The 57,671-nt window shown below is 65.5% G+C and carries 50 protein-coding genes and 1 pseudogene (1 of these 51 running past the window's edge); 23 read left to right on the forward strand and 28 right to left on the reverse strand.

What is annotated here, in order from left to right:
* The first annotated feature begins 14 nt into the window (after positions 1 to 14).
* The 10 genes from JQ507_24375 to JQ507_24420 all read left to right on the forward strand — a co-directional run bounded on the left by JQ507_24375 (position 15) and on the right by JQ507_24420 (position 9,597).
* Positions 15 to 746 carry a cytochrome C biogenesis protein CcdA gene (locus JQ507_24375; protein QRI68061.1) on the forward strand — a complete coding sequence of 244 codons (732 nt, stop codon included), beginning with the start codon at positions 15 to 17 and terminating at the stop codon, positions 744 to 746.
* Between the two features lie 135 nt (positions 747 to 881).
* Complete coding sequence (locus JQ507_24380; protein ID QRI68062.1) at positions 882 to 1,346, forward strand: DoxX family protein; 465 nt, start codon at positions 882 to 884, stop codon at positions 1,344 to 1,346.
* A gap of 89 nt (positions 1,347 to 1,435) precedes the next feature.
* A complete protein-coding gene (locus JQ507_24385; protein ID QRI68063.1) occupies positions 1,436 to 3,226 on the forward strand; it encodes a thioredoxin domain-containing protein in 1,791 nt (596 codons plus the stop codon).
* Between the two features lie 321 nt (positions 3,227 to 3,547).
* Positions 3,548 to 3,811, forward strand: coding sequence for a hypothetical protein (locus JQ507_24390; protein ID QRI68064.1), 264 nt, complete (start codon positions 3,548 to 3,550; stop codon positions 3,809 to 3,811).
* Between the two features lie 184 nt (positions 3,812 to 3,995).
* Complete coding sequence (locus JQ507_24395) at positions 3,996 to 4,253, forward strand: hypothetical protein (protein QRI68065.1); 258 nt, start codon at positions 3,996 to 3,998, stop codon at positions 4,251 to 4,253.
* Between the two features lie 104 nt (positions 4,254 to 4,357).
* Positions 4,358 to 5,257 carry a DUF692 domain-containing protein gene (locus JQ507_24400; GenBank protein QRI68066.1) on the forward strand — a complete coding sequence of 300 codons (900 nt, stop codon included), beginning with the start codon at positions 4,358 to 4,360 and terminating at the stop codon, positions 5,255 to 5,257.
* Positions 5,254 to 6,039 carry a putative DNA-binding domain-containing protein gene (locus tag JQ507_24405; protein ID QRI68067.1) on the forward strand — a complete coding sequence of 262 codons (786 nt, stop codon included), beginning with the start codon at positions 5,254 to 5,256 and terminating at the stop codon, positions 6,037 to 6,039. Before JQ507_24400 ends, JQ507_24405 begins: the two co-directional genes overlap by 4 nt.
* Positions 6,040 to 6,048: 9 nt before the next feature.
* On the forward strand, positions 6,049 to 6,825 hold the full coding sequence (locus tag JQ507_24410; GenBank protein ID QRI68068.1) for a creatininase family protein: 777 nt from the start codon (positions 6,049 to 6,051) through the stop codon (positions 6,823 to 6,825).
* Positions 6,826 to 6,860: 35 nt separating this feature from the next.
* Positions 6,861 to 7,811 (forward strand): hypothetical protein, encoded by a 951-nt coding sequence (locus JQ507_24415; GenBank protein QRI73493.1) that lies wholly within the window; start codon positions 6,861 to 6,863, stop codon positions 7,809 to 7,811.
* A 97-nt stretch (positions 7,812 to 7,908) separates the two neighbouring features.
* Positions 7,909 to 9,597 (forward strand): SulP family inorganic anion transporter, encoded by a 1,689-nt coding sequence (locus JQ507_24420; GenBank protein QRI68069.1) that lies wholly within the window; start codon positions 7,909 to 7,911, stop codon positions 9,595 to 9,597.
* Positions 9,598 to 9,853: 256 nt separating this feature from the next.
* On the opposite strand, the pseudogene JQ507_24425 reads toward JQ507_24420, so the two are convergent.
* Both JQ507_24425 and JQ507_24430 read right to left on the reverse strand, forming a co-directional pair.
* Positions 9,854 to 10,245, reverse strand: a pseudogene (locus tag JQ507_24425) (hypothetical protein).
* A 230-nt stretch (positions 10,246 to 10,475) separates the two neighbouring features.
* Complete coding sequence (locus JQ507_24430; protein ID QRI68070.1) at positions 10,476 to 11,900, reverse strand: FAD-binding protein; 1,425 nt, start codon at positions 11,898 to 11,900, stop codon at positions 10,476 to 10,478.
* A 160-nt stretch (positions 11,901 to 12,060) separates the two neighbouring features.
* Here JQ507_24430 and JQ507_24435 point away from each other — a divergent pair, with 160 nt between their 5' ends.
* Positions 12,061 to 12,549, forward strand: a complete 489-nt coding sequence (locus JQ507_24435; protein QRI73494.1) for a thioesterase family protein — start codon at positions 12,061 to 12,063, stop codon at positions 12,547 to 12,549.
* Between the two features lie 10 nt (positions 12,550 to 12,559).
* Here the strand turns inward: JQ507_24435 and JQ507_24440 are convergent, their stop codons facing one another.
* Positions 12,560 to 12,733 (reverse strand): DUF1328 domain-containing protein, encoded by a 174-nt coding sequence (locus tag JQ507_24440; protein QRI68071.1) that lies wholly within the window; start codon positions 12,731 to 12,733, stop codon positions 12,560 to 12,562.
* Positions 12,734 to 13,014: 281 nt separating this feature from the next.
* Here JQ507_24440 and JQ507_24445 point away from each other — a divergent pair, with 281 nt between their 5' ends.
* From JQ507_24445 to JQ507_24465, 5 genes are all read left to right on the forward strand, one after another.
* Entirely contained in the window at positions 13,015 to 15,528 is a 2,514-nt protein-coding gene (locus JQ507_24445) for a UvrD-helicase domain-containing protein (protein ID QRI68072.1), read from the forward strand.
* A 63-nt stretch (positions 15,529 to 15,591) separates the two neighbouring features.
* Positions 15,592 to 16,005: a hypothetical protein gene (locus tag JQ507_24450; protein ID QRI68073.1), complete on the forward strand. Its 414-nt coding sequence runs from the start codon at positions 15,592 to 15,594 to the stop codon at positions 16,003 to 16,005.
* Positions 16,005 to 16,667 carry an OmpA family protein gene (locus JQ507_24455; GenBank protein QRI68074.1) on the forward strand — a complete coding sequence of 221 codons (663 nt, stop codon included), beginning with the start codon at positions 16,005 to 16,007 and terminating at the stop codon, positions 16,665 to 16,667. The genes JQ507_24450 and JQ507_24455 overlap by 1 nt, the downstream gene beginning before the upstream one ends.
* A gap of 152 nt (positions 16,668 to 16,819) precedes the next feature.
* On the forward strand, positions 16,820 to 17,743 hold the full coding sequence (locus JQ507_24460; protein ID QRI68075.1) for an ABC transporter ATP-binding protein: 924 nt from the start codon (positions 16,820 to 16,822) through the stop codon (positions 17,741 to 17,743).
* Positions 17,740 to 18,501: an ABC transporter permease gene (locus tag JQ507_24465; protein ID QRI68076.1), complete on the forward strand. Its 762-nt coding sequence runs from the start codon at positions 17,740 to 17,742 to the stop codon at positions 18,499 to 18,501. The genes JQ507_24460 and JQ507_24465 overlap by 4 nt, the downstream gene beginning before the upstream one ends.
* A 103-nt stretch (positions 18,502 to 18,604) precedes the next feature.
* On the opposite strand, the gene JQ507_24470 is transcribed toward JQ507_24465, so the two are convergent.
* On the reverse strand, positions 18,605 to 18,934 hold the full coding sequence (locus JQ507_24470; protein QRI68077.1) for a hypothetical protein: 330 nt from the start codon (positions 18,932 to 18,934) through the stop codon (positions 18,605 to 18,607).
* Positions 18,935 to 19,221: 287 nt separating this feature from the next.
* Between JQ507_24470 and JQ507_24475 the strand changes: the two genes are divergently transcribed.
* Together JQ507_24475 and JQ507_24480 are read left to right on the forward strand one after the other, a co-directional pair.
* Positions 19,222 to 20,013: a L,D-transpeptidase gene (locus JQ507_24475; GenBank protein QRI68078.1), complete on the forward strand. Its 792-nt coding sequence runs from the start codon at positions 19,222 to 19,224 to the stop codon at positions 20,011 to 20,013.
* Positions 20,014 to 20,315: 302 nt separating this feature from the next.
* A complete protein-coding gene (locus JQ507_24480) occupies positions 20,316 to 21,119 on the forward strand; it encodes an alpha/beta hydrolase (GenBank protein QRI73495.1) in 804 nt (267 codons plus the stop codon).
* A 48-nt stretch (positions 21,120 to 21,167) separates the two neighbouring features.
* On the opposite strand, the gene JQ507_24485 is transcribed toward JQ507_24480, so the two are convergent.
* Both JQ507_24485 and JQ507_24490 read right to left on the reverse strand, forming a co-directional pair.
* Positions 21,168 to 21,665: a DUF308 domain-containing protein gene (locus JQ507_24485; GenBank protein ID QRI73496.1), complete on the reverse strand. Its 498-nt coding sequence runs from the start codon at positions 21,663 to 21,665 to the stop codon at positions 21,168 to 21,170.
* 53 nt (positions 21,666 to 21,718) lie between these two features.
* Positions 21,719 to 23,983: a fused MFS/spermidine synthase gene (locus tag JQ507_24490; protein QRI68079.1), complete on the reverse strand. Its 2,265-nt coding sequence runs from the start codon at positions 23,981 to 23,983 to the stop codon at positions 21,719 to 21,721.
* A 241-nt stretch (positions 23,984 to 24,224) separates the two neighbouring features.
* Here JQ507_24490 and JQ507_24495 point away from each other — a divergent pair, with 241 nt between their 5' ends.
* On the forward strand, positions 24,225 to 25,826 hold the full coding sequence (locus tag JQ507_24495; protein ID QRI68080.1) for an NAD(P)/FAD-dependent oxidoreductase: 1,602 nt from the start codon (positions 24,225 to 24,227) through the stop codon (positions 25,824 to 25,826).
* Positions 25,827 to 26,077: 251 nt separating this feature from the next.
* Here the strand turns inward: JQ507_24495 and JQ507_24500 are convergent, their stop codons facing one another.
* Positions 26,078 to 26,242: a Flp family type IVb pilin gene (locus tag JQ507_24500; GenBank protein QRI68081.1), complete on the reverse strand. Its 165-nt coding sequence runs from the start codon at positions 26,240 to 26,242 to the stop codon at positions 26,078 to 26,080.
* Positions 26,243 to 26,386: 144 nt separating this feature from the next.
* Here JQ507_24500 and JQ507_24505 point away from each other — a divergent pair, with 144 nt between their 5' ends.
* A complete protein-coding gene (locus JQ507_24505) occupies positions 26,387 to 27,271 on the forward strand; it encodes a 50S ribosomal protein L11 methyltransferase (protein QRI68082.1) in 885 nt (294 codons plus the stop codon).
* Complete coding sequence (locus JQ507_24510; GenBank protein QRI68083.1) at positions 27,268 to 27,774, forward strand: hypothetical protein; 507 nt, start codon at positions 27,268 to 27,270, stop codon at positions 27,772 to 27,774. The genes JQ507_24505 and JQ507_24510 overlap by 4 nt, the downstream gene beginning before the upstream one ends.
* Positions 27,775 to 27,792: 18 nt before the next feature.
* Here the strand turns inward: JQ507_24510 and JQ507_24515 are convergent, their stop codons facing one another.
* Positions 27,793 to 27,978: a hypothetical protein gene (locus JQ507_24515; GenBank protein QRI68084.1), complete on the reverse strand. Its 186-nt coding sequence runs from the start codon at positions 27,976 to 27,978 to the stop codon at positions 27,793 to 27,795.
* Between the two features lie 187 nt (positions 27,979 to 28,165).
* Here JQ507_24515 and JQ507_24520 point away from each other — a divergent pair, with 187 nt between their 5' ends.
* Together JQ507_24520 and JQ507_24525 are read left to right on the forward strand one after the other, a co-directional pair.
* Complete coding sequence (locus tag JQ507_24520; protein QRI68085.1) at positions 28,166 to 29,995, forward strand: aminopeptidase P family protein; 1,830 nt, start codon at positions 28,166 to 28,168, stop codon at positions 29,993 to 29,995.
* Positions 29,996 to 30,274: 279 nt separating this feature from the next.
* A complete protein-coding gene (locus JQ507_24525; GenBank protein QRI68086.1) occupies positions 30,275 to 31,567 on the forward strand; it encodes a multidrug effflux MFS transporter in 1,293 nt (430 codons plus the stop codon).
* 70 nt (positions 31,568 to 31,637) lie between these two features.
* On the opposite strand, the gene ligA is transcribed toward JQ507_24525, so the two are convergent.
* From ligA to rsmH, 20 genes are all read right to left on the reverse strand, one after another.
* Complete coding sequence (gene ligA, locus JQ507_24530; protein QRI68087.1) at positions 31,638 to 33,791, reverse strand: NAD-dependent DNA ligase LigA; 2,154 nt, start codon at positions 33,789 to 33,791, stop codon at positions 31,638 to 31,640.
* Positions 33,792 to 33,798: 7 nt separating this feature from the next.
* Positions 33,799 to 35,469: a DNA repair protein RecN gene (recN, locus tag JQ507_24535; protein ID QRI68088.1), complete on the reverse strand. Its 1,671-nt coding sequence runs from the start codon at positions 35,467 to 35,469 to the stop codon at positions 33,799 to 33,801.
* 13 nt (positions 35,470 to 35,482) lie between these two features.
* On the reverse strand, positions 35,483 to 36,376 hold the full coding sequence (locus JQ507_24540) for an outer membrane protein assembly factor BamD (GenBank protein QRI73497.1): 894 nt from the start codon (positions 36,374 to 36,376) through the stop codon (positions 35,483 to 35,485).
* A gap of 333 nt (positions 36,377 to 36,709) precedes the next feature.
* Positions 36,710 to 37,672, reverse strand: coding sequence for a UDP-3-O-acyl-N-acetylglucosamine deacetylase (locus JQ507_24545; GenBank protein QRI68089.1), 963 nt, complete (start codon positions 37,670 to 37,672; stop codon positions 36,710 to 36,712).
* A gap of 349 nt (positions 37,673 to 38,021) precedes the next feature.
* Positions 38,022 to 39,803, reverse strand: a complete 1,782-nt coding sequence (gene ftsZ, locus JQ507_24550; GenBank protein ID QRI68090.1) for a cell division protein FtsZ — start codon at positions 39,801 to 39,803, stop codon at positions 38,022 to 38,024.
* Between the two features lie 89 nt (positions 39,804 to 39,892).
* Entirely contained in the window at positions 39,893 to 41,209 is a 1,317-nt protein-coding gene (gene ftsA / locus JQ507_24555) for a cell division protein FtsA (GenBank protein QRI68091.1), read from the reverse strand.
* Positions 41,206 to 42,213, reverse strand: coding sequence for an FtsQ-type POTRA domain-containing protein (locus tag JQ507_24560; protein QRI68092.1), 1,008 nt, complete (start codon positions 42,211 to 42,213; stop codon positions 41,206 to 41,208). The genes ftsA and JQ507_24560 overlap by 4 nt, the downstream gene beginning before the upstream one ends.
* 332 nt (positions 42,214 to 42,545) lie before the next feature.
* A complete protein-coding gene (locus JQ507_24565) occupies positions 42,546 to 43,532 on the reverse strand; it encodes a D-alanine--D-alanine ligase (GenBank protein ID QRI68093.1) in 987 nt (328 codons plus the stop codon).
* A complete protein-coding gene (murB, locus tag JQ507_24570) occupies positions 43,532 to 44,449 on the reverse strand; it encodes a UDP-N-acetylmuramate dehydrogenase (protein QRI68094.1) in 918 nt (305 codons plus the stop codon). The genes JQ507_24565 and murB overlap by 1 nt, the downstream gene beginning before the upstream one ends.
* A gap of 271 nt (positions 44,450 to 44,720) precedes the next feature.
* Entirely contained in the window at positions 44,721 to 46,124 is a 1,404-nt protein-coding gene (locus tag JQ507_24575) for a UDP-N-acetylmuramate--L-alanine ligase (protein QRI68095.1), read from the reverse strand.
* Between the two features lie 24 nt (positions 46,125 to 46,148).
* A complete protein-coding gene (locus JQ507_24580; protein ID QRI68096.1) occupies positions 46,149 to 46,838 on the reverse strand; it encodes a hypothetical protein in 690 nt (229 codons plus the stop codon).
* A gap of 9 nt (positions 46,839 to 46,847) precedes the next feature.
* On the reverse strand, positions 46,848 to 47,948 hold the full coding sequence (gene murG / locus JQ507_24585) for an undecaprenyldiphospho-muramoylpentapeptide beta-N-acetylglucosaminyltransferase (protein QRI68097.1): 1,101 nt from the start codon (positions 47,946 to 47,948) through the stop codon (positions 46,848 to 46,850).
* 35 nt (positions 47,949 to 47,983) lie between these two features.
* Complete coding sequence (gene ftsW / locus JQ507_24590) at positions 47,984 to 49,135, reverse strand: putative lipid II flippase FtsW (GenBank protein ID QRI68098.1); 1,152 nt, start codon at positions 49,133 to 49,135, stop codon at positions 47,984 to 47,986.
* A gap of 390 nt (positions 49,136 to 49,525) precedes the next feature.
* Positions 49,526 to 50,926, reverse strand: coding sequence for a UDP-N-acetylmuramoyl-L-alanine--D-glutamate ligase (locus tag JQ507_24595; GenBank protein ID QRI68099.1), 1,401 nt, complete (start codon positions 50,924 to 50,926; stop codon positions 49,526 to 49,528).
* 8 nt (positions 50,927 to 50,934) lie between these two features.
* Entirely contained in the window at positions 50,935 to 52,041 is a 1,107-nt protein-coding gene (locus JQ507_24600) for a phospho-N-acetylmuramoyl-pentapeptide-transferase (protein QRI68100.1), read from the reverse strand.
* A 10-nt stretch (positions 52,042 to 52,051) separates the two neighbouring features.
* On the reverse strand, positions 52,052 to 53,485 hold the full coding sequence (locus JQ507_24605; protein QRI68101.1) for a UDP-N-acetylmuramoylalanyl-D-glutamyl-2,6-diaminopimelate--D-alanyl-D-alanine ligase: 1,434 nt from the start codon (positions 53,483 to 53,485) through the stop codon (positions 52,052 to 52,054).
* Complete coding sequence (locus JQ507_24610) at positions 53,482 to 54,951, reverse strand: UDP-N-acetylmuramoyl-L-alanyl-D-glutamate--2,6-diaminopimelate ligase (GenBank protein QRI68102.1); 1,470 nt, start codon at positions 54,949 to 54,951, stop codon at positions 53,482 to 53,484. The genes JQ507_24605 and JQ507_24610 overlap by 4 nt, the downstream gene beginning before the upstream one ends.
* Before the next feature lie 49 nt (positions 54,952 to 55,000).
* Positions 55,001 to 56,758, reverse strand: coding sequence for a penicillin-binding protein 2 (locus tag JQ507_24615; GenBank protein ID QRI73498.1), 1,758 nt, complete (start codon positions 56,756 to 56,758; stop codon positions 55,001 to 55,003).
* A gap of 11 nt (positions 56,759 to 56,769) precedes the next feature.
* On the reverse strand, positions 56,770 to 57,219 hold the full coding sequence (locus JQ507_24620) for a hypothetical protein (protein QRI68103.1): 450 nt from the start codon (positions 57,217 to 57,219) through the stop codon (positions 56,770 to 56,772).
* Positions 57,220 to 57,221: 2 nt separating this feature from the next.
* Positions 57,222 to 57,671, reverse strand: partial view of a 16S rRNA (cytosine(1402)-N(4))-methyltransferase RsmH gene (gene rsmH / locus JQ507_24625; GenBank protein ID QRI68104.1) — the 3' end only. 546 nt of this gene lie beyond the right edge of the window; the window shows 450 of its 996 coding nt (coding positions 547–996); its start codon lies off the right edge, out of view; its stop codon occupies positions 57,222 to 57,224.

A 57,671-nucleotide genomic window follows, 5' to 3' on the forward strand; every position in this document is an offset into this window, starting at 1 on the left:
TCGAAGGTTCCTTGATGCACGACATCACGATTCCGGCCGCCTTGATCGCCGGCCTGGTCAGCTTCCTGTCGCCCTGCGTGCTGCCGCTGGTGCCGCCCTACCTGATCTATCTGACCGGCGCGACCATCGAGCAGGTCAACCAGGACGGCGCCACCGCGGCTTCCAAGCGCGCGGTGATGACCGCGGCGCTGATGTTCGTGCTCGGCTTCTCCACCGTGTTCGTCGCACTCGGCGCCAGCGCCTCCATCGTCGGCGGGCTGGTGCGTGCTTGGTCGGCCGAGCTCTCGATCCTGGCCGGCATCGTCATCATCATCATGGGCCTGCACTTCCTCGGCATCACCCGGATCGGCCTGTTGATGCGCGAGGGGCGGCTGACCGCGCCCAAGCCGGTCGGGTTGTGGGGCGCCTATGTGATGGGCCTGGCATTCGCTTTCGGCTGGACGCCGTGCATCGGGCCGATCCTCGCCGCGATCCTCTCGATCGCCGCCTCCCAGGCCACGGTGACCAAGGGTGCCGGCCTGCTCGCAGTCTATTCCGCCGGGCTCGGCATCCCCTTCCTGCTCGCAGCCTTCCTGGTCGAGCAGTTCTCCTCGCTGTTCGCGCGCATGAAGCGCCATCTCGACACCGTCGAGCGCGTGATGGGGGTGCTGATGGTGGTCACCGGCATCGGCTTCCTGACCGGCGCGGTGTCGGGCGTCAGCGTCTGGCTGCTGGAAACCTTCCCGGCGCTGCAAAATATCGGCTAGCGGCGTAACAACCTGGCCTCTCCCCGCGAAACTCCTGCCAAGACGCGGCCGTAACTTTTGGTTCGTGCCATTTGACGCCGTTCGTCCTGACCGCCTGCGCAGACGGCACAGCGAGATATTCGGGAGGGGTTTCGCATGAATTTCATCGTCAACCTGCTGATCCTGCTGCCGGCGCGGATCGCCTCGCACTTTGCCTGGGCCGGTCCACTGCTCATGCGGATCATCGTCGGCTACACCTTCATGCTGGCCGGCTGGGGCAAGTTCACCAACCTCGCCCAGGTCACCGAGAACTTCGCGGGCTGGGGCATTCCCTTCCCGACCATCCTCACCCCCTTCGTATCCGGCGTCGAATGCTTCGGCGGCGTGATGCTGATCCTGGGCCTGTTCACCCGCATCCCGGCGGCGATGCTCGCGGTTGTCATGATCGTCGCGATCAAGTCCGCGAAATGGGGTGACGTCGACTCGCTGGAGACGCTGCTCGGGTTCGAGGAAGCGACCTATTTCGCCGCCTTCATGTGGCTCGCGATTGCCGGTCCCGGCGCCGCCTCGCTCGACCGCCTGCTGGTCAACCTGACGGCGGGCCGGAAGGAGCCGACCTGAGAGGCGTCCCTCACAATCCCGTGACGTGGCGAGCCCCGGTCTCAATCGACGCGTAGCTGGCACAACCAAGCGCTCACCGAGGGCCCGCCATGTCATTCGTCCGCCTCGCCGCCGTTCTCGCCGTATTGGCCGCATCGCCTGCATGGGCGGCCGACAGTCCGGCATGGAGCGGCTGGAGCCACGATCTGTTCGCACGCGCCACGACCGAGAAGCGCTTCGTCATCCTCGATCTCGAAGCGGTGTGGTGCCACTGGTGCCACGTGATGGAGAAAACGACCTACGCCGACCCCAAGGTGCAGGAGCTGCTGGCGGCGAAATATCTCCCGGTCCGCGTCGACCAGGACGCCAATCCGGACCTCTCCAGCCGCTACGGCGATTGGGGCTGGCCTGCGACCATCGTGTTCGCGCCTGACGGCAGCGAGATCGCCAAGATCAGGGGCTATATCGAGCCGGAGCGGATGCAGTCGCTGCTCAAGGCGATCATCGACGATCCCTCGCCGGGCCCGTCGGTCGGCGAGGCCTTCGCGATCAAGCCCGCCGCGTCGGCCTTTCTCGGCAAGGCGCAACGCGCCGAACTGACCAAGACCTTCGACGAATCCTACGACGAGACGCTCGGCGGCTGGGGCGAGAACCAGAAATATATCGACGCCGACAGCCTCGACCTTGCGATCAGCCGGGCCGAAGCCGGCGATGCCGCCGCGACGACGCGCGCCAGACGGACGCTGGATGCCGCGATCGCGCTGATCGATCCGGTGTGGGGCGGCGTGTTCCAGTATTCCGAGGCCGGCTCGTGGAGCCATCCGCATTTCGAGAAGATCATCTCGTTCCAGGCGCAATATCTCCGGCAATACAGCCAGGCCTATGCGCAATGGAAGGACCCGAAATATCTCGCGGCGGCGCGCGATGTCGAGCGTTACCTCACGGAAGTGCTGCTCAGCCCCGACGGCGCTTTCTATGTCAGCCAGGACGCCGATCTCAATCACGACGTCGACGGCCATACCTATTATGCGCTGCCGGATGCCGCGCGCCGCAAGCTCGGCCTGCCCCGCATCGACACGAACCTCTATGCACGCGAGAACGGCTGGGCGATCTCGGGCCTCGTCGCCTATTACGACGCGAGCGCCGATCCCAAGGCGCTGGCGATCGCCGAGCGCGCCGCGAAATGGGTGCTCGCCAATCGGGCGCTGCCGGACCGCGGCTTCCGCCATGGCGACAAGGATCGCGGCGGCCCGTTCCTCGGCGACACCGTGGCGATGGGACAGGCGCTGCTCGATCTCTACGCCGCGACCGGCGATCGCGACTGGCTGGCGTCCGCGGCAAAGGCCGGCGACTTTGTCGCGACCTTCCGCGACGAAACCGGCGGCTTCTTCACCTCGAAAACGTCGGAGGGAACGGCCGGTGTGTTCGCAAAACCTGCAAAACTGATCGACGACCAGATCCAGGTCGCGCGCTTCATGAACATGCTCAATCGCTACACGGGCAACGAAGGCACGCGCGAACAGGCGGCGCATGCGATGCGCTATCTCGGTGCCGCATCGGCAGAGATGCCGCGGCCGATGCCTGGCGTGCTGCTCGCCGATGAAGAGCTGGCCACCGAGCCGACGCACATTACAATCGTCGGACACAAGGACGACGCCCGCGCCCAACGTCTGCATGCGATCGCCCGCGCCCTGCCCGCCCGCTACAAAAGGCTCGAATGGCTCGATCCGCGCGAAGGCAGGCTGCCCAATCCCGACGTCGACTATCCCGACCTCGGCGAGCCCGCGGCCTTTGCCTGCGGCAACCGCATCTGCTCGTTCCCGGCGTTCAGCGCCGAGGAATTACAGGCGAACGTGGCACAGATGGCGAAGCTGAAGCCGGCGCGCGCCGCGCAAAACTGATTAAAATACCGACTGTGCAGTGCAGCAGGCCGATCGGCTCGGCGCAACGAAATACTCTTTGGCCGATGGTGTTTGATATGGACCGGGCGTCCAACCAGGACCAAACAAAATTTTCTTTTGAAACGCTGTAACCAAATCGCCTGATACCCCGTAGCTGATCCTGGACGAGCACTCAAATCGCGGGAAGCACCGCGCCGCGGACGCCCCTGCGATCTGATTGTTCTCCGAATGTCCATCCGTTGTGCGGTCCGGGATCGAACGATCGTCGGATGCTCACGGCGCCACGTTCATTGTTTTCAAACAATCATCGAGGAGATCGTCATGAAGTTGAGTTCGAAGTCCGGCGCAACGCTTGCCGTCGCCGCGGCCACCCTGTTCCTCGCCGGCTCCGTGGTTTCGACCACCTCGACGGCCGCAAATGCCGCCACGGGCAAGTGCATGGCCGGCAATGCCTGCAAGGGCCAGAGCGCCTGCAAGGGCGGCGCCAACTCCTGCAAGGGCCTGAACGCCTGCAAGGGCACCGGCTTCTCGCTGAGCTCCGAAAAGCAGTGCAACGCGATGGGCGGCAAGTTCGTCAAGGGCTGATCGCATCGTCCCAAGAGGGCCCGGCGACTGCGCCGGGCCTTTCCACCGCACGACGCGGATTAATGATTCCAGCATGGGTAACCAAAGCGGACCATATCCGTAGCTATCTTTGGGTGCAGCCTTCGGCCAACTCACACGGTCCGCAGGCGGCGCACCTTCAACCATCTTGCACAAGGAGACGCACATGAAGCTTACAACCAAGTCGGGTGCCACGCTTGCCGCCGCCGCTGCGACGCTTTTCCTGGCCGGAGCCGTGGTGTCGACGCAGTCCTACGCTGCCAGCGAAGGCAAATGCGTTGGCGCCAATGCATGCAAGGGCCAGAGTGCCTGCAAGGGCGGCAATCACGCTTGCAAGGGTCAGAACGCCTGCAAGGGTCAGGGCTTTGCGGAGATGACGAAGGCCGACTGCACCGCGGCGAAGGGCAAGTTCAAGGCCGGGTGAACGGATCAGACCACGCGGGGGCCCGGTGTAGGCCGGGCCTCGTTTCCATGATAGTTTTCTGAAGTTGGGCGCCACGATCCCGGCGCCGGAAGCGCGGAGCGGCCATGAACGTTGCGAGCCGATCACCGGACAAGTCGGTGCTCGCAGAGCGCCCGCTGCAATCGGCCAAGCCGCCCTTCCTCGGCTTCGGCCTCGGCCTGCGCGCGCAGCATTATGACGAGATCCTCAACGGCGATCCGCCGATCGACTGGTTCGAGGTGATCAGCGAAAACTACATGTTGCCGGGCGGCCAGCCGCTGCGCATCCTCGACCGGATCTGCGAGCGCTATCCCGTGGTGATGCACGGGGTTTCATTGTCGATCGCCTCGACCGCGCCACCCAACTTCGACTATCTGCAGGGCCTGAAGGACCTCGCACGGCGCGTCCAGCCGAAATGGCTGTCGGACCATCTGTGCTGGACCGGTGTGCACGGCAAGAACCTGCACGATCTGCTGCCGATCCCCTACACGCGGGAAGCGCTCGATCATGTCGTGAGCCGCGTGCAGCTGGTGCAGGATTTCCTCGGCCGCGCCATCGTGCTCGAGAATGTCTCGACCTATGTGCAGTTCAACAATTCCGAGATGACGGAGTGGGAATTCCTCTCCGAGCTGTCGCGCCGCTCCGGCTGCTGGCTGCTGTTCGACATCAACAATGTCTATGTCAGCGCCTTCAACCATGGCTACGACCCGATGGCCTTCCTCAACGGCATTCCACCCGATCGCGTAGTGCAATTCCACATGGCCGGCCACAGCCATATGGGGACGCACATCATCGATACGCACGACCATCCGGTGTGCGAGGATGTCTGGGACCTCTATGTTGCAGCCTTGAAGCGGTTCGGGCACGTCTCGACCATGATCGAACGCGACGACAACATCCCGCCGCTCGACGAATTGCTGCTCGAGGTCAAGCGGACCCGCGAGATCGCGGAGCAAATCCTGCCCGCGAGAGCGCCGGCGCAATGAGCGAATTCGCGCGCCAGCAGAGCGACTTTCAGCGCGCCATCCTGACCGATGACGGGAGCGTCTTGTCCGAAATCCTCGACAGCCCGCGGGAGAATCGCGAGACGCTGCTCGGTGTTTACCGCTACGCCTATGGCTCGCGGCTGGTGGAGGCGATGCGCAATGATCACGAGCTGCTGCATCGCTTTCTCGGCGACGAGATGTTCGACGACATGGGCCATGCCTACGTCAAGGCAAGGCCGTCCGAGCATCCGAACCTCCGTTGGTTCTCGCAAGGGCTGCCGGGCTTCCTGAAGTCCACGGAGCCGTACAGCAACCATCCCGTGCTCGCCGACCTTGCCGCGCTGGAGAAGGCTTTGAACGACGCGTTCGACGCCGCCGAGGGCGCCGTGCTTGCTCTGGAGGCCATGGCCGGCTTCGCGCCCGAGACGTGGAACGACCTGGTGTTCCAACCGCATCCGAGCGCTGCCCGGATCGACCTGTCGACCAATGCCGTCGCGCTCTGGATGGCATTGAAGAACGATGAGGCGCCGCCCGAAGTGGAGACGCTAGCCGGGCCTGCGCGCGTCCTGATCTGGCGGCAGGACGCCACGCCGATGTTCCGCGAGCTGCCGACCGAGGAAGCGATGATGTGGGACGAAGCCTCCGCCGGCATTCCGTTCGGCGTGCTCTGCGAGATGCTCGCGACCTATGACGATCCCGATAACGCCGCGGCGCGCGGCGCCGGCTATCTGCACGGCTGGATCACGGCGGGACTGCTGACGGCGGCATCCATTCGCGAATAGGGGCGCGGCATGAGCGCCGACATCGTCAGCCAATTCATCGAACGCCTCAGCTGGGACAAGGTCGCGCGGCACATTGCGGCTGGTCGACCGGCGATCCTGCCGATCGGTGCCGCCGCCAAGCAGCACGGTTTTCATCTGCCGCTCAACACCGATCGGGTGCAGGCCGAGTGGTTCGCGGCGCAACTGGCCGAACGCATCGATGCGCTGATCTGGCCTACCGTCACCTACGGCTACTACCCCGCTTTCGTCGAATATGCCGGCAGCGCCAGCCTGTCGGCCTCGACATTCGAAGCCGTGGTGCACGAGATCGCTGCAGGCATCCTCGACGGCGGTATCGGCACATTGTTCGTGCTCGACACCGGAATCAGCACACTGGCTCCGGTCGAACGCGCGCTGGCGCGCTTCGACCCGGCCAGGGTGACGCATCTGCGGCTCTACCAGGGCCCGCGCTTCAGCCGCGTCGCCGGGCAGATCGCCGAGCAACGCCATGGCAGCCATGCCGACGAATTGGAGACGTCCCTGATGCTCGCGCTGGCGCCGGACCTGGTCGAGCCGGAACGCGCCGAAGCCAGCCCGGTGCTGCGGCAGGAGGTGCCCGGCCGCCTGACGCCATCGGACGGCAATTCGCCGAATTACAGCCGGTCCGGCAGCTACGGCGATCCGACGCTCGCGACACCAGCCAAGGGCGCGGCGCTGCTCGCGGCCATTCTCGACGATCTCGACGAGCAGGTGTCCGTGGCGCTTGGCAAGAACGCCATGCGACCGCAGCCCGGCACGTCGCGATGAACGGCATCTCGACATATCGCGTGATCGCCGGGGCGATGCTTATCGCTGCGATCCTCATCGGCATCGCGTCCTGTCATATCAAGGCACAGTCCGAGTTCATGCGCGGCGAGGGCATGCCTTACGACGCCTTCGACCGGCTGCCGAAGACCGATCTCGATGTGCCCGGCGGCACCATCCACGTCGCCTTTGCGCCCGGCGATATGGCGCTGCCGAAGGACAGGATATTCGACTGGGTCAGGGCGTCCGCCCGCGCGGTCTCGATCTATTACGGCCGGTTTCCCGTCAGCTCGTTGCGACTGCTGATCGTGCCGGTCGACGGTTCGCGGGTTCGCGGCGGCACCACGTGGGGCTATCGCGGCGCCGCGATCCGCTTGCCGATCGGCCGCGACGCCGGCGCCGACGACCTCAAGCGCGACTGGGTGATCGTGCACGAGATGGTGCACACCGCGCTGCCCGACCTCGACGACCGCTATGCCTGGCTCTCGGAGGGGCTCGCGGTCTATGTCGAACCGGTCGCCCGCGTGCAGGCCGGCGACCTCACCGCGCAGGAGATCTGGCAGGCAATGATGCGCGACATGCCCAAGGGCCTGCCGCAGGCCGGTGACCAGGGCCTCGACAATACCGACACCTGGGGCCGCAAATACTGGGGCGGCGCGATGTTCTGCCTGTTCGCCGACGTCGAGATCCGCAAACGCACCGGCAACAAATTCGGGCTGCAGGATGCCATGCGCGGCGTGCTCGCCGCCGGCGGCAATCACGAAAAGGACTGGCCGATCGGGCGGGTGCTCGCGACCGCCGACAAGGCCGTCGGCGTCGACGTGCTGGAACGGCTGCACAGCGCATGGGGATCAAAGCCGGTGACACCCGACCTCGCCGCCCTGTGGCGCGATCTCGGCGTCACGCTGCAGGGCAACGGCGTCACATTCGACGACGGCGCGCCGCTGGCGGCGATCCGAAAGGCAATTACAGAAGCGCGTCCGCACTAGCCGCTGTTCGTCGCGGCAGCACACGGCCCAACTCCGCTGGCTTTTGGCAGCGCGATGGCGGACTATCGCGAATCGCCGCAGCCCGCGTGGGAGACCGATGCCCGAAGCTGATCCGACATCCGCCCATTGGCCGATCTTCCGTTCGCTCAGGGCGTTCAAACCGAGCGACCTGCCCGGCGACCTGATCGCCGGGCTGACGCTGGCCGCGATCGCGATCCCGGAACAGATGGCGACTGCGCGGCTCGGCGGGTTCTCGCCGCAGATCGGCTTCTTCGCCTTCATGGCGGGCTCGCTCGGCTTTGCGATGTTCGGCGCCAACCGCTTCCTGTCCTGCGGCGCAGACTCCACGATCACGCCGATCTTCGCCGGCGGACTGGCGCTGATGGCGACAGCAGGTTCGCCCGACTATCAGGCGTTCGCGACGGCGCTGGCGCTGCTGGTCGGCGTGATCATGATCGCCGGCAGCCTGTTCAAGCTCGGCTGGATTGCCAATCTGCTCTCGACGCCGGTGATGGTCGGCTTCCTCGCCGGCATATCCGTCCACATCCTGGTCTCGCAACTGCCCGGCGTGCTCGGCCTGACCACGCCGGACGGGCCGACGCTCTACAAGCTCGGAGTGCTCGCCGGGAAGATCGACCAGACCAATGTCTACACGCTGGCGATCGGGCTCGGCGTGCTAGCGCTGGTCGCCGGATCGGAGAAGATCAGCGCGCGGATTCCGGGTGCGCTGATCGGGCTTGTCGTCGCCACCATCGCTGTCGTCGCCGGCCATCTCGAAAGCAAGGGCGTCAAGGTGGTCGGCACCGTGCCGGGCACGCTGCCCAAGCCGTCATTTCCGGACATCGCACCGGAGCGATGGATCAAGCTGCTGTCGCTCGCGATCCTGATCGCCGTCGTCGTGATGGTGCAGACTGCGGCGACGACGCGCTCGTTTCTATCCGATCCGGACAAGCCGGCCGACGTCGATCGCGACTTCCTCGGCGCCGGTGCCGGCAGTGTTCTGGCTGGACTGTTCGGCGCGTTTCCGGTCAATGCCAGTCCGCCGCGGACCGGCATCGTGTCCGAAACCGGCGGTCGCACGCAGCTGTCAGGGCTGTTTGCCGCGGCCATCGTGCTCGCACTGCTCGCCTTCGGGGCAACGCTGCTGCAGCACGTGCCGGACGCCGCGCTCGGCGGCGTGCTGCTGTTCGTGGCGCTGCGCATCATCCGCGTGGCGCAGATCGTCTTGATCTTCAGCCAGTCGTTCTACGAATTCCTGCTGGTGGTGGCGACGGCCGCCGCGATCATCGTGCTGCCGATCGAGCAAGGCGTCGCAGTCGGCATCGCGCTATCGCTGTTGCACGGCATCTGGACCACGACGCAGGGCCGGCTGGTGGAATTCGTCCACGTCCCCGGCACCACGATCTGGTGGCCGACGGGCCCGCACACGTCAGGCGAGCGCAAGGCAGGCATCGCGGTCGTCGGCCTGCAGGCACCGCTGTCGTTCCTCAACGCTGAAGGCTTCTACAGCGGCGTGCTCAAGACCATCGGCGCGGCGGCACAAAAGCCGCGGCTGCTGGTGATCGAGGCCAGCGGCATGGTCGAGATCGACTTCACCGCGGCGCAGGCGCTGCGCGATCTGTTTCGCGAATGCCGTGATGACGGTGTGACGGTGGCCGTGGCACGGCTGGAATCCACCCGGGCGCAGGACGCGTTCGAGCGCTTCGATCTCTATGAGGTGCTGCAACGGGACCACGTCTTCCACAGCGTCGACGAGGCGGTGCGTGCGCTGGGCGGGCAGACGTAGATTTGATGACGTCGTAGCCCGAATTGAGCTCCGCACCGTCCGGGCTTCAGGCCGCTGATTTCGGAATATTGGAAAAGTATCCGTGAGTTGCCCGACGTGTCAAGTGGCTTGATCGAACGTCGTTTGGTCGAACGCCGGCCGCCGCCGACTGCTTTGCATGGGGTTGTTTTCGATATTTCGACAAGGCCCCCCGGGAGAGGCGCGCCGGACGTGCTGCAAGACCGATCGAGCCCGATTTCCGCTCGGGTCGAGCGACTCAAGCCTGCTCACTCTGCAGCGTCGGATGCTCCTTCAGCAGCTCCGCCTTGATCGAGCCCGCGTGGATGGCACGGAACAGCGCTCGTCCCGTCTTGATGTTGTTGGCCTTCATGCACAGACCAACGATCTCGCGCACCGCGGAGTCCCGCACCAGTTCGTCGGAGATCTTCATCGCGGTCTCCATCGCGACCTTGGCGGCGCGCTCATAGCGATCGCGCTCGATCTGCCGCTGCTTTGGTGAACGCTTGCCGGGCGAGCCGATCGCCTCGGCGCAGCCGGCCGCATGTGGCAGATCGCACGGATCCGCTGCGCAGCCTCAATGTCGCCGAGCGGCTGGGCGACGGGATCGTCCCAGATATCCGTGCGCTTGACCTTGTTGAACAACCACATTGCCGTGCCTCGAAAGCGCGGCAAGCATAACTGGCCCTGGTGCAACCTGTGAATGGCGGAGTCTGCGCGATGCCGAGCAAGCGGCGAGCTATGGCGCTAGAGCCACACCGCGCCGCCCGCTCCGCGAAATAGACGTGCGAAGCAAGAAGCCAAGTTTACACTGCGTCACACGCGGGGCAAAAAAGTTCCGCACACGGACGCTGACGAATCCTCTGCGGCGTGACGACGCCTCACGCCGCAGGAACGATCTTTCCGGGATTGAAAATGTTTTGCGGATCGAGCGCGAGCTTCAGCGCCCGCATCGCATCGAGCGCCTCGGGACCGAGCTCGGCCTTCAGATATTTCTGCTTGCCCTGCCCGATGCCGTGCTCGCCGGTGCAGGTGCCGCCCATCGCCTGCGCACGTTCGACCAGCCGATGCATGAACTCCTCACCGCGCGCCATCTCGCCCGTGTCGTTGACGTCGCAGAGCATCGAGCAGTGGAAATTGCCGTCGCCGACATGGCCGACGATCGGCGACAGCAGATTGAGCCGCTTCAAATCCTCTTCGGTCTCGGTGACGCAATCGGCCAGCCGCGAGATCGGCACGCAGACGTCGGTGGCGACGACGCCGATGCTGTCGCCGGGGCGCAGCGCCTTGACGGACCAGTAGGCGTCATGCCGGGCCTGCCACAGTCTGGTGCGGTCCTCCGGCTTGGTGGTCCAGGTGAAGTCGCCACCACCGCATTCCGCGGCGATGTCGCGGAAATTCTTCGACTGCTCGGCAACCTCGACCTCGCTGCCGTGGAATTCGAGCAGCAGCAGCGGCGTCTCGGGCAGCGACAGCTTCGAGTAGCTGTTGCAGGCCTTCACCTGCGCGGCGTTGAGCAACTCGATCCGGGCGACCGGGATGCCGGTCTGGATCGCGAGGATCGTGGCCTGGCAGGCGCCGCGTACGGTCTCGAACGAACACGCGGCGGCCGCGATCGTGTCGGGAATGCCGCGCAGGCGGATGGTCAGTTCCGAGATGATGCCGAGCGTGCCCTCGGCGCCGACGAACAGATGCGTGAGATCATAGCCGGCCGACGACTTCTTGGCGCGGGTGCCGGTCGTGATGATCTCGCCGTCGCCGCGCACCACCTTCAGCGCCAGCACGTTCTCGCGCATGGTGCCGTAGCGCACCGCGTTGGTGCCGGAGGCACGGGTCGAGGTCATGCCGCCGAGCGAGGCATCGGCGCCGGGATCGATCGGGAAGAACAGGCCCTGGTCGCGCAGATGCTCGTTCAGCGCCTTCCGCGTCACGCCGGGCTGGATCACGCAGTCGAGGTCCTCGGCATGCACCTCGAGCACCTTGTTCATGTCGCGCAGATCGATGCAGACGCCGCCCGCCGGCGCGTTGACCTGGCCTTCGAGCGAGGTTCCGGTGCCGAACGCGATCACCGGCACGCGATTGGCGGCGCAGATCCGCACCACGTCCTGGATGTCGGCGGTTTCCTGCGCCATCACGACCGCGTCCGGCGGCTGGTTCGGCAGCCACGTGGTGGTATGGGCGTGCTGCTCGCGCACCGCCTGCGACGTGACGAGCCGGTTGCCGAACCGCGCCGCCAGCGCATCGATCGCGCGCTTCAGGGCCTCAGGTTCAGGTCGCGTCACATTGCTCGAAATCGTTGTCGCCACGTCAAATTTCCTCCCGGCTTTAGCCGACCGTGGCAAAGCTTGTATAAGGGGTCAAGAGAGCCTGACTTGAAAAAGTGGCCGCCGGAGTCACAGAAAAGCTCATGCTCGCAAGGCAACGAACCGGGGATGGAAGATGACGTCAGAGACTGCCACGAGCGAGATGCCGCTTCCACCAGCCCCGTTCAGATCGTCCGTGATGCAGATCGAGCCGCAATGGATCGACTATAACGGCCATCTCAACATGGCCTATTACAATGTGATGTTCGACCGCGCCATCGACGAGATGTGGCTGCAACTCGGCATCGGGCCGGTCTACATGAAGGCACGGCACTGCTCGACCTTCACCGCCGAATGCCACGTGCGCTACTTGCGGGAAATCCATCTCGGCGATCCCGTGCAGGTTTCGGTCTTCCTGCTCGGCGCCGACGAAAAACGGCTGCACACATTCGAGGAGCTGCGCCATGCCACCGAGGGCTGGCTGTCGGCGACCTCGGAAAACCTCACGCTGCACATCGACATGGAGGCGCGCAAGGTAGCGGCATTTCCGCCTGACATCCGCGCCCGCGTCAAGGCGATCGTGGACAGCTATGCCGGCGTGCCGCACCCCGAGGGCATCGGCCGCAACGTGGCGATGCCCTCGAGAAAATAGCCAGCCTTGGCTACACTCGCGTGCGGCCGCGCGCCAATCCGACCACCGCCGACACCAGGAAAAGGATGATGGCGATGAAGAAGATCGCCTTGGCGATTTCGATCGAGGCGCCGGCGATGCCGCCGAAGCCCAAGATGCCCGCGATCAGGGCGATGACCAGGAATGTGACGACCCAGCTCAGCATGATCAAACCTCTGCTTGGTTTCCTCGCGCCGCCTTTCGCCCGGCGCCATAGCTTGAGGAAACAAATCGGCAGCGGAACGCTGGTTCCTGAGGGTGAAACCGCGAAATTTTCGCCGATTTCAGGAACCAAGCTCACACTGGACTGCTGCCAAAACCGTGACTGCCGTCGGGGATAAAACCTGTCAAAACGGCCGATCAGGCCCTATATGGCCTTCAATCCCTGCTAAGAAAGCTCCCCTTCACCGTCCCACGGTGCCATCGTGGGGCCGAGACGATTCGCCAATGACCGAGCCGAGCAAATTGCCCCATCACGGCGTTCCCGAGCACCAGCCTGCGGCTGGCGGCATCGCCGCGCGTGCGCGGGCGGCCGCCGGTCCGCAATATCTCAACGGCCTCAACCCCGAGCAGCGCGAGGCGGTCGAGACGCTCGACGGTCCCGTATTGGTGCTCGCCGGCGCCGGCACCGGCAAGACGCGCGTGTTGACCACGCGCATCGCGCATATCCTGAGCCAGGGCCGCGCGCGCCCGCAGGAAATCCTGTCGGTCACCTTCACCAACAAGGCGGCGCGCGAGATGAAGCTGCGGCTCGGCCAGATGCTCGGCCAGGCGGTCGAGGGCATGCCGTGGCTCGGCACCTTCCACTCGATCGGCGGCCGCATCCTGCGCATCCATGCCGAGCTGGTGCAGCTCAAATCCAATTTCACCGTGCTCGACGTCGACGACCAGGTGCGGCTCTTGAAGCAATTGCTGCAGGCCGAGAACATCGACGACAAGCGCTGGCCGGCGCGGATGCTGGCCGGGCTGATCGACAGCTGGAAGAATCGCGGGTTGTCGCCGTCGCAGGTGCCGGCGGGCGAGGCCGCCTCGTTCGGCAACGGCAAGGGCGGCAAGATCTACGCGACCTATCAGGAGCGGCTGAAGATCCTCAACGCCGCCGATTTCGGCGACCTGCTGCTCGAGAACATCCGGCTGTTCCGCGAGAACCCCGACGTGCTGCGACAGTACCAGAACCGCTTCAAGTTCATCCTGGTCGACGAATATCAGGACACCAACGTCGCGCAATATCTGTGGCTGCGGCTGCTGTCGCAGGCGCCTGCGCGGCAGGGTCTTCCGATCTCGGCAATCATTCCCGGCGCGACCGATGCTGAACCGGCGAAGGAAGACGCCACCGCGCAACCGGCGCCGGCTCCGCCGTCCGCACCGCCGCGCAACATCTGCTGCGTCGGCGACGACGATCAGTCGATCTATGGCTGGCGCGGCGCCGAGGTCGACAACATCCTGCGCTTCGAGCACGATTTCCCCGGCGCCAAGGTGATCCGGCTCGAGCGCAACTACCGCTCGACCGGCCACATCCTCGCCGCGGCCTCGCATCTGATCGCGCACAATGAAGGCCGGCTCGGCAAGACGCTGCGCACCGAGGACGTCGACGGCGAGAAGGTCACCGTCACCGGCTCCTGGGATTCGGAAGAGGAAGCGCGGGCGATCGGCGAGGAGCTCGAGGAGCTGCAGCGCGCCGGCGAGAACCTCAACGACGTTGCCATCCTGGTCCGCGCCTCGTTCCAGATGCGCGAGTTCGAGGACCGCTTCGTCACGCTCGGCCTGCCCTACCGCGTGATCGGCGGCCCCAGATTCTATGAGCGCGCCGAAATCCGCGACGCGCTGGCGTATTTGCGCACCATCAATTCGCCGGCCGACGATCTCGCCTTTGAGCGCATCGTCAACGTGCCGAAGCGCGGCCTCGGCGACGCCACCGTGCAGCTGCTGCATGACCATGCCCGCAAGCGCCGGATTCCGCTGTTCGAGGCGGCGCGCGCCGTGGTCGAGACCGACGAGCTGAAGCCGAAGGCGCGGGGCTCGCTGCGCGGCCTCGTCATGCAGTTCGACCGCTGGCGCGCCCAGCGCGAGGTCACCTCGCACACCGAGCTCGCCGAGATCGTGCTCGACGAGAGCGGCTACACCGAGATGTGGCAGAAGGACCGCTCGGCGGACGCCGCGGGCCGGCTCGACAACCTCAAGGAACTGGTGCGCTCGATGGAGGAATTCGAGAACCTGCAAGGGTTTCTCGAACATATCTCGCTGGTGATGGACCGCGACGGCGAGGCCGGCGACGAGGCGGTGTCGCTGATGACGCTGCATTCGGCCAAGGGCCTCGAATTCGACAACGTGTTCCTGCCGGGCTGGGAGGAGGGCCTGTTCCCGAGTCAGCGCACGCTGGACGAACAGGGCCGCGCCGGGCTCGAGGAAGAGCGCCGCCTCGCCCATGTCGGGCTGACCCGCGCCCGCCGCCGCGCAAAAATCTATTTCGCCACCAACCGCCGCATCCATGGCACCTGGTCGACCACGATCCCTTCCCGCTTCCTCGACGAGCTGCCGGCGCACAATGTCGAGATCACCGAATCCAAGGGTGGATCGGGCTGGGGCGGCAGCGGTGGCTACGGCGCCTCGCGCTTCGACAACCTCGAATCATTCGGCTCGAGCTATTCCACCCCGGGCTGGCAGCGCGCCCAGGCCAACCGCGGCCGCGGTGGCGGGGGCCGTGGCGGCGGCTTCGAGGAGCGGCAATCATCTTTTTCGTCTGATAGCTTCAGCCGCACCAAGCGCGGCCCAATGGTGATCGAGGGCGAGCTGGTGGCGAAGTCCACCGGCACGACGTCGGAATTTTCGCTGGACGATCGGGTGTTTCACCAGAAATTCGGCTACGGCCATGTGGTGAAGATCGACGGCAACAAGCTGACCATCGCCTTCGAAAAGGCCGGCGAGAAGAAGGTGGTCGACAGCTTTGTGGAGCGGGCGTGACAGAACGGCCTTCTCTGTTCGTAGCCCTTGACCCCAGTTGAATTCACGGGTTGAGATGGCCCCATGGTCCGGGGTGGGTTTTTCCTTTTTGTCGTCGCGCTCACTGCGCCGTCGCTGGCGGTCGCGGAGACGCTCAGCTTTGGCGATTCGGCAGCCGCACTCGCCAAGGCCTGCGGCGCAGACATCACCGCCAACTGCCGCGGCGTCAACCTCGACTCCAACCGCCTTAAGGAATGCCTGTCGCGCAACCGCGACGTGATCTCGCCGACCTGCAAGGAGAGCTACTTCTCCACCCTCGATGCGATCCAGAAGCGGATCGCGGCGCGCGTGACGGTTGCCAATGCCTGCACCCGCGAGATCGTCAAGGTGTGCGGCGGCTCGACCAAGGAGACCAGCAAATCGGTGCCCTGCCTGGTCGCCGCCAAGGGCCTCAGCCGCAATTGCGCCCAGGCGATCAATGACGCGGGGTATCAGTGATGCGCCGAGGCCTGCGCGATCTCGGCCTGCTCGGCACGCTGGTCTTGCTGGCGATGCCGCTCGCGCATGCGCAGACCGCGATCACGCGCGATGACGTCATCGCCAAGCTGGATCATTTCGAGACGGCTGCCGAGATCGACGTTCCCGCGCTGCGCCAGCAGGTGCTCGAACGATCACGCTCGCGTTCGAAGAACGAGCCGCCGCCGTCGAAGCGGCCACCGATCGCCCCCGACCTGAACAACCTGCCGGCATTCAATGCCGACATCCAGTTCGACGTCGACACGCCGATCGTGCTGCCGAATTCCTATCAGACCGTCGGGCGTATCGCCGATGCGCTGACGCACGCCTCGCTATTGCCGTACACCTTCCTGATCGTCGGTCACATCGAATCGACCGGCCGGCGCGAGAACAACGTGATCCTGAGCCAGCGGCGGGCCGACGCGATCCGCGACATTCTGGTCAACACCTTCAAGATCGCGCCCAAGCGCCTGCAATCGGTCGGGCTTGGCGAAGAGCAGTTGCTCGATCCCACCCGCATCAATGCGCCAGTCAACAACCAGGTGCAGATCATGCTGGTCGCGAAGGTCGCTGACGAGCCCGCCGCGCACCCAGCCCCGGCGGCGGCGGCCAAGAAGCCGCCGAAATCAATGAAGAAGCGTTGAGGCGACTTTTCCGCCACACCACAGCACGAATTTTCTGTCCGGCCGGGTGATTGCAGAACGGATTATACGTCCCTATCTGCGCTTGACCCTCACTCCGCCCCGCCGGCCCCGATCCGCGTCGGCCATCCCTCCCTCACGCCTCCGACGCTTTCATGTCGCCGATCATCTCCGTTTCCAATCTCTCGAAGACCTACGGCTCCGGCTTCAAGGCGCTGAAGGGCATCAATCTCGATATCAACCGCGGCGAGATCTTCGCGCTGCTCGGGCCGAACGGCGCCGGCAAGACCACGCTGATCAGCATCATCTGCGGCATCGCCAATCCGAGCCAGGGCACGATCAGGATCGGCGGCCACGACATCATCAGGGATTATCGCGCGGCAAGGTCGATGATCGGGCTGGTTCCACAGGAACTGCACACCGACGCGTTCGAATCGGTATGGGCGACCGTCAGCTTCAGCCGCGGCCTGTTCGGCAAGCCGAAGAACCCCGCTCATATCGAGAAGGTGCTGCGCGACCTGTCGCTGTGGGACAAGAAGGACAACAAGATCATCACGCTGTCCGGCGGCATGAAGCGCCGCGTGATGATCGCGAAGGCGCTGTCGCACGAGCCGCAGATCCTGTTCCTCGACGAGCCGACCGCAGGCGTCGACGTCGAGTTGCGCAAGGGCATGTGGGAGGTGGTCCGCACGCTGCAGGCGTCCGGCGTCACCATCATCCTGACCACGCACTACATCGAGGAAGCCGAGGAGATGGCCGACCGCATCGGCGTCATCAACAAGGGCGAGATCATCCTGATCGAGGACAAGGCGACCTTGATGCAGAAGCTCGGCAAGAAGGAGCTGACGCTGCAATTGCAGAACAAGCTCGACGCCATTCCGCCGGCGCTCGCCGCCTACAATCTCGAACTGTCCGACGACGGCCACGCAGTGACCTACGACTACGACACCAAGGGCGATCGCACCGGGATCACCAGCCTGCTCAACGATCTCCGCAACGCCGGCATCCGCATCTCCGACCTCGACACCAGGCAGAGCTCCCTCGAAGACATCTTCGTCAGCATCGTGAGGGCGCCATGAACTATCGCGCGATCCGGGCGATCTATCTGTTCGAAATGGCGCGCACCTGGCGCACGCTGCTGCAGAGCATCGTCTCGCCCGTGGTCTCGACCTCGCTGTATTTCGTGGTGTTCGGCGCTGCGATCGGCTCGCGCATCACCGAGGTCGAGGGCGTCAGCTACGGCACCTTCATCGTGCCCGGCCTCGTGATGCTGTCGGTGCTGACACAGAGCATCTCCAACGCCTCGTTCGGCATCTACTTCCCGAAATTCGCCGGCACAATCTACGAGATCCTGTCGGCGCCGATCTCGTATTTCGAGATCGTGATCGGCTATGTCGGCGCGGCCGCCACCAAGTCGATCATTCTCGGCCTGATCATCCTGGCGACCGCCGGACTGTTCGTACCGCTGCATATCCAGCATCCGGTCTGGATGCTGACATTCCTGGTGCTGACCGCGGTCACCTTCAGCCTGTTCGGCTTCATCATCGGCATCTGGGCCGACGGCTTCGAGAAGCTGCAGATGATCCCGATGCTGGTGGTGACGCCGCTGACCTTCCTCGGCGGCAGCTTCTACTCGGTGAACATGCTGCCGTCGGGCTGGCGCACCATCACGCTGTTCAACCCGGTGGTCTATCTGATCTCCGGCTTCCGCTGGAGTTTCTACGAGATCGCCGATGTCAGCGTCGGGCTGAGCCTCGGCATGACCGCAGCGTTCCTGATCGCCTGCATGGTGATCGTGGCCTGGATCTTCAGGACCGGATATCGGCTGAAGAACTGAGACCCGTAGCCCGGATGAAGCGCAGCGCAATCCGGGACAGCCTCGCGGTTTGGCACCAGAGGCCCCGGATTTCGCTTGCGCTCCATCCGGGCTACGCACCAGCTCAATAGCAATGGAAATGGCCGTGGCGGTAATAGCCGCGGCAGCGATGGCCGCGGCGGTAGCCGCGATCCGGGATGCCGAACACGCCCTTGACCGCGCCCATGGCGCCACCGACGCCGGCGCCGACGGCGCCGCCAACCACGCCGCCCACCGGACCGGCGACCCGGTTGCCCTCGTAGGCGCCCTCGTGGGCCCCGCGGACGATGCCCTGGGCATGGCCCGCATGGGGGACAGCGGCCAGCGTCAAAGCGAGGCCAGCGGCTGCAAGCAGGAGCCGCGCGGAGAGGCCCGCTGGGTGGACGGCCGCGGTCTTAACTTTGCTGTTGTTCATCTGGGTTCCTTAAAGTGCGACGCGAATGCGTCGTCGGGGCGGGATTGTGAAACGCCCATGCGGCCAAATGGTTGCGTTCGGCGGTTCATCGGGGCTGTCGTCGCACCCTGCTCGCGAAAAAGTCAGCACGTCGTGACGGGCCCGCCCGGCTTCGGCCTTGTTTGCGCCGCGCGCGGGATTAACGATGCGCGAAGTCCGCGACTGGAACCAAGTTCGGATTCCGTGCATATTGGTTGCCGGGGACGGAGAGCCGCTGCTGCGACAGGCCTGGAGGCCAAGGTAATAAAATGCGTTCGTTCCTCATTGCGTTTACGTCCGTAATGCTGGTCACCGCCGGCGCCGCGCAGGCCAAGGTCGATATCACCATTGACAAGGACAACCAGCAGATGACCGTCGCGGTCGATGGCGTCGCGCGCTATCACTGGCCGGTCTCAAGCGGCATACCCTCGCGCGAAACGCCGAACGGCACCTTCCGCGCCTTCCGGATGGAAGAGGATCACTACTCCAAGGAATTCGACGACGCGCCGATGCCGCACTCGATCTTCTTCACCAAGATCGGCCACGCGATTCACGGCACCGATTCAGTGAGCCGTCTCGGCACGCCGGCCTCGCACGGCTGCGTGCGGCTGTCGCGCGACAACGCCTCGACGCTCTACGCGCTGGTCCAGAAAGAAGGTGTGCTCAACACCACGGTGACGCTGACCGGCTCGTCCCAGGTCGCGCTGGCGCGCAATCCGCGCGGGCGCAACGGCACCGCGGTCGCCCGCCGCGCGCCGCAGCAAGACGAGCAGTATGGCACTGCCGCCGCCGGCGACCCCGTCGTCCTGACCCCGCAGCCGCGCGAATATCCGGCGCAGGCTCGCGTCGACGACGGTTACATCTATCCGGCCGACGGCAGCTCGACCGCCCAGCGCTACCCGGCGCCGCCGTCGGCGCGCCGTGCCTACGGCGCGCAGGCCTATGGCCAGCAGCAATACTACGGCAACCAGGGCTACGCGCCGGCGCCACAGGTCTACTATCAGCCGCGGCCGAACTATCCGCGGCAGCGCGATTTCTACGGCAACAGCTATCAGGACTGAGACCGGCCCCTGATCCGTCGGTGGCGCCGTCACCCTGCGCCGTCGGTTCCCGAGGCCCCCTCACCCGCTTGTGAAGGCCTGGAAAGGCCCGTGCGGCCGTGCCCCGTGGCCCGTCGTCGCGCCGTCATCTGATTGTAAGATTAGCCCGATATTCGGCGGCAATCGTCGCCCGCCTGGCCTCGGAAGGCCGATTCACGCGGAATGCCCGCTGAAATCAGAGCGAGAGGCGCGCGTCACGAAGGCAGTATCAGAGGTCGGAAATGAAACGGGGCTTCGTTGTCCTTTGCCTGTGCATCGTGGCGATGGCCGGCTATTTCACGACGGACAGATGGGCGATCCGTCACGCGACGCTGACGTTCCACGACGTGCTGCGCGACGACCGCAACGTCACGGTCGAAGTCGCGGTCCGTCGCGACCGGCAGATGCAGGCCATGGCCGAGATGATCGAGCTGCCGGTCGCGATCCTCAGCCACGGCAACACCGTCAAGAACACCGAGTACTCGTTCCTCACCAACGTGTTCGCCTCGCGCGGCTACCTCGTGGTCAGCATTCAGCACGACCTCGACTCCGACGCCCCGATGGTGACCAAGGTCGGCGAGGAATATGTCGGCCGTCGCATGCAATATAATCGCGGCGTCTTCAACATCATGTATGCGATCGACGAGCTGAAGAAGCTGTATCCGAACGCAAACTATCGCGCGCTGACGCTGATCGGTCACTCGAACGGCGGCGACATCTCGATGTTCTTCGCCAAGCAGCATCCCGACCTGGTCAAGAAGGTCGTGACGCTGGACAATCTGCGCGTTCCCTTCATCACCGACAGCAAGATCAAGATCCTGTCGTTCCGTTCCAGGGATCCGGTGTTCAAGGCCGATCCGGGCGTCGTACCTGACGACGAGACCTGCGCCAGGCTCGGCATCAAGGTGGTCCGGACCCAATTCCACCACAACGACCTCAGCGACCGCGGCCCCGACAGCGCAAAGTCGTCGATCCAGGCCGGCGTCGAGCAATTCCTCGACGAGGATGCCGGCGAGACCACGCCGACGATGCCGCTGCTCGCCGCTTCGACGCCCGCCTCCGCGGCGACGGCACCGGAAAGAAAATAGCGATCGCGCTGACGTCGACGTGCGCTCGCCGGTGATGCCGGGCAACGCCTACGCACGCGCGCTGCGTTGCGCCCTGGCAACGAGCCAGATCGCCGAAAGCAGGAAATAGAACGCCCCGAAGCCCGCATAGGGAGCGACGTCGAGAATCGTCGGCGCTACGGTGCCGATCGATCGGCTGATCATGTAGCCGCCGGCAAGCGCCGACTGCGCGCCGCTCAGGATCATCGCCCATTGCGCGCCAACCTGACGCCAGCGCCTGACGCCGGTGGCGAGTTGCAGCACACCCGCGAGGATCGCCCAAACCCCGAACACCGCCAGAACGGCATAGGTGTCGCGGCCGATCGCCGCAATCACGGCGAGCGCCGTGATTGCACTGACCGCGACATTCAACGCTTGAGATGGGTTGGCGATCAACCCGCCGTTGACCCGCGCATCAGCCAGATTGGCGGTTGCGTCCCATGCCGGGTAGATCACGAGCAGGAACGCGGCGATGCCGGCGTGCCGGCTGAACAGAACCGCGGCGGCAACCCAGGCGATCGAGAAGATCGCGCGCCCAAAGCGCGATGACGATTCGACCCAATCTCATCGCGCTTTAGCGCCTACTGCTCGCCGTCGCGCAGGCGCCGGTAGACTGCGCCCAGCACGTTCGAATAGTCGTCGGTCCAGACCCGCTGCTTCTCGTTGGCATCGGTCTCGGTCCAGACATCTGACGAGGCGAGCCTGCCGACGTCCGCTTCATCGCGCGCCGAGACCACGACCGAGGTCGAGAAGATGTACTCGTTGTCGCGGCCGGAATCCTCGCTGTAGACCCAGCTCTTCATGTCGTTGGCATCGGCGATGCCGACCACGACACTGGCCAATTCGAGATGGCGGTTCGAGACGTGCATCACGACCGCGCCCTGCGGCGCCAGCTTCTCCTTGTAGATCGCCATCGCCTCTTCTGTCGCGAGATGGATCGGGATCGCGTCCGACGAATAGGCGTCGACGATGATGAGATCGTAGACGCCGTCCGGCTCCTTGGCGAAGGTCAGCCGCGCGTCGCCGATCACCGGCTTCAGGTTCGGCTCGCAATTCTGGATGTAGGTGAAGTATTTCGGGTCGCGCGCGGTATCGACCATCGACTGGTCGATCTCGAAGAATTTCCAGTCCTCGCCCGGCTGCGAGGCGCAGGTCAGCGTGCCCGAGCCGAGCCCGATTACCGCGACTTTCAGCGGCGCACCCTTGCGCTCGCGGATCGCCGTGATCGCCCGCCCGATGCCGCCGTCCTTGTGGTAGTAGCTGATCGGTTCGGGCCGCCCGGTCACCGGCGTGCCGTCGTCGTTCTTGAACTTCTCGGCGCCGTGGATCGTGGTGCCGTGCATCAGCACGTGATACTGCCCGTTCGGCGTCACCACGATCTTGTGCACGCCGAAGAAGCTGCGCACGGTCTCGACGCGGCCGTCGTCGGACGGATAGGCGCGCAGCACCACCAGCGCGACCACGACGGTTGCGAATATCTTCCGGCGATTTGCGTTCAGCGCAAGCGCGAGCAGCGCCGAGAGCACGCCGACCGCGCCGATCACCCACACCCGGTGGTCGTCGAACCAGTTGAAGATGTCGCCGGCCGAATAGCTCGGCGCGATCAGCGCGACCGCCAGCACCGCGAGGAACGGCCAGTACCAGGCGCTCCAGCGCGGCAGCCGCTCCGCGCCCCCGGGCGGACGGCACAGCGCCGCCAGCGCCAGCAGGATCGGATATTCAGCGATCCATGAGAAGGTGAACGGCGCGATCAGCCCCGCGAACAGGCCGCCGACCATGCCGCCGAACGACAGCGCGACGTAGAAGCCGGTGAGGTATTTCGCGGCGGGACGGGTGCGCGCGAGCTCGCCATGACAGGCCATCGCGATGATGAAGAAGCAGAGCTGATGGCCGCCGAGCGTCAGCAGCAGATTCTGCTCGCCACCGACCGCGAGCAGGATCACGACGCCGGCGATCGCCAGCGGCTGTGCCAACAGCATCCATTTGTGCGGCAGCAGCGGCCGCGACTGGAACACCAGCACCCAGGTCAAAAGATATAACGACAGCGGCAACACCCAGAGCAATGGCGCCGCCGCGACGTCGGTCGAGATATGCGCCGTCACTGCGATCAGGAGGCCCGATGGCACCGCGGCAAGGAAGATCCAGCGCGCCCGCAGGCCCCAGGACGGTGCCGGCGCATCGGCGTCATCAACCTGCATGTTGAGCACGCCTGCATTGGCCGGCGACCGCAACAACAGCACGCCGCAACCTGCGATCAAAAGAATCAGCAGGCCATAGCCGCCGGTCCAGATCAGGTTCTGGGTGCGCAACGTGAACATCGGCTCGAGCAGCACCGGATAGGACAACAGCGCCAGGAAGCTGCCGATGTTCGAGGACGCATAGAGGAAGTACGGGTCGGGCCCGCTGGGGTGGCCGGTGCGCACGAACCAGGCCTGCAGCAGTGGATTGTTGGCGGCAAGCGCGAAGAACGGCAGGCCGATCGAGACCGCGAACAGGCCGAGCAGCCACACCGCATAGCCCGAGGTCGGCGGCTCGCCCCAGCCGCTCCTGATCGAGAGCGGCAAGGTCAGCAGCGCGACGACGAGCAGCACCAGATGCACCGCGATCGGCACGACACGGCGCTTCAGCTTCATCAACAGATGCGCATAGGCGTAGCCTGCGAGCAGCAGCGACTGGAAGAACACCATCGCCACCGACCACACCGCCGGCGAGCCGCCGAGCCGCGGCAGCACCATCTTGGTGAACAGCGGCTGCACCGAGAACAGCAATAGCGCGCTGACGAAGATCGCGGCGGTGTAGACAACCAGCACCAGCCGGTTTCGCGAGGCGGACGGCTCAGACGTCATGAAGGCTCCGGCATGGACCCGGCGGGCGCCGGAGGCGGACGGCCCGGCGCCACCGCACCGGGGATTTGAATTGAGCATAAGGCAGTATCACGGACAAGAAACCGCGGTCACGTGGACTTGACGACGCGGCGCTGCAGCGCCACAGCACATTGGATCTTTCGGGTTTGAGGGCGCTATCGTTTCGATAATCCGGTTTCCGCTTTTGCGGATCATGCTCTAATCACTGCTTGTTGAAGCGGACATGAACAAAACAGACGTCGTCATCATCGGTGCGGGGCATAACGGCCTCACCTGCGCGGCCTATCTCGCGATGGCAGGGCTGCGGGTGAAGGTCGTCGAGCGCCGCAAGGTGGTCGGCGGCGCCGCCGTCACCGAAGAGTTTTGCCCGGGCTTCCGCAATTCGGTCGCCGCCTACACGGTGAGCCTGCTCAACCCGCAAATCATTTCCGACCTGAAACTTGCCGATCACGGTTTGCGGATCGTCGAGCGCCGCGCGCAGAACTTCCTCCCCGCGCCCGACGGCAGCCATCTGCTGACCGGCGAAGGCCGCACCCAGCAGTCGGTCGCGAAACTGAGTCCGCACGATGCCGCCGCCATCGGCGCGTTCTCGGGGGAACTCGAAGCCATCGCCGACGTGCTGCGGCAGTTCGTGCTGCGCGCGCCGCCGAACCTCGTCGAGGGCTTTGGCATCGGCGCAATCAGCGAAGTCTTCAACGCGCTCGGCACCGCCAACATCCTGCGGCGGCTGTCGCTGGAGCAGCAGCGCAATCTGCTCGACCTGTTCACGCGCTCGGCCGGCGAGATGCTCGACGAGCGTTTCGATAACGACCTCGTCAAGGCGCTGTTCGGCTTCGATGCCATTGTCGGCAACTATGCGAGCCCCTACGCCGCCGGCTCGGCCTATGTGATGCTGCATCATGCGTTCGGCGAGGTGAACGGCAAGAAGGGGGTCTGGGGCCACGCGATCGGCGGCATGGGCGCGATCACCCAGGCGATGGCACGTGCCGCGCGCAGCCACGGCGTCGAGATCGAAACCGATGCCCCCGTCCGCGAGGTGATCGTCGAAAATGATCGCGCCACGGGCGTTATCCTCGACAGCGGCGAGACGGTTCGCGCCAAATATGTCGTCTCCAACGTCAACCCGAAACTGCTCTACACGCGCCTGGTGCCGGAGGGCGCATTGGCGGGCGAATTCCGCACCCGCATCTCGCGATGGCAGAACGGGTCCGGCACGTTCAGGATGAACGTGGCGCTGAGCGCCCTGCCCTCGTTCACCGCGCTCCCAGGCCCCGGCGATCACCTCACCGCGGGGATCATCATCGCGCCCAGCCTCGGCTACATGGATCGCGCCTGGCGCGATGCGCGCGAATTCGGCTGGAGCCGCGCGCCGGTCGTCGAGCTGCTGATCCCATCGACGCTCGACGACAGCCTGAGCCCGCCGGGCCAGCATGTCGCGAGCCTGTTCTGCCAGCACGTCGCGCCGCAACTGCCCGGCGGCAAATCATGGGACGACCATCGAGACGAGGCCGCCGATCTGATGATCGCAACCGTCGACCGCTACGCGCCCGGCTTCGCGGGCTCCGTGATCGGCCGCCAGATCCTGTCGCCGCTCGATCTCGAACGGCAGTTCGGCCTTCTCGGCGGCGACATCTTTCACGGCGCGCTGACGCTGAACCAGTTGTTCTCGGCGCGGCCCATGCTCGGCCATGCCGACTACCGCGGGCCGCTCCGCGGCCTCTACCATTGCGGTTCCGGCGCCCATCCGGGCGGCGGGGTCACCGGCGCGCCCGGCCACAACGCCGCGCGGGCCATCCTGGCCGACCATCGCGCGCTGTTCGCCTGACGCGGACCGCGCCGTCAGACTGTGGACATATCTGTCGAGAAGCTGTGGATCGACCGTGGTCAGATCTGGTGTCCCATGGCGGCAAAGCCGGTGGACATCCCGGTGGACAGCCTGTGGAACAGAGGCCGATAACCGCGGGACGACGCGCTTGATGACTTGTCGATAAGCTGCGCAAAACCCGGTGGACAACCTGTTAAAGAAAAACACCGGGCGTCACTGCCCGGTGCTTGCTTGAGAACGCCGCCTGCGAATTACTCGAGCGAACCTGCGATCGTGCTGGACGTTCCGCTCAAATTCGTGCCGATGCCATTCACCGCAGCGATGATGGCGAGGGCGATGCCGGTCGCGATCAGCCCGTATTCGATGGCGGTTGCGCCGGAGTCGTCGTCCAAATGCCTAACAAGAATAGCCCTCATTGCAGCCCTGCGCTTGGTTGTGATGCCCTGGGACGAGGGATACTGCGGTACCTAAGGTTGTTTGAATCGGGACCCTATCAGTTCTCGCGAAACTCGATTGAAATCCGGTTGAACTTTTAGCAAAAATCGCGCTAACGGCCTGCAATGACCCCATCCACACACCGCGCCAGCGTCACCCTGTCAGACGAGACGACCGCAAAGCGCGTCGTCGATGCGCTTTCCGAGCTCTTCTTCGAGGATCAGGCGGCATTTGCGGCCTTCGAGCGGCCGGATGGCCGCTGGGACGTCACGGTCCATTTTGCTGAACCGCCCGACCAGGCCTTGCTGCGCGAGTTGGTCGGCCAGGTCGTGCGGCCGGACATCGCATCGACTTTGGTCTTTGACACCATCGAGGCAAAGGACTGGGTCAAGGCCAGCTTGGAGGACCTGGTCCCGGTCGCGGCCGGCCGTTTTGTCGTCCACGGTCAGCATGACCGGCACAGGATCCCCCCCAACAAGCTCGGGATCGAGATCGAGGCGGCGCTGGCCTTCGGCACCGGTCATCACGGCACCACGCGCGGCTGCCTGCTGCTGCTCGACCACGTGCTGAAGGCCTATCAGCCGCGCCGGGTGCTCGATCTCGGCACCGGCACCGGCGTGCTCGGGATTGCCGCCGCCAAGGCGCTGCACGGCAAGGTGCTGGCGAGCGACATCGACCCGCCGTCGGTCAAGGTCGCCGAGGAGAACGCCTGGCTGAACGGCGCAGGGCATCTGGTGGACGTGATCCGTGCCACCGGCTTTGCCGCACCGCGCTTTGCCGCGGACGGGCCGTTCGATCTGGTGCTCGCCAACATCCTCGCCAACCCGCTGCGCCAGCTGGCGGGACCGATGGCGCAGCACCTCGCGTCGTCGGCGCAGGTCATTCTATCGGGCCTGCTGACCCACCAGGCGCCGGCGGTGATCGCCGCCTACCGCGCCCGCGGGCTGGTGCCGCTGCGGCATCTGAAGATCGAGGGCTGGAGCAGCCTGCTGTTACGCAGGGTCAAATGACCGCCCCCGGCAGACAGTGCGGCGACTGCACGCTCTGCTGCAAGGTGATGGCGATCGAAGAGCTGGCGAAGCCGGCCAGCGCATGGTGTCCGCATTGCGAGCCGGGGCGCGGCTGCCGGATCTATCCGGACCGGCCGGTGGAATGCCGCTCGTTCAGTTGCGTCTGGCTGGTCAACGAACTGCTGGAGGAGCACTGGAAGCCCTCGAGATCGAAACTTGTGCTCACCACCTCCGAAGACGGTCTCGAGGTCCGGTGCGATCCGGGATTCCCGGACGCCTGGCGCAGGGAGCCGTTTCGGAGCGAGTTGAGAGAATGGGCGGTCTCAGGCGAGACGCTCGACATGACCGTCGTCGTCATCGTCGGCCAGCGCATGACGCTGCTGACGCCGGAGTGCGAATTCGATCTCGGTATCGTCGGCCCCGATGAGCGGATCGTGCGCGAGCTCGATGGCACCAAGGTGGTCAACGCGACCGTGGCCAAGGCCTCGGACCTCGATCAATAAACGCGTTCTGCAGGCTGGCTACTTCGGCGTGACTGAATCGCGGCTGGTCGTCCCGACCTTGTCCCGAGCGGCCGCGCGCCGCGCACGCGCCTCGACAAAACGGTCGAGCATCTGGACGATGACGCCACGTTGCTTCTGCTCGATCGGTGCGATCGGGCCGCGGCGGACCGGCGGCGAAATCTTCTCAAACGTGAATGCAGGCATCGTGCATCTCCTCACCGTTGAGTTGAGACACTCCTGGACACTCCCCGTACGCTTGACCGGCGACGGTGGACATCGTCCGGTCACTTCCACTATGCCATGATTCAAGCATAAGTAATGCTGAAAATGTGGTCATGCCCCAGCGCGTCGGCGCGAAGATCATGCTGCATCCGGAGAGAGTGCAAAGGCGATGTTCGAAGCCCATTTCCAGACTTTCGAAGAACCCGAAGGCGGCGTTGCGCTGGCCGCACGGCTAAGCGCGCTGCGTGAGGAACTGGCGCGGCACAAGCTGACCGGATTCGTGGTTCCACGCGCCGACCAGCAGCAGAACGAGTACGTCGCAGCGTCGGAGGAACGGCTCGCCTGGCTGACCGGCTTCACCGGATCGGCCGGGCTCGCGATCGTGCTGGCCAAGGAAGCCGCCCTGTTCGTCGACGGCCGCTACACGCTGCAGGCCGGCAAGCAAGTCGACGCCAAGGCCTGGCAGGTCGAGCCGCTGGTCGAGCCGCCGCCGGAGCACTGGCTGACGAGGCATCTATCGGCCGGCGACCGCCTAGGATTTGACCCGTGGCTGCACACTTCTGCGGCAGTTGAACGGCTGACGGCGGCCTGCACCAAGGCCGGTGCCGAGCTGGTCGCCGTCGACGGCAACCCGGTCGATACGATCTGGCACGAGCGGCCGGCACCGCCGCTCGGCCCGGTTTCGATCCACGGCGCGCAATTCTCCGGCGAGATCGAGGCCGAGAAGCTGAAGCGCATCCGGCTCGAGATCAACAAGCTCGGCGTCGATGCGCTGGTGCTCTCCGACAGCCACGCGGTGGCCTGGACCTTCAACATCCGTGGCGCCGACGTCTCCCATACGCCGCTGCCGCTGTCCTACGCGCTGGTGCCGAAGGAAGGCCGGCCGCTGGTGTTCATCGATCACCGCAAGCTGTCCAACTCTGCGCGCGACCATCTCGAGCAATCCGCCGATGTCGAGGAACCGGCGGCGCTGACCGCGAAGCTCAGCGAGCTTGCCAAGCGCGGCGCCTCGATCGCGCTCGACGGCGCGACCGCGGCGGACGCCCTGAGCCGCCTGATCGCGGGCGCCGGCGGCAAGCCGGTGCGCGGCAACGATCCGGTCAGCCTGCTCAAGGCGGTCAAGAACCTCACCGAGATCGAAGGCACCCGCACCGCGCACCAGCGCGACGCCGTGGCGCTGACGCGCTTCCTTGCCTGGATCGACCGCGAGGCGCCCGCAGGCCACCTCACCGAGATCGACACCGTCGAGGCCTTGGAGACGTTCCGCCGCCAGACCGGCGCGCTGAAGGACGTCTCGTTCCCGACCATCGCCGGCACCGGGCCGAACGGCGCCATCGTGCATTATCGCGTGACGCGCAAGACCAACCGCCGCATCGTGCCCGGCGATCTCCTGCTGATCGATTCCGGCGCGCAATATCAGGACGGCACCACCGACGTCACCCGCACCATCGCGATCGGCAGCCCGACCGCAGAGATGCGCGATCGCTTCACCCGCGTGCTGCGCGGCCATATCGCGATCGCTCGCGCGATCTTCCCCGACGGCACCACCGGCGCGCAGCTGGACAGCTTCGCGCGGCAATATCTCTGGCAGGCCGGGATCGATTTCGAGCACGGCACCGGCCACGGCGTCGGCAGCTATCTCAGCGTCCATGAAGGGCCGGCGCGAATCTCCAAGCTCGGCACCACGCCGCTGAAGCGCGGCATGATCCTGTCCAACGAGCCCGGCTACTACAAGACCGACGCCTACGGCATCCGGATCGAGAACCTCGAACTCGTGATCGGCACCGACATTGCCGGCGCCGAGAAGCCGGTCAACGCCTTCGAGACGCTGACCTTGGCGCCGATCGATCGCCGCCTGATCGAGGTGAGCATGCTGAGCGAAGGCGAGTTGAACTGGCTCAACGATTACCATGCCCGCGTCGCACGCACGGTGCGCCCGCATCTCGACGACAACGCCACCAAGCTGTGGCTCGACGAGGCTACGGCGCCGCTGAGGTAGCTGGCACGCGAGCATCCACATGTTCGACGTCGTCCCGGCGAAGGCCGGGACCCATAGCCACAGCTATCTGCCGTTGCATGACGCTGGGGCCACAGCGCGCTTCAGCAATGCACGCCTGTGGTTATGGGTCCCGGCCTTCGCGGGGACGACGGTGTGCTTGTTGCGCGGGACGAAACATCGCCGCGGCGTCACCCGAAATGCATGGGCGTATGCCGAAACACCCGTATTCCGCGCGAACGGCCACGCTACAGTCGTTCCACAATGCGGAAACGGACCTGAATGCACGGCGTGATGGGCAAGCCGCGCGGCGCGGCGCAAGACAACATCAAAGACAACAACATCGCGACCTCGAAGGTCATGCTGCTGATGCTCGTCGTGATGACGGGCGTCGCGCCGATCTCGCTCTATATGCTGGTGCCGGCGCTGCCGGTGCTGGCGACCGATTTCGGCCGCGACATTTCCATCGCGCAGATGACCGTGTCGCTCTACATGGTCGGCATCGCGCTGTCGCAGCTGATCATGGGGCCGCTGTCCGACAAGTTCGGCCGCCGGCCGGTGCTGCTCGCGGGCCTCGGCCTGATGGTCGTGGCCGGCATCGGCTCGCTGTTCGCCGAAACCCTGCCGCAACTGATCGCGGCGCGCTTCTTCCAGGCGCTCGGCGGCGCCAGCGGCATGGTGATCAGTCGCGCCATCATCCGCGATCTCTATCCGCGCGAGCGGGTCGGCGCCATGATCAGCCTCGTGGTCGCCGCGCTGATGATCGCGCAGATGGTGAGCCCGCTGACCGGCGGTCTGCTGGAGACCGCTTTCGGCTGGCGCGCGATCCTCTATCTCATCACCGCGGCGTCGCTGACCGTGACCATCTTCATCGCGCTGGCACTGCCCGAAACCCGCCGCGACCGCGCCGACAGCTCGAGCTTCCGCAACGACCTCGGCAAGCTGATCCGAAGCCGCGCGTTCGTCGGCTATCTCCTGTGCCAGGTGCTGGCGTCGCAGATCATCTTCGCCTTCGCCGGCGGCGGCCCCTACATCGTGGTCACCCAGATGGGCCGCAGCAGCGCCGAGTATGGCGCATGGTTCGCGATGACCGGGTTCGGCTACTTCGTCGGCAATCTCTTGTGCGTGCGCTTCGCGCCGCGGCACTCATTGGAGAGGCTGATCTGGTTCGGCCTCGCGCTGCAGCTCGGCGGCAGCCTGTTGAACCTGATCTGGAGTTTCACTGGGGTAAACCAGGCGCCGCTCTGGCTGTTCGGCACCCAGATGATCGTGATGATCGCCAATGCCTTCGTGATGGCCAATTCGGCCGCCGGCGCCATCAGCATCCGGCCCGAAGCCGCCGGCACCGCCTCCGGCGCCATGGGCTTCCTGCAACAGGGCATCGGCTCGCTGATCTCGCAATTCGGCGCCTATCTCGGCGGCCATTCGACCACCACATTGCCGTTGACATCGGCGCTCTTTGCGATCTCGATCGCCTGCGCCTGCACCATGATCTTCGTGGTGCCGCGGCGCAACGTGGTGGTGAGCGAGGAGTTGATCGCGCAGGCCGAGGAAGATGAGCAGGGGATGATGTGACTGGCGCAATCGCGCCACGCCCTCCCTCGTCATCCCCCCGCGACAGCGGCAAGTGCGGCAGAGCCGCGCCTTACTCCTCGATCAGCTTCAGCCACTCGTCTTCGGTCAGCACCGCAACGCCGAGCTCGCGCGCCTTGGTCAACTTCGACCCGGCTTCCTCGCCGGCGACGACGTAGTCGGTCTTTTTCGACACCGAGCCGGCAACCTTGGCGCCGAGACGCTCGGCCATCGCCTTGGCTTCGTCACGGGTGAATTTGGTCAGCGACCCGGTGAACACCACGGTCTTGTCCGAGACCGGCGAGCTCTTGCGCGGCTGCTCGGCAGGCTTCACCTCGATCTGGCGCAGCAATTCGCCGAGCGCCTTGACGTTGCGCGGCTCGGCAAAGAACTCGACCACTGCGTCCGCAACGATCTCGCCGATGCCGTCGATGTCGTTGAGGTCCTGGTAGGCTTCGGTGGTGTTCTCTTCGTCCTGGCTGCCCTTGGCTGCGGCCAGCATCGCCTCACGGAAATTCTCGATCGTGTGGTAGTGCCGCGCCAGCAGCTTGGCGTTGCCCTCGCCGACATGGCGAATGCCGAGCGCAAAGATCAAGCGGTGCAGCTCGATATTGCGGCGCGCGTCGATCGCGTCGAACAGGTTGCGCACCGAGGTCTCGCCGTAGCCTTCGCGCTCCATCAATTTCGAGGTCGAACGCGCGTCCCGCTCGCGAAGGGTGAAGATGTCGACCGGCGACTTCACCAGCCCATCCTCGTAGAATTCCTGGATCTGCTTCTCGCCGAGACCATCGATATCGAAGGCGAGACGCGACACGAAATGCTTCAGCCGCTCGACCGCCTGCGCCGGACAGATCAGCGCGCCGGTGCAGCGACGCACCGCCTCGCCTTCCTCGCGGATCGCATGGCTGCCGCATACCGGGCAGGTGTCGGGAAACTTGTACGGCTTTGCACTCTTCGGCCGCTTGTCCAGAACGACGCCGACGACCTGCGGGATGACGTCGCCGGCGCGCTGCACCACGACGGTGTCGTCGATACGCAGATCGACGCCGTCCCGGATCGGATTTCCGTCGTTGCCGATCCCTTTGATGTAATCTTCGTTATGCAGCGTCGCATTCGACACCACGACGCCACCGACCGTGACCGGCTCCAGCCGCGCGACCGGCGTCATCGCGCCGGTGCGCCCCACCTGGATATCGATCCCCTTGAGAACAGTCGTTGCCTGTTCGGCGGCGAATTTGTGTGCGATGGCCCAGCGCGGGCTGCGCGACACGAAGCCGAGCCGCTCCTGCCAGTCGAGGCGGTCGACCTTGTAGACGACGCCGTCGATGTCGTAGCCGAGCGATGCCCGCTCCTCGCCGATCTTGTTGTAGAATTTCAAGACATCGTCGACGCTGTGGCAGAGCGTGATCAATGGATTGACCACGAAGCCTGCCTTGTGCATCCACTCCAGCATGCCGTGCTGGGTGTCGGCAGGCGGCTCGCTCATCTCGCCCCACGTATAGGCGAAGAATTTCAGCGGCCGTGACGCGGTGATCGAGACATCCTTCTGGCGCAGCGAACCCGCCGCCGAATTGCGCGGATTGGCAAAGATCGTGTCGTCGGCCGCAGCCTGCTTCTTGTTCAGCTCGAGGAAGTCCTTCTTGAGCATGTAGACTTCGCCGCGCATCTCGCAGGCGGCCGGGAAATTGCGGCCCTTCAGGCTGTGCGGAATGTCCTTGATGGTCCGGACATTGGCAGTGACATCCTCGCCAGTGAAGCCGTCACCACGGGTCGCTGCGCGGACCAGCTCGCCGTTTTCATAGCGCAGCGAGAGCGACAGACCGTCGATCTTCGGCTCGGCGACCAGCGCCGGAATGTGATCGGCATCGAGCTTGAGAAAGCGCCTAATGCGCTCGACGAACTCGGTGACATCTTCGTCGCTAAATGCGTTGCCGAGCGACAGCATCGGAACGACGTGCTGCACCTTGGCAAAGCCGCGGGCCGGCGCAGCACCGACAGTTTGCGTCGGTGAGTCCGTGGTGACGAGGTCGGGAAACTTCGCCTCGACCGCTTCCAAGCGGCGCCGCAGGGCGTCGTAGGCCGCGTCCGATACGGTCGGCGCGTCCTTCTGATAGTAGCGCTCGTTGTGTCCCTCGATCTCGAGCGAAAGCCGCATGTGCTCGACCTTGGCTTGCGCCTTGGTGAGCTTGTCGACGTCGACCAGCGCTTTCTTCGCCTTGGTGGCCATCGGCGAACTAGCTCGCCGCCCGGAGCAGCCGTTCCGCCGCGGCCCTCGCCTCGGCGGTGATCTCGGCGCCGGCCAGCATGCGCGCGATCTCTTCACGGCGATGGTCGGCAGCGAGCGCGTTGACGCGGGTGGCTACGCGCTTGCCCTTGTCGAGCGCATCCTTGGAGATCAACAGATGCTGGCTGGCGCGGGCCGCGACCTGCGGCGCATGGGTCACCGCCATCACCTGTACCTTGCCGGCGAGGCGCGACAGCCGCGAGCCGATCGCGTCCGCCACCGCGCCGCCGACACCGGTGTCGATTTCGTCGAACACCAAAGTCGGCGCCGAGCCGCGATCGGCCAGCACGACCTTCAGCGCCAGCAGGAAGCGCGACAGCTCGCCACCGGAGGCGACCTTCATCATCGGTCCCGGCTTGGTGCCCGGATTGGTCTGGACCCAGAACTCGACGCGGTCGATGCCCTCAGGCCCGGGCGCGGCGGCATTGGCCTCGACCTGGGTCATGAATTTCGCGCGCTCGAGCTTGAGCGGCGCGAGCTCGGCATTGACCGCCTTGTTGAGCTTCTCGGCCGCCTTGCTGCGCGCCGCCGATAGTTTTGCGGCCGCAGCAGCATAACGCTTGTCGGCCTCAGTGGCGGCCGCCTCCAGCTTTTTGAGCTGATCGGCGCCGGCATCGATCAGCGCGACGTCATTGGCGTATTGCGCCGCCAGCGCGGCCAGCAGATCCACCGGCGTCGAGTATTTGCGCGAGGCGGCGCGCAGCGCGAACAGCCGCTCCTCGATCCGCTCGAGCTCGGCCGGATCGAAATCAGTCGCCGCCAGCGCAGCGTGCAGATGCTGATCGGCTTCCTCCAGCGCATTGATCGCGATGTCGATTGCTTTCACGGCCGGCTCGATCAGTCCGGGCGCATTGGCGGCGCGCCGCTCCAGCCGGCGCACCGCGGCCGACAGCGCCGACACCGGCGAATGCGGTCCGCCGATAGCCTCCTGCGCCTCGCGCAGATCGGTCGCGACCTTCTCACCCTGCATCATGGTGGTGCGGCGGTTGGCGAGTTCGGTCTCCTCGCCCTCCTTCGGCGCCAGCGTCTTCAATTCCTGCGAGGCATGGCGCAGATAGTCGGCCTCACGCGCGGCGCGCTCCATCCCGGCGCGGTGCTCATCGAGCGCGGCACCGGCGGTCCGCCTGATATCCCATAGCGCTTCCAGCGTCACGACGTCCTTCTCGTGGCCGGCGAAGGCGTCGAGCAGCTGGCGGTGGGTGGAGGCGTCGACCAGCGCGCGCTCATCGTGCTGGCCGTGGATTTCGACCAGAACGGCGCCGACCGCCTTCAGGGTCTGCACGCTGATCGCCTGATCGTTGATGAAGGCGCGGGTGCGGCCATCGGCGAGCTGCACGCGGCGCAGGATCATCTCACCGGTGTCGTCGAGGCCGTTCTCGGCGAGGATTTTGGCCGCCGGATGCCCCTTGGGGACATCGAACATCGCGGTGACCTGCCCCTGCTCGGCGCCATGGCGCACCAGGCCGGCATCGCCGCGGCCGCCAAGCGCCAACGCAAAGGCATCGAGCAGGATCGATTTGCCGGCGCCGGTTTCACCGGTCAGCACCGCCAGGCCACGGGAAAATTCGATATCGAGCCGCTCGATCAGGACGATGTCACGGATCGACAGACGGGCCAGCATGCGAGGACAATTCCTAGCCGAGACCTATCTTCTTGAAGGTCCTGCTGATCCAGGATCCCTGATTCTCGCTCGGCTCGAGACCGCCGGACTTTACTAGATTATACGCGTCCTTGTACCAGCGGCTGTCCGGAAAATTGTGGCCGAGAACCGCGGCTGCGGTCTGCGCCTCGCCGGCGATACCGATCGCCATATAGGCCTCGGTGAGCCGGTAGAGCGCCTCTTCGACGTGACGGGTGGTCTGATACTGGGTGACCACGGTCTTGAAGCGGTTGATCGCGGCGGTGAAGTCGCGCTTCTCGATGTAATAGCGTCCGACCGCCATCTCCTTGCCGGCGAGTTGGTCGCGCGCAGCCTGGATCTTGTTCTTGGCCTGGGTGGCGTATTCGGAGGTCGGATATTTCCGCACCACCTCTTCGAGCGCCGCGATCGCCTTCTCGGTGCGGCTCTGGTCACGCGAGATGTCCGGGATCTGGTCGAAATGCGATGCCGCGATCAGGTACTGGGCGTAGGACGCGTCGGGGCTGCCGGGATGCAGCGTGACGTAACGGGTCGCCGAGCCGATGCAGCTGTCGTAGTCGCCGGCCTGGTAGTACGAATAGGCCGACATCAGCAGCGACTTGCGGGCCCAGTCCGAATAGGGATGCTGACGGTCGACTTCCTCGAACTTCTTCGAGGCCGCCTTCAGGTCCTTCTTCTCGTTCATCATGTACAAGCCCTCATTGTAGAGCTTGTCCGCGGGCTCATCGACGAACGTATCGTCCTTGGCCATGAACTTGTCCCACAGCGCGCCGGTGCCGCAGCCTGAGAGCGGCAGGGCCAGCACGATCAGGCCCGCAGCAAAACGCAGCGTGCGCGCGGCCTTGGTCAGGCCGGAGACGTCAGAAGAAGAGCGTGGTTCGAGCGCCATACGCATTGCCGACATGAATTGTAAAACCTGACGCCTTTGATGCGGTTAACGGCGACCCCACTTCACCCATGAACCGCGGTCATGGGTGTCATATCTCTCGTGCCGTTGGCGCCGTATCAAGGCAGCCGCCGGCCTGTTTAACCGAAAAATGACCGTGGACCAACCGAATACGGAGCCATTCCGCCGGGAATAAGGCGACCCGACGAAGCTCACAGTCTGCTGTGGTTATTACGGAAATTGGGCCGACCGCCTAGGCGATCAGGACTTGGGCGATCAGGACTTGGGCGATCAGGACTTGGGCGATCAGGACTTGGGCGATCAGGACTTGGGCGATCAGGACACGTCCGGGCCGTAGGCCGGGGCGACGAGGCCGCCCGCCATGCCGGCACCGGCCTCGACATGTCCGCGGACCGGCCGCCGCGCCGTCTCCGATTCGACCACGCGCCAGGCGCTGCGGTCAGCGAGCAGCGCCTTCAGCACCGCATTGTTGAGCTTGTGACCGCCCCGCACCGAACGATAGCTGCCGAGCAGCGGAAGGCCGGCCAGCGCGAGATCGCCGATCACGTCGAGCACCTTGTGGCGGGCGCACTCGTTGGCGTAGCGCAGCCCCTCGACGTTGAGCAGGCGGGCCTCGTCGAACACCACGGTGTTGTCGAAGGATGCGCCGAGCGCGAAGCCAGCGCCCCACAGCCGTGCCACGTCATTCATGCAGCCGAAGGTCCGGGCCCGCGCAACGTCGCGGCGGAAACCTTCTGGCGAAAGATCGAAGGAGTAGGTCTGGTGACCGATCACCTTGTTGGCGAAGTCGATCTCGACTTCGGCGCGGAACCCGCCGGCGAACGGACGAAGCTCGCCCATCGCATCGCCGATCTTGACCTGCACCGGCTTCAGCACCTGGATGAAGCGGCGGACGGCGGGCTGGGTCACAATGCCGGCCTGGTCGATGGCCGCAACAAACGCCGCAGCGCTGCCGTCCATGATCGGAACTTCCGACCCATCGATTTCGATCGTGGCGTTGTCAACGCCCATGCCGCGCAGCGCGGCCAGAACGTGCTCCGCGGTCGAGACCAGCGGCCCTTCGCGGTCACCCAGCACCGTCGCGAATTCGGTCGCGATCACAGCATCGGCAGTGGCGGTGACTTCGCGGTCTGCACCATCGAGACCGGTGCGGACAAAAATAAAACCCGCATCGACAGGTGCAGGTCCCAGCGTGAGACTAACAGGAAGACCGGAATGAACGCCTACGCCAGTCACGGTGGCTTGCGACCGAAGCGTTGTTTGACGGCTGAACTTCATTCGATAATGCCCACTACCCGACTTCGCTCAATTCAAGTGGCCAAACTTCCCCAAGGCCGACTCGCTTGAGCTCCCCAAGTCACGGCAGACCATAGTGATTTCCTAAACCGCGCCAACTCACGCTTCTTTACCGATTGTTACCCCATCTCTGCCGCATTCGCGCCCAAGCTTAACCAAATTGCGGCAGCGAAAACGGCCCTCGGCGAGTGGCTATCTGACCACCGAAAGAATAATTAATGATTTAAAATCAGTTGCTTGCTGGCCAAGCACAACTGCATGCCCGTCTAAGGCAGAAGGCCCCGGCGGTTCCCCGCCGAGGCCTTCTTCGTCGTCAAGGTTGTAACAAACTTCAGTTTGCCTGCCGGCGCAGGAAGGCCGGGATATCAAGATGGTCGTCGCCCTGTGGCGCCGGAGCAACAGGCGCCTGACGGCCGTGAGCATCCAATCCCTGAGGGGCCGGTCGCTTTGCATACTCCGATACCGGCTGCTCGTTCGCCGAGATCTGCTGGGCAACGCTGCGGGCCGGCTTGCGCTCGGGCAGCGGGGGCATCGTCGGCATCGCCGGACCGGAGGCGCGGGCAGCGATCGGCGGCTCGGTCTCTTCGTCGCGGCGGCCGAGGCCGACATTGGCGAGCCGCTGCAGCAGCGACAGCCGGGTCTTCTGCGGATGCTCCGCCTCACCGTCACCGCTGGCCTGGCGAATCTCGGCCTGCGCCGGCATCGGCAGATCCTCGAACTTCGGCATCCGCGGTGCCCGCACCGGCGACCGCTCCGCCGCCTGCGGGATGAAGGTCTCGGGCGGCATCGGCTCGTGCTGCTCGGCCCTGGCCGCTTCGTGATCCGGGAACAATGTCGGCTTCTGAGCGATCGGCCGCACCGTGACGTCACCGTAGGAGGCTGGCTGCATCGGCGCCTGGGCGGCCGGTGCGCTGTCAGGGGCAACCGCCGCGGCGATCGCCGCGAGTGCGGCACGTTCCACCGCCGGGCGCGCCTGGGTCGCAGCAGCAATCGGAGCGACCGTCACGCCGGTCGGCGGCTCGAGCTTCTGGGCGCGCTCGGCCATACGCTGGTTGTCGGCACGCAGGCGTGCGGTCAGATCGGCGAGCCGGCTCTCCGGCGAACCGCCCTGTTGCTGCGCGGGGGCCTGGGCACGGGACGCAATCGCGGCCTGCTCGATGCCGGTCGCGACCACCGAGACACGAATGATGCCGTCGAGCGATTCGTCGAAGGTGGCGCCGACGATGATGTTGGCGTCGGCATCGACCTCTTCACGGATGCGGGTTGCGGCTTCGTCGACCTCGAACAGAGTGAGGTCCTTGCCGCCGGTGATCGAAATCAGCAGGCCGCGGGCGCCCTTCATCGACGAATCGTCGATCAGCGGGTTGGCGATCGCAGCTTCGGCGGCGGTCAGCGCGCGCTTCTCGCCGGTGGCCTCGCCGGTGCCCATCATCGCCTTGCCCATTTCCCGCATCACGGCGCGGACGTCGGCGAAGTCGAGATTGATCAGGCCTTCCTTGACCATCAGGTCGGTGATGCAGGCGACGCCCGAGTACAGCACCTGGTCGGCCATCGCGAACGCGTCGGCGAAGGTGGTCTTCTCATTGGCGACCCGGAACAGGTTCTGGTTCGGAATGATCAGCAGGGTGTCGACCACCTTGTGGAGCTCGGAGATGCCGTGCTCGGCGGTGCGCATGCGGCGCTGGCCTTCGAAGTGGAACGGCTTGGTCACCACGCCGACGGTGAGGATCCCCATCTCGCGGGCAGCCTTGGCGATCACCGGCGCAGCGCCCGTGCCGGTGCCGCCGCCCATGCCGGCGGTGACGAACACCATGTTCGCGCCGGTGAGATGATCGCGAAGCTCGTCCATCACCTCCTGCGCGGCCGCTGCACCGACATCGGGCTGCGAACCGGCGCCGAGGCCCTGGGTGACCTGGGTACCCATCTGGATGATGCGCTGCGCTTTCGACATCGTCAGCGCCTGCGCGTCGGTGTTGGCGACGACGAAGTCGACGCCCTGCAACCCGGCGGTGATCATGTTGTTGACGGCATTACCACCCGCGCCGCCGACGCCGAAGACGGTGATCCGCGGTTTCAGCTCGCTGATGTCAGGGGGTGTCAGATTGAGTGCCATGGTTGCCTCTCTCGATTATGCGCGCGTTGGTTCGTCCCGGCCGCTGGCCGCGGGAGCTGGTGAAAATGCAGTGAGCCGGGGGGCGGTCATCAGAAGCCCTCGCGAAGCCATCGTCCGACCTTTCCGAAGTAACCGTCCGTCCCTGTCCTAAGCTGCCGCGTGCGCCGCGGTTCGACATGTTCAAGGTGAGCGTATTGCGGATAAACCAGGAGGCCCGTCGGCACAGAGAACGAGGCGCCCTTCGCCTCGTTCGGCAGCCGGCCGAAGCCGAGCGGGCGGCCGATGCGCACCTGACGGTTCAGGATCCGGGTAGCAAGCTCGACGGTGCCGGTGAGCTGCGACGCGCCGCCGCTCAGCACGACGCGCGCCCTCGGCTCTGCCGCAAAGGGGGAATCCGCGAGCCGGTCACGGATCATTTCGAAAATCTCCTCGGCGCGATGCCGGACAATGTTCGCGATCGTGGCGCGAGACACGATTTGCGGGGTCTCCCGATCATCGCCTGCAGTGGGAACGGACATCAGCTCGCGCGAATCCGATCCGCCGGTCAGCACCGTGCCGTATAAAGTCTTGATTCGCTCGGCATCCGCAATGCACGCGCCGATGCCGCGCGCAAGATCCATCGTGATGTGTTGCCCGCCGAGCGCAAATCCGGATGCGTGCACGAGGCGGCCGCCGGAATAGGTCGCGATCGTGGTCGAGCCCGCGCCCATCTCGACGACGGCAGCACCGAGGTCGGCCTCGTCGTCGGTCAGCACCGACAGACCCGCGACATAGGGGCTCGACGCCATGGCTTCGACGTTGAGATGGCAGCGCTCGACCACCAGCATCAGGTTCTTGGCGACCGTCGCATCCGACGTCACCACGTTCATGTCGACGCCGAACTGGCGCGCCACCATGCCCCTGGGATCGCGGATGCCCTTGACGCCGTCGAGCGCGTAGCCGACCGGCAGCGCGTGCAGCACGGTGCGGCCGGCGCCGGCGGCGTGACGCATGCCGGCGGAGGTGACGCGGCTGATGTCGTCAGCGGTCACCGAGCCGCCGCGGATATCGGCCGCGGCCTCGACCAGCTGGCCATGCTGCCTGCCGCCGGAGACCGACAGCAGAACGGATTCGACACGGACCTTGGCCATGCGCTCGGCCAGCGCCACGGCATGGCGCACCGCCTTCTCGCATTCGGCGAGGTCGACGACGGAGCCGGCCTTGACGCCGCGCGACTGGATCTGGCTGTAGCCGATCAATTCGACCGCATGGGTGCGGCCGCGCAGCGCCTCGTTCGGCGGCGACGGCTTGAGCCGCGCGATCATGCAGGCGATCTTGCTGGAGCCGACGTCGAGCGAAGCCACCATCGCGGTGCGCTTCGGCATCGGACGGGTCTTCGGGGTCAGATTGCGATCGAGGCCGGTCATGCGCTGTCACCGGCCTTCTTCTTGGACTTCTTGTCCTTGAACAGTTCGTCGCGCGCCTTGCCGGCTTCCTCGGACAATTGCACGATCAGCCGATCGGGCAGCCGCATGTCGACGGCGACGATGTCGCGCGAGAACAGCTTGTCGTCCTTGTCGAGCTTGGAGAGCGCGGCGAGTGCGTTGCCGACATCGTTCTCCGGCAGGCGGACGTCGAGGCCGTCCTTGAGGCGCAGGTTCCAGCGCCGCTCACCGACGAAGATCGCGGCCTTGGTCACCGCACGCACCTGCGGATAACGGTCGAGCAGCGCCAGGAAGTCCTGGGCGCGCGTGTCGGCGCCCTTGCCTACCACCAGCGGCAGGTTGAGGAAGCGGCGCGTGACGTAGGGCTCGAGCACGGCGCCGTCGGAGGCGATCACCGACAGGCGGCCGTTCTGTTGCCACAGCGCGAAGGCGGTGCGCTCGACGATGTCGATCTGCAGCCGGCCCGGATAGAGTTTCAGGATCGTGGCATCCGCGATCCAGGGATTGGCCTTCAGCTTGGCGCGCACGGTATCGGCGTCGAGGAACAGCAGCGAGGAGCGGCCATTGACGCCGCCGATCGCGAGCACCTCGTCCTGGCTCAGCTGCTTGCGGCCGTTGATGCCGACGGTGGTGATGCGGAAGCCCGCGGAATTCGCCAGCGCGTTGCGGGTGTCGCTGAGCGCCGTGGTGAATTCCTCGACATGGCCGCCCCGGACGATGCCGAAGCCGACGCTGCCGAACAGGATCGCGAGCGTCGCGACCAGCCCGATGCGGCGCGGCAGATAGTGCTCGACCATCTGGATGTAGCGGTTCGGCGGCTCGCGATCGATCAACTGCGGCCGCTTGGCGGGACGCTGCCGGCGGCGAGCGAGATGGGCGCCGACATACTCGCGCAGCAGCACTGCCGCTCCAATAGCGGCTGCTCTCAGGTCAGCTTGGGGCCCCAGCGATCGCACCGATCGGGTGAGGCGTCCTGCACCATCCATTGCACGAACTCGTCACGTGTTGTGCCCGCAAACCCTGCGGATCCCGGCACAAATCACGTCTCGGCTAGACCGGTGGGATTAGAGTGGCCCCCTGTTCCCTGGTTGCGATCCTCGAAGCGGTAATCCGCGACAGCTCACGCCCCGGCAGCCAAGCGCTACATGCGCCGCCAGCGTTAACCTTCGGGCTTCCTGGTAAACAAACGGTAAATGAGTTCGGCCTGGAGTGAATTTTGATCAACGCTTTGAGTACTTTGCCGCGAACCCGTCAGCATTTTTGCAACAGCGCCGGGTTCCATCGTACCGAGTCGTGCGGGTTCCCCACCCGTCCGGCCTTAACGTCTGGCGCGGCGGCGGCCGAGCTCGATCTGGTCGCCCAGGAAGTCGGCAAACCCGATCCCCTGTGCTTTCAAGGCCTTAGGGTAAAGTGATGCCGCGGTCAGCCCGGGCAGCGTGTTGGTCTCGAGGTAGACCGGGCCATTAGCCGACACGATGAAGTCGCTCCGCGAGTAGCCGGTGCAGGACAGCGCGCGGTGCGCCCGCAACGCATGGTCCATGATCGCGGCGCTGACCTCGGGCGCGAACCGGCCGGGACAGATCTCCTGAGTCGACTTCAAAAGGTATTTGGCTGTGTAGTCGAAGCCTCCCTCCGCCGGCACGATCTCGATCGGCGGCAGCGCGAACACTGAGCCGTCGGATTGCTCGAGCACGCCGCAGGTCGCCTCCACGCCCGAGACGAAGGGCTCGATCAGATAGTCTTCATGCTTGGCCGCGTTGCGGACCGCGACGAGGTCCTGCTGCGCGTTGACGAAGATCAGCCCGTAGCTCGATCCGTCCTTGGCGGGCTTTGCGATCAGTTTGCCGTGCTTCGCGAAGGCGTCGTCGATCTGCTCGACGCTGATGCCCTGCGGCGCGTTGATGCCTGCGATCGCGGCAAAACGCTTCGCCGACGGCTTGTCGAACGCCAGGTGCGACGACGCCGAGCCGGAGCCGGTGAACGCGACGCCGCGCATCTCGCACATCGCCTGCAATTCGCCATTCTCGGCGCGGCCGCCGTGCAGGCCGAGCACCAGCACGCGCTGCTCGGCGCTTGCCTTGTCGAGCGCCTGGTCGAGCGCGATGCCATGACCGGGCGGCCTGAAATCAACCTCGAACGGCCGCGCGTGGCCGAGCAGCTGTTCGGACGTCACCGCATGCACGGTGTCGTCGACGTCCCAGAACCAGAGTTCCGCGCCCGGCAGCGCGCGATGCAGCGCCTGCGCGCTCGCCACCGAAACCAGCCGCTCCTTGTTGGTGCCGCCGAACAGAATGGTCACCGTCATCAGCTTGTCCCGATCCGCTTGATTTCCCAGTGCAGCTCAATCCCGCTGGTCTGCTTGACCCGTTCACGCACCGTCTCGCCGAGCGTCTCGATATCGTGCCCGGTGGCGTTGCCGGTGTTGATCAGGAAATTGCAGTGCATCTCCGAGACCTGCGCGCCGCCGACCTTGAGGCCGCGGCAACCCGCGGCGTCGATCAGCTTCCAGGCGCTGTTGCCGGGCGGATTCTTGAAGGTCGAGCCGCCGGTCTTTTCGCGGATCGGCTGCGCGGTCTCGCGATGGGTCTGCACCTCGTTCATGCGGGCGCGGATCGCATCCGCATCGGTGATCCGGCCGCGGAAGCGCGCCGAGGTGAAGATAACGGACGCATCGACGCCGCTGTTGCGATAGACGAACTTCATCTCGGCATTGCCGAACGTGTGCCTGGTGCCGTCGCGACTGACGCCGGTCGCCTCCACCAACACATCCTTGGTCTCGCCGCCATTGGCGCCGGCATTCATGCGCAGTGCACCGCCGATCGTACCGGGGATGCCGAAGAAGAATTCCATGCCGCCGATATTTGCCGCAGCCGCCGTCTCGGCGACGCGCTTGTCGAGTGCCGCGGCACCGGCGGTGACGACATCACCGTCAGCACTGGTCTCGCCGAATGCGCGCGGCGCCAGCCGGATCACCACGCCGGGCATGCCGCCGTCGCGCACGATCAGGTTGGAGCCGACGCCGACGACATAGACCGGCAGCTCCCGCGGCAGGCGCTTCAGGAAGTAGGCGAGATCGGCTTCATCGGCAGGCGTGAACAGCACCTGCGCCGGGCCGCCGACACGAAACCAGGTCAGCTCGGCCAGCGACTGGTTGGCCAGCAGCCGCCCGCGCAGCTCCGGCATCGCGGCTTTCAGGTCGGGCGTGATGTCGGGGAAGGTCATGATGCGGCAATTAATGCAAGAGCTGGATTGAGAGCGCAGCGTGCTGCGATTTCCGTCAGCGCCTGGGGCTCACCCCTCTCCCCACCCCTCCCCCGCAAGGGGGGAGGGAGCCGGATGAGCGTGCTCGCCTCACCCCGTATCATGCTTCCGCTCTGACTCGTTGAGTGAGTTAGGGACGTACCAGCGGATGGGTTCCCTCCCCCCTTGCGGGGGAGGGTTAGGGAGAGGGGTGAGCCGCACGGGCGGTGTTCGTAAAGGGCGACGACCGTCATCACCCCAGCGCCTTCAATTCGCCGGGCAGTGCATAGGCCCATTGCGTGATGTTGCCGGCGCCGAGGCATACGACGAGGTCGCCGGACTTGGCGAGGCCGTGAACGATCTTTGCAAGTTCGCCCGGGTTCGGCAGCGGCACCACGTTGCGATGGCCGTGGGCGCGCAGGCCGGCGGCGAAATGGTCGCGGTCGACACCTGCGATCGGCGCCTCGCCGGCCGGATAGACCTCGGCGACCACGACCGCATCGGCGTCGTTGAAGCAGGTGCAGAATTCCTCGAACAGCGACTGCAGGCGGGTGTAGCGATGCGGCTGCACCACGGCAATGATCTTGCCGTCGGTGGATTCCCGCGCCGCCTTCAGCACGGCTGCGATCTCGACCGGATGATGGCCGTAATCGTCGATCACGGTGATGCCATTGGTCTCGCCGGTCTTGGTGAAACGCCGCTTGACGCCACCGAAGCCGGCCATCGCCTGGCGGATCACGTCGTCGGACACGCCGAGCTGATGCGCGACCGCGATCGCCGCAGTCGCATTGGATGCGTTGTGGCGCCCGGGCATCGGCAGCATGATGTCCTCGATCTCATGCGTCGCGCCGGTCTTGCGATCGCGGATCGCCACCTTGAATTTCGAGCCGCCACCCATCGGCGTCAGATCCAGCAGCTGCGCATCGGCCTGCGGATTCTGACCATAGGTGATGATGCGGCGATCCTCGATCTTGCCGACCAGGGTTTGTACCACCGGGTGATCGGTGCACATCACGGCAAAGCCGTAGAACGGAACATTCTCGACGAAATTGCGGAACGCATCCTGGATCGCCTCGAAGGTCTTGAAGTGATCGAGATGCTCGGGATCGATGTTGGTGACGATGACCACGTCGGACGGCAGCTTCAGGAAGGTGCCGTCGCTCTCGTCGGCCTCGACCACCATCCAGTCGCCGGCCCCGAGCCGCGCGTTTGAGCCGTAGGCATTGATGATGCCGCCATTGATCACGGTCGGATCGAGCCCCCCGGCGTCAAGCAAGGTCGCGACCATCGTGGTCGTGGTGGTCTTGCCATGGGTGCCGGCGATCGCAACGCAGCTCTTCAGCCGCATCAATTCGGCCAGCATCTCGGCGCGCCGCACCACCGGAATGCGCCGCTCACGCGCCGCCATCAGCTCGGGATTGTCGCGCTTGATCGCAGTCGAGACCACGACGACGTCGGCGCCGTCCACGTTCTCCGCGGTGTGGCCGACCGAAACCTTGGCGCCCTTCTTGCGCAGCCGGTCGAGATTGTAATTGTCGGACGCGTCCGAGCCCTGCACGGTGTAGCCGAGATTGATCAGCACCTCGGCGATACCGCTCATGCCGATGCCGCCGATCCCGACGAAGTGAATGGGTCCGATCTCGCGCGGCAGTCTCATGATCGTCGTTCCTCTTGGAGCGCTTCAATCGCTGTTTGGCGCAATGACAACAAGAATCGCATAGTGCTCGATGCTTCCATATGGTCGCGGGCTTCCCAGAAGACTTTCCAACGAAAAGGGCTGAAGGCACACCTGATCTATAACCGGTTGAGACAAGTCAATCGGATAAAATCCCTCCATGAGCCATTTGAAAGTTCCGGAGCTATTGCAATCAAGCCCGATCTCTTGCAGCTGCGATCTGTATTTCATCAAGTCGGAAAGGAACGGCAGATCCCATCCAAGTTGCGTATTGTAATAAGAGGTCGCGATTTCAAGGCACTTGAACTCCACCTCAGGCTTGAGCAAAACGCGTCGGCCAACAAGCCGCTGCTGCCTGCACGCATGCCCCGCGGCTTGGTGATTGAGGAGACACCATGGATGGTCCGCAGCCAACACAGGGACCATATCCGTGAAAGCAACGAACGCGGCCACGCGCATTCGTTGAATGGTTTCCGCGTGCGACGAACTGCCTTCGACATTGCCCAGCCAATCTGACACAGGCGCGGTTCCTGTATCCGTCCATTGGGTGGCGGCCCACGCTTTTCGAAGCTCCGGCGGTGCGAACGGGTTGTCCGGAGACCCAATCGACCTCAGTGAAATCATCCGGTTATCATAGGAATGGAAACCGCGGAGCGGCCCAAGAACAGCTTCAACTTCTGTAGCGTTGACCGTCATGCGCCCCTTTTACAACGCAGCTACCTTCGCCACCAGATCAGCCAGCCGCTCGGCGGCATCGAGCCGGCCGACACTGCGCGCGGCGTCCGCCATCGCGGTCAGTCTCGAGGGCTCGGCGGCGAAGGCCGAGATCTCGGCCGCCAGCCGCTCCGGCGTGAAGTCGCCCTGCGTGATGCGCAGCGCGCCGCCTGCCTGCGACAGCACGCCGGCATTGGCGAACTGGTCCTGATCGATCGCGCCCGGCAGCGGCACCAGGATCGAGGGCCGGCCGATCGCGGCGAGCTCGGCCACGGTGCCGGCGCCGGAACGCGAGATCACCAGCTGGCTCGAGGCCAGCCGTGCCGGCAGGTCGGCGAAGAACGGCGCCAGCTCGGCGTTGATCTTGAGCCGGTCGTAGACCGCGCGCACCCGCTCCATGTCCTCTTCACGCACCTGCTGGGTGACGATCAGGCGACTCCACAGCGCGGGATCGAGCTGCTCGATCGCCGGCGGCACGATGTCGCTCATCACCCGCGCGCCCTGGCTGCCGCCGACCACGAGCAGGCGCAGCGGCCCGTTCACTTCGGGCGGTGTGTATTTCACCGCAGCCGCGGCAAGGATCGCCGGGCGCATCGGCGTGCCGACGGTGGTGGCCTTGCCGGCGAGGGCCGGATCGCGATCGAGCACGCCGGGCAGCGAGGTCGCGATCGCGTTGACGCGGCCGGAGAGGAAGCGGTTGGCGCGGCCGAGCACCGCATTGGCATCATGGATGATCCCGGGAACGCCGAGCATCCGCGCCGCCACCAGCGGTGGCAAGGTGGGATAGCCGCCGAAGCCGACCACGGCCGCAGGCTTCAGCCGGCGCATCACATTGGCGGCGACCAGCGTGCCGTAGCCGAGCATCAGCACGGTTTGTGCGAGCGAGATCGGGTTGCGGCTGCGCACGGTCGCGCTCGGCACCAGCTCGATGCTCTCCTTGCCGAACAGGCCGGAATAGCGCAGCGCGCGGCCGTCGGTCGCGAGCCGGACCCGCAGGCCACGCCTGATCAGTTCCACGGCGAGCGCTTCGGCCGGGAACAGATGGCCGCCGGTTCCGCCGGCCGCCAGCAGAATCAGGGGCGGATTGTCCATAGCTTCCAGATAACTGACGCCGCAGTCACAGTCACCTACGCGTAGGCGCGCTGCGCGCTGGCGCCCTCCATCGATTCGATCTCGGTCCGCGGCCGCTGCCGGGTCAGCGCCAGCATCATGCCGACGCCGTAGGCGAGCGAGACGAACGACGAGCCACCATAGGAGATGAACGGCAGCGTCATGCCCTTGGCCGGGATCAGTTGCAGATTGACCGCCATGTTGATCGTCGCCTGCACGCCGAACAGGATCGCAAGCCCAGAAGCGGCAAAGCGCGAGAACATGTCCTCGGTGGCATAGGCCCGCGTCAGCGTGCGGATCACGATGAAGCCGAACAGCGCGACCAGCATCAAACAGAGGATGATGCCGAACTCTTCCGCCGCGACCGCGAACACGAAGTCGGTGTGACTGTCCGGCAGGCTACGCTTGGCGATGCCCTCGCCCGGACCGAGGCCGAACCAGCCGCCGTTCCAGAAGGCTTCCATCGCGGTGTCGACCTGGAAGGTGTCGCCGGAGGCCGGATTCATGAAGCGCTTGATGCGGCCGGCGACGTGCGGCACCAGCAGATAGGCGCCGAACAGGCCGGCGCCGGCGGCGCCGGCGAGCCCGAACACCCAGATCATCCGCATGCCCGCGATGAAGAACAGCGCGCCCCACACGGTGAGGATCAGCATGGTCTGACCGAAGTCGGGCTCCATCACCAGCAGCGTCACCAGCGTCAGCAGCAGCACCAGTGCCATCGAGGTCGCCGGCATCTCCGGCCGCTTGGTCGATTCCGCAAACAGCCATGCCGCAACGATCACGAAAGCGGGCTTGGCGGCTTCGGAGGCCTGGATGTTGACCCCGAGCAGCGTGATCCAGCGCCGCGAGCCCTTGACCTCGGGCCCGATCAGCAGCGTCAGCACGATCAGCGCGATCGCGACCGCGAACACGATCAGCGCGGTGCGCCGGATCTGCCGCGGCGTCATGAACGACACCCCGATCAGCACGATCAGCGACGGCACCAGGAACATGACGTGGCGGTTGAAGAAGTGGAACGGATCGAGCCCGATCCGGGTCGCGACCGGCGGGCTCGCCGCCAGCGACAGGATGACGCCGGCCAGCATCAACGCGGCGATCGCGACAAGCAGCAGCTTGTCGACGGTCCACCACCAGTCCGAGAACGGGGTGCGTTGGTCACGGGCGAGCATGGGCGTCCCCAGATGGCAGAGATAACGTCCATTCGTGGCGCAGGATGGTTTCCAAGGGGTTAACGGGTTGGGTAACTTTTGAGGGAGGTGGATTTGTCGCCTCAAGCACACTGTCGTCCTGGCGAAAGCCAGGACCCATAACCACCGCACTCAGTAATGAACGGGATCGCGGCCCCGGCGTCGCGCAACAATTGAGATTTGGGGTAATGGGTCCTGGCTTTCGCCAGGACGACACCGAACGTGTTGCGAAACCCATCCCATAACTCGGGCCCGTCGTCATTCCGGGGCAGCCCGCAGGGCTGAGCCCGGATTCCATTCATCCATCTAGCATTGGCCCGATGGATTCCGGGCTCGCGCTTCGCGCGCCCCGGAATGACGGAGAGGTTGTGCCTACACCACCGGCTTGACGCCGGGCAGCGCCTGGACGATGTCGCGAAAGGCGTTGCCGCGGATTTCGAAATTGCGATACTGGTCGAACGAGGCGCAGGCCGGCGACAGCAGCACGACGGCCTCACTCAGCCCGGACACCTCGGCATCGCGCGCGGCGCTTGAGATCGCGACCTCGAGCGTGCCGGACATCTCGTGCGGCACGTGCGCGCCGAGCGTGCCGGAGAATTCGGCCGCCGCCTCGCCGATCAGATAGGCCTTGCGGATGCGCGGGAAGTATTCGGTCAGCCCCGTGATGCCGCCGGCCTTCGGCTTGCCGCCGGCGATCCAGTAGATGTCGGCGAACGACGAGAGCGCATGCGCCGCCGCATCGGCATTGGTGCCCTTGGAGTCGTTGACGAACAGCACGTGGCCGCGGCGACCGACCTGCTCCATGCGGTGCGCGAGGCCCGGGAAGCTGCGCAGGCCGTTCTGCAGGACGTCGCTGGCGACGTCCATCGCCAGCGCGCAGGCCGAAGCACATGCGGCGTTCTGCGCATTGTGCAGGCCGCGCAGCGAGCCGATGCCGCCGAGACGCGCGATCTCGCTGCGTGCCGCACCCTGCGCACGCACGATGGTCTCGTGCTCGACATAGAGGCCGTCGGGCAGCGGGTTCTTCACCGAGATGCGGACCACGCGGTTGCCGGCACGATCGAGCCGGTCGGCGATGTTACGGCACCAGATGTCGTCGACACCGACAATTGCAGCGCCGCCCTGCTGCACGCCGGCGACCAGCCGCTCCTTGACCGCGGCGTAATGCTCCAGCGTGCCGTGGCGATCGATGTGGTCTTCGCTGATATTGATCAGGATGCCGACCGAGGGATCGAGCGACGGGGTGAGATCAATCTGATAGGACGACATCTCGACGACATGGACCCGGCCCATCCGCGGCGGCTCCAGCGACAGGATCGCAGTGCCGATATTGCCACCCATCTGGGTGTCGTAGCCGGCAACCTTCATCAGATGCGCGATCAGCGCGGTCGTGGTCGACTTGCCGTTGGTGCCGGTGATGGCGACGAACGGCGCGTTCGGCGCGTGACGGCGCCGCTCGCGGCAGAACAATTCGACGTCGCCGATCACCTCGACGCCGGCCTCGCGCGCTTTCAGCACGCTCCAGTGCGGCGCCGGATGGGTCAGCGGCGCACCGGGGGTCAGGATCAGCGCGGCGAAATTCACCCATGATACGGTACGCAGGTCGGCAGTGGTGAAGCCGGCCTGCGCCGCCCTCGCGACATTGTCGGCATTGTCGTCGGCCGCGATCACCTCCGCACCACCGGCCTTCAGCGCGTGGCAGCTCGCGAGCCCCGAGCCGCCGAGCCCGAACACCGCGACCGTCTTGCCTGCGAAGGAGGTGACCGGGATCATGGCGGGGCTCAGCGCAGCTTGAGGGTGGAGAGACCGGCGAGCGCCAGCATCACCGAGATGATCCAGAACCGGATCACGATCTGCGGCTCGGTCCAGCCCTTCTGCTCGAAATGATGATGCAGCGGCGCCATCCGGAACACGCGTTTTCCCGTGAGCTTGAACGAGGTGACCTGCACGATCACCGAGACCGCCTCCAGCACGAACAGGCCGCCGATCACAGCGAGCACGATCTCGTGCTTCACCGCGACCGCGGTGGCCCCCAGCATGCCGCCGAGCGCAAGCGAGCCGGTGTCACCCATGAAGATCGAGGCCGGCGGCGCGTTGAACCAGAGGAAGCCCAGGCCCGCGCCAAGCACCGCGCCGCATAGCACCGCCAGTTCGCCGGTGCCGGCGACGTAATTGATCTGCAGATATTCCGAGAACACCGCGTTGCCGGTGAGATACGAGATCATGCCGAAGCTTGCCGCCGCGATCATGACCGGCACGATGGCGAGACCGTCGAGGCCGTCGGTCAGGTTCACCGCATTGCCGGCGCCGACCATGACGAAGGCACCGAAGATCACGAAGAACCAGCCGAAATTGATCACGAGGTCCTTGAAGAACGGAATCACGAGCGAGGTCGAGGACACGTCGCGCCCGAGCCGGACCAGCGCGTAGGTGGCGGCGAGGCCGATCACCGCCTCGATCAGCAGGCGGAGCTTGCCGGCGAAGCCGCTATGTGACTGCTTTGTGACCTTCAGATAGTCGTCATAGAAGCCGACGAAGCCGAAGCCGAGCGTCACCGCCAGCACGATCCAGACATAGGGATTGAGTGGATTGGCCCAGAGCAGCGTCGACACCACGAGCCCGGACAGGATCATCAGCCCGCCCATGGTGGGCGTGCCCTTCTTGGAGATCAGATGCGACTGCGGGCCGTCGGTGCGGATCGGCTGGCCCTTGCCCTGCCGCAGCCTCAAATGATCGATGATCCAGGGCCCGAACAGGAACACGAACAGCGCGCCGGTCACCATTGCGCCGCCGGTGCGGAAAGTGATGTAGCGGAACACGTTCAGGGCGCTACGGAATGCGCCAAACCCCGGAACGGTGTTGGACAGCTCGATCAACCAGTAGAACATTCAAAGGGTCCTATACCGCTTCTTCGTGCGCGGGTTTGTCGGGGAAGCGCTTTTCCAGCGCGCTGACAATGCGCTTCATCTTCGATCCCAGCGAGCCCTTCACCATGATCACGTCGCCGGCACGGACCGCGGCGACGGCCTGCGCCTCGAGTGCCGCCGAGCTCTCGGCATAGCCTCCCCGCTTGCCGGTGGAAAGGGCATCCCACAAATTCCGCATCAGCGGACCACAACAATATACGAGGTCGATGCGGTTGGCGGTCACGGCCTCGTTGAGGTTACGATGCAGCTCGGGCCCGGTCGGCCCGAGTTCGAGCATGTCGCCGAGCACCGCGATGCGCCGACCATGCGCCCCGGTCGGGGCCTGGCCGAGCACGTTGAGCGCGGCGCCCATCGAGGCCGGGTTGGCGTTGTAGCTCTCGTCGATCAGCGTCGCCTCGCCATGGCCGACCTCGAGCGTGCGACGAAGACCGCGGCCGGTCGGCGCCTCGAGTTGCGACAGCGACAGCGCCGCACGCGCGATATCGGCGCCGAGCAGCGCGGCCCCCGCGAGCACCGCGAGCGAGTTCATCGCCATGTGGCGGCCGGGCATGCCGATCTTGTAGGTGATGTCGTGATCCAGGATATCCGCATGCACCGCCGAGCAGGTCGCGTGCAGCGAGAGGTCGATCAGCCGCGCTTCGGCACGCTTGTCGGCACCGAACGAGACGATGCGCGAGATGCCGGCCTTCTTCGCCTGCTTCTGCAGCCGCGCGAATTGTCCGTTGTCGCGGTTGAGCACAACGGCACCGTCCGGCTCGAGTCCGGAAAAGATCTCCGCCTTGGCGTCGGCGATCGCCTCGATGCCGGCGAAGAATTCCAGATGCACCGGCTCGATCGTGGTGATGATGGCGACGTGCGGCCGCACCATCTTCACCAGCGGAGTGATCTCGCCGGCATGGTTCATGCCGATCTCGAACACCGCAAAGCGCGTGCTCGCCGGGCAGCGCGCCAACGACAACGGCACGCCCCAGTGATTGTTGAACGATGCGACCGAGGCATGGGTCTCGCCCTGTGCCGATAGCACGCGACGCAGCGCCTCCTTGGTCGAGGTCTTGCCGACCGAGCCAGTTACCGCGATGATCTTCGCATTGAGCCGCGCGCGCGAGGCATGCGCGAGTTCGACGAGGCCGGCGAGCACGTCGTCGACCACCAGGAGCGGCGCCTCGGCGGGAAATTTTTCGCGTTGCGCGGCTTCGACCACGGCAAGGCCGGCGCCGGCCTTCAGCGCCGCCTCGACGAAGGCGTGTCCATCATGGACGTCACCCTTGATGGCGAAATAGGCCTCGCCCTTTGCAATGGTGCGGCTGTCGATCGAGAGACCGGTGACGCCGTCCGGCAACGCGCCTTGCGTCGCGGCGCGCATCGCGGTCGCCATCGCATCCGAGGTCCACAACATCGTGCTCATGCGCCCTCCTCGGCCAATGCTTTTGCGACCGCTTCATGATCGCTGAACGGCAGCGTGGTGCCGCCGACGATCTGCCCAACCTCATGGCCCTTGCCGGCCACGACCAGCGCATCGCCCGGCGCGAGGCCGGCGATCCCGGCGCGGATCGCTTCGGCACGGTCCCCGATCTCGCGCGCGCCTTTTGCGGTCGCCATGATCGCAGCACGGATCGCCTCGGGCCTCTCGCTGCGCGGGTTGTCGTCGGTGACGATGATTTGATCGGCATTCTCGGCGGCGATCGCGCCCATGATCGGACGTTTTCCCGCATCGCGGTCGCCGCCGGCACCGAAGATCACGACCAGCCTGCGCTTGGCATAGGGCCGCAGCGCCTGCAGCGCCTTGGCGAGCGCATCGGGCTTATGCGCGTAGTCGACGAAGATCGGCGCGCCATTGTGCTCGCCGACCAGTTCCAGCCGGCCCTTGGCGCCTTCGAGATGTTCGAGGCAGCCGAACACGTCATCGGCAGCGCTGCCGGTGCCGATCGCGAGACCTGCCGCGACCAGCGCGTTCTCGATCTGGAATTCCCCGACCAGCGGCAGCCGGATCGCATAATTGCGTCCGCGATGCGCGATCGCGAGCCTCTGGGCAAAGCCTTCGATCGCGGCGTCGGCGAGCCTGATGCCCTCGCCCGCGTCCGCGTTGCGGCCGACGGTGATGATGCGCAGGCCGCGCGTCCGCGCCGCGTCGATCACCTCGGGCGAGCAATCATGATCGGCCGAGATCACTGCCGCGCCGCCGTCGACGACGAGATCGCGGAACAGCCGGAGCTTGGCATTCAGGTAATGCGCGACGTCGGGATGATAATCCATGTGGTCGCGCGACAGATTGGTGAAGCCGCCGGCCTGGATGCGCACGCCGTCGAGACGATACTGGTCGAGCCCGTGCGAGGAGGCCTCGAACGCCAGATGGGTGACGCCGTCGCCCGCGATCTCGTCGAGCTGGCGATGCAGCGCGATCGGATCCGGCGTGGTCAGCGAGCCGTAAACAGTGCGCTTGTCGGAGACGAGACCGATGGTGCCGATGCTTGCGGAGGAGTGACCGAGCCGCTGCCAGATCTGGCGCGTGAAGGCGGCGACCGAGGTCTTGCCGCTGGTCCCGGTCACCGCCGCGATCGTCGCGGGCTGGCGCGGATAGAACGTGGCGGCGGCGAGCGCCAGCGCGCGGCGCGGATTGGGCGTGACGACGAATGGAACGCGAGGCGTGCCCTGCGGCCGATGGTCGCCGGCAATCGCAACCGCGCCTGCGGCGATCGCCGCATCGACGAAGCGCGCGCCATCGGTCTTGCTGCCCGACAGCGCGAAGAACAGATCACCCGGCTTCACCGCACGGCTGTCGACCGCAAGCCCGCCGACGACCGTGGCATCGGCACTTGGATCGCCCTTTGGATCGATCGTGGCATCGGCGCTGAAGAGGTCGCGAAGTCTCATGATCTTCCAGTCTGGCCGGCGCCGTTCTGGCGCCGCGTGTTTATACGCCTTACTGGGTTGCTCTCGATGCCGCAAGAATAAGGCGGTCGGACGGCGGCAGGTCGAAGCGCGGTTCGACGCCCAAAAGCGGCGCAATTCGGGCGATCACATTGCCACCGGTCGGCACCGCGTTCCAGCCCGAGGTTATGAAACCATAGGTTTCCTTCAGGGGCTGCGGCTCGTCGAGCATGATCAGCAGCTGGTATTTCGGATTGTCGGCGGGCAGGATCGCGGTGAAGGCGTTCAACACGCGCTTCTTGGCGTAGCGGCCGTTGATCACCTTCTCCGCGGTGCCGGTCTTGCCGCCGATATAGTAGCCCTTGACGTCGGCCTTCTTCGCGGTGCCGATCTCGGCGTTCAGCCGCATCAGATAACGCATCTTGTCCGAGGTCTCGGGCTTGATGACGCGTCTGGCCAGCGCCATCGCCTCCTGCTCGCTGCGCTTCAGGAAGGTCGGCGGGATCAGATAGCCGCCATTGACCAGCGCGTCGATCCCCATCACCGCCTGCAACGGCGCCACCGCGATGCCATGGCCGAACGAGATCGTCACCGTATTCAATTCGCCCCACTTCTTCGGCACGATCGGCGAGGCGCTCTCCGGTAGTTCGGTGCGCAGTCGCTCGAGCTGCCCCATCTTGCGCAGGAAGGCCTTGTGCGCGTCGACCCCCATCGCCAGCGCGATGCGCCCGGCGCCGATGTTGGAGGAATAGTAGAACACCTCCTTCATGTTGATCATGCGGCCCATGTTGTGATCGTCATGGATCGCAAACTTGCCGTAGTGCAGCGGACCGCGCGCATCCCACATCGAGTTGAGGTCGAACCGGCCGGAGTCGAGCGCCATCGCCAGCGTGAACGCCTTGAAGGTCGAGCCCATCTCGTAGACGCCGGTGGTCAGTCGGTTGATACGGTCCGGATCGTGCGCCTCCTTCGGATTGTTCGGATCGAAATCCGGCAGCGACACCATCGCGACGATCTCGCCGGTGCGCACGTTGGAGACGAGACCCGAGGCCGCCTTGGCCTTGAATTTCTCCTTGGCCTTGATCAGTTCGTCGCGCAGCGCGTGCTCGACGCGGAGGTCGATCGACAATTCGACCGGCTTCTGCAGCCGGTCGGTGGCGAAGCCCGCGCGGTGCAGATCGGCCAGACCGTTATTGTCCAGCCACTTCTCCATGCCGGCGATGCCCTGGTTGTCGATGTTAACGAGGCCGATCAGGTGGGCGACCTCGTTGCCGGTCGGGTAGACGCGCTTGTTCTCGCGCAGGAAGCCGACGCCGGGAAGACCGAGGCGGTGGATGTCGAGCTGCTGCTTCGGTGTGATCTCGCGCTTCAGCCAGACGAAGCCCTTGCGCGACGACAGGCGGTCGCGCACCTCGCTGGTGTCCAGATCGGGCAAGGCCCCGGTCAAGAGCTCGATCGCCTCGTCCTTGTCGATCAGCCGGCGCGGCTCGGCGAACAGGCTCGGCGCCTTGACGTCGGTCGCGAGGATCGCGCCGTTGCGATCGGTGATGTCGGGCCTGGCGGTCGCGATCGCGTCCTGCGAGGCGGTGCGCCGCGCACCATGGCTGTCGGCGCCGACCGCGAACAGCATGAGCCGCCCGGCCAGCACGCAATAGACCGCGGCGAAAGCGAGGATCGCAAGACCGACGCGCGCGCGCGCCTTGGCGGCACGGTCGACATTGCTGCCGTACAACAGCGAGCGGATCAGCCGCTGGCGCAGCGGCTCGGCGGATTTCGCTGCCGGTTTGTTGGCGGGCGCCGGATCGATCATGGCTGGTCCGGTCATTGCTGGTCTCCGCCGCCCTGCCCGGACTCATCGGACGCGGGCTGGTCGGCGGCTGGCTGGTCGGCCGCCGCCTTGTCGATCGATCCGGTCGTGCTGTCGGGCGCGACGGCGGCCTCGATGGTGTCGATCATCGCGCCGATCGGATCGCGCGAACCGGGCCGCGTGAAGCTCGGCGGCCGCTCCGGCAGGTTCTTCAGGGAATCATACTGGTTGGCGTTGACCGGCTTCAGCGGCAGATGCCGCTCGGCCAGTCCCTGCAACCTGAGCGGCGCATCGAGCTTGGCCCATTCGGCGCGCAGGGTGGCGATCGCGTTGCGCTGCTCGCGGATCTCGGCATTGAGCTGCAGCACGCGTTCGACGCGCGCGGTCGATTCCATCTTGATGCGGTAGACGTAGGACGCCGCGAAGATCAGCATGCCGATGACGAGGAGATGAAGGAGGCGCATCGTCAGCCTCCTCGCTTCAGGTCGGCGAGGCGCGGCCAGGACGGCAAGTCGTCGTCCGCATGCGCCGGCGTCGCGGTGCGTTCGGCTGCGCGCAGTTTTGCGGAACGCGCGCGCGGATTGGCCGCGATCTCGGCCTCGCCGGGCACCACCGGACGCTTGGTCAGGATCTGAAAGCTCGGCGCCGCCTGTGCGACCTCGGGCAGATGCCGCGACCCGGCCGAAACCTTGCCGCGCTCGCTGAGGAAATTCTTGACGATACGGTCTTCAAGCGAATGGAACGAGACCACGGCGAGCCGGCCGCCGGGCTTCAGCACGCGCTCGGCCGCCGCGAGCGCCAGATAGAGCTCGTCGAGTTCTTCATTGACGAAGATGCGCAGCGCCTGAAAGGTCCGCGTCGCCGGATGGATCTCGTTCGGCTTGGCGCGCACGACTTTCGCGACAATGTCGGCCAG

The sequence above is a fragment of the Bradyrhizobium sp. PSBB068 genome (assembly GCA_016839165.1).
Lineage (GTDB): Bacteria > Pseudomonadota > Alphaproteobacteria > Rhizobiales > Xanthobacteraceae > Bradyrhizobium.

Bases quoted from the DNA above. Each gene is read 5' to 3' on its own strand.
- JQ507_24520 (QRI68085.1), top strand. From the start codon at position 28,166: ATGTTCGAAGCCCATTTCCAGACTTTCGAAGAACCCGAAGGCGGCGTT.
- JQ507_24540 (QRI73497.1), bottom strand. From the start codon at position 36,376: ATGGCGCTCGAACCACGCTCTTCTTCTGACGTCTCCGGCCTGACCAAG.
- JQ507_24455 (QRI68074.1), top strand. From the start codon at position 16,005: ATGCGCCGAGGCCTGCGCGATCTCGGCCTGCTCGGCACGCTGGTCTTG.
- JQ507_24525 (QRI68086.1), top strand. From the start codon at position 30,275: ATGCACGGCGTGATGGGCAAGCCGCGCGGCGCGGCGCAAGACAACATC.
- JQ507_24615 (QRI73498.1), bottom strand. From the start codon at position 56,758: ATGATCGATCCGGCGCCCGCCAACAAACCGGCAGCGAAATCCGCCGAG.
- JQ507_24595 (QRI68099.1), bottom strand. From the start codon at position 50,926: ATGATCCCGGTCACCTCCTTCGCAGGCAAGACGGTCGCGGTGTTCGGG.
- JQ507_24510 (QRI68083.1), top strand. From the start codon at position 27,268: ATGACCGCCCCCGGCAGACAGTGCGGCGACTGCACGCTCTGCTGCAAG.
- JQ507_24460 (QRI68075.1), top strand. From the start codon at position 16,820: ATGTCGCCGATCATCTCCGTTTCCAATCTCTCGAAGACCTACGGCTCC.
- JQ507_24390 (QRI68064.1), top strand. From the start codon at position 3,548: ATGAAGTTGAGTTCGAAGTCCGGCGCAACGCTTGCCGTCGCCGCGGCC.
- JQ507_24505 (QRI68082.1), top strand. From the start codon at position 26,387: ATGACCCCATCCACACACCGCGCCAGCGTCACCCTGTCAGACGAGACG.
- murB (QRI68094.1), bottom strand. From the start codon at position 44,449: ATGACCTTCCCCGACATCACGCCCGACCTGAAAGCCGCGATGCCGGAG.
- JQ507_24465 (QRI68076.1), top strand. From the start codon at position 17,740: ATGAACTATCGCGCGATCCGGGCGATCTATCTGTTCGAAATGGCGCGC.
- JQ507_24415 (QRI73493.1), top strand. From the start codon at position 6,861: ATGCTTATCGCTGCGATCCTCATCGGCATCGCGTCCTGTCATATCAAG.
- ftsZ (QRI68090.1), bottom strand. From the start codon at position 39,803: ATGGCACTCAATCTGACACCCCCTGACATCAGCGAGCTGAAACCGCGG.
- JQ507_24410 (QRI68068.1), top strand. From the start codon at position 6,049: ATGAGCGCCGACATCGTCAGCCAATTCATCGAACGCCTCAGCTGGGAC.
- ftsA (QRI68091.1), bottom strand. From the start codon at position 41,209: ATGACCGGCCTCGATCGCAATCTGACCCCGAAGACCCGTCCGATGCCG.
- recN (QRI68088.1), bottom strand. From the start codon at position 35,469: ATGCTGGCCCGTCTGTCGATCCGTGACATCGTCCTGATCGAGCGGCTC.
- JQ507_24480 (QRI73495.1), top strand. From the start codon at position 20,316: ATGGCCGGCTATTTCACGACGGACAGATGGGCGATCCGTCACGCGACG.
- JQ507_24500 (QRI68081.1), bottom strand. From the start codon at position 26,242: ATGAGGGCTATTCTTGTTAGGCATTTGGACGACGACTCCGGCGCAACC.
- JQ507_24600 (QRI68100.1), bottom strand. From the start codon at position 52,041: ATGTTCTACTGGTTGATCGAGCTGTCCAACACCGTTCCGGGGTTTGGC.
- JQ507_24605 (QRI68101.1), bottom strand. From the start codon at position 53,485: ATGAGCACGATGTTGTGGACCTCGGATGCGATGGCGACCGCGATGCGC.
- JQ507_24385 (QRI68063.1), top strand. From the start codon at position 1,436: ATGTCATTCGTCCGCCTCGCCGCCGTTCTCGCCGTATTGGCCGCATCG.
- JQ507_24575 (QRI68095.1), bottom strand. From the start codon at position 46,124: ATGAGACTGCCGCGCGAGATCGGACCCATTCACTTCGTCGGGATCGGC.
- JQ507_24375 (QRI68061.1), top strand. From the start codon at position 15: ATGCACGACATCACGATTCCGGCCGCCTTGATCGCCGGCCTGGTCAGC.
- JQ507_24580 (QRI68096.1), bottom strand. From the start codon at position 46,838: ATGACGGTCAACGCTACAGAAGTTGAAGCTGTTCTTGGGCCGCTCCGC.
- JQ507_24560 (QRI68092.1), bottom strand. From the start codon at position 42,213: ATGGATGGTGCAGGACGCCTCACCCGATCGGTGCGATCGCTGGGGCCC.
- JQ507_24440 (QRI68071.1), bottom strand. From the start codon at position 12,733: ATGCTGAGCTGGGTCGTCACATTCCTGGTCATCGCCCTGATCGCGGGC.
- JQ507_24495 (QRI68080.1), top strand. From the start codon at position 24,225: ATGAACAAAACAGACGTCGTCATCATCGGTGCGGGGCATAACGGCCTC.
- JQ507_24380 (QRI68062.1), top strand. From the start codon at position 882: ATGAATTTCATCGTCAACCTGCTGATCCTGCTGCCGGCGCGGATCGCC.
- JQ507_24515 (QRI68084.1), bottom strand. From the start codon at position 27,978: ATGCCTGCATTCACGTTTGAGAAGATTTCGCCGCCGGTCCGCCGCGGC.
- JQ507_24620 (QRI68103.1), bottom strand. From the start codon at position 57,219: ATGCGCCTCCTTCATCTCCTCGTCATCGGCATGCTGATCTTCGCGGCG.
- JQ507_24420 (QRI68069.1), top strand. From the start codon at position 7,909: ATGCCCGAAGCTGATCCGACATCCGCCCATTGGCCGATCTTCCGTTCG.
- ftsW (QRI68098.1), bottom strand. From the start codon at position 49,135: ATGCTCGCCCGTGACCAACGCACCCCGTTCTCGGACTGGTGGTGGACC.
- JQ507_24470 (QRI68077.1), bottom strand. From the start codon at position 18,934: ATGAACAACAGCAAAGTTAAGACCGCGGCCGTCCACCCAGCGGGCCTC.
- JQ507_24545 (QRI68089.1), bottom strand. From the start codon at position 37,672: ATGAAGTTCAGCCGTCAAACAACGCTTCGGTCGCAAGCCACCGTGACT.
- JQ507_24435 (QRI73494.1), top strand. From the start codon at position 12,061: ATGCCGCTTCCACCAGCCCCGTTCAGATCGTCCGTGATGCAGATCGAG.
- JQ507_24400 (QRI68066.1), top strand. From the start codon at position 4,358: ATGAACGTTGCGAGCCGATCACCGGACAAGTCGGTGCTCGCAGAGCGC.
- JQ507_24490 (QRI68079.1), bottom strand. From the start codon at position 23,983: ATGACGTCTGAGCCGTCCGCCTCGCGAAACCGGCTGGTGCTGGTTGTC.
- JQ507_24565 (QRI68093.1), bottom strand. From the start codon at position 43,532: ATGACGGTGACCATTCTGTTCGGCGGCACCAACAAGGAGCGGCTGGTT.
- JQ507_24445 (QRI68072.1), top strand. From the start codon at position 13,015: ATGACCGAGCCGAGCAAATTGCCCCATCACGGCGTTCCCGAGCACCAG.
- JQ507_24405 (QRI68067.1), top strand. From the start codon at position 5,254: ATGAGCGAATTCGCGCGCCAGCAGAGCGACTTTCAGCGCGCCATCCTG.
- JQ507_24610 (QRI68102.1), bottom strand. From the start codon at position 54,951: ATGAGACTTCGCGACCTCTTCAGCGCCGATGCCACGATCGATCCAAAG.
- JQ507_24450 (QRI68073.1), top strand. From the start codon at position 15,592: ATGGTCCGGGGTGGGTTTTTCCTTTTTGTCGTCGCGCTCACTGCGCCG.
- murG (QRI68097.1), bottom strand. From the start codon at position 47,948: ATGGACAATCCGCCCCTGATTCTGCTGGCGGCCGGCGGAACCGGCGGC.
- JQ507_24395 (QRI68065.1), top strand. From the start codon at position 3,996: ATGAAGCTTACAACCAAGTCGGGTGCCACGCTTGCCGCCGCCGCTGCG.
- JQ507_24475 (QRI68078.1), top strand. From the start codon at position 19,222: ATGCGTTCGTTCCTCATTGCGTTTACGTCCGTAATGCTGGTCACCGCC.
- ligA (QRI68087.1), bottom strand. From the start codon at position 33,791: ATGGCCACCAAGGCGAAGAAAGCGCTGGTCGACGTCGACAAGCTCACC.